Source organism: Nocardia brasiliensis ATCC 700358 (assembly GCF_000250675.2).
GTDB lineage: Bacteria > Actinomycetota > Actinomycetes > Mycobacteriales > Mycobacteriaceae > Nocardia > Nocardia brasiliensis_B.
In genome coordinates this window covers 7,352,238-7,409,908 of sequence record NC_018681.1, presented here as the reverse complement: position 1 = coordinate 7,409,908, position 57,671 = coordinate 7,352,238, and the positions used below count along the sequence as shown (strand labels likewise).

The window sequence follows — 57,671 nt, the reverse complement described above, 5'->3', positions numbered from 1 at the left end:
TGGCGCACAACGACATGGCGCAGTCCATCGAGACGACCGACCGGAAGAATTACAAGATCACCATCAAGCCGGACTGGACGTTCACCGACGGCACACCGGTGACGGCCAAGTCCTACGTCGATGCCTGGAACTACGGCGCCCTCAGCACGAACGCGCAATTGCAGGGCTATGTCTTCGCGCCGATCGTCGGATACGACGATGTGGCCGCGGAAAAACCCACCGCTCAGACGATGTCGGGCCTGAAGGTAGTGGACGAGCACACCTTCACCGTGGCGCTGACGCGTCCGTCGATCGACTTCGAACTCGCGCTCGCGTTCACTCCGTTCTATCCGATGCCCGAGGTCGCGTTCAAGGACATGAAGGCCTACGGCGAGAATCCGATCGGCAACGGGCCGTACAAGTTCGCGCGGACCGGTGCGTGGGAGCACAACGTCAAGGTCGACCTGGTCGCGAATCCGGACTACAAGGGCGCACGCCCGGCCAAGAACAAAGGCATCCGGTTCGTCATGTACCAGTCGTTCGACACCGCCTACGCGGACCTGATCGCGGGCAACCTCGACGCGCTCGACACCATCCCGGACAGCGCGCTGGCCTCCTACAAGCAGGACCTCGGCGATCGCGCGATCACCAAGCCCACCGCCCAGAACCAGCACGTGAGCAGCCAATCCAATATTCCGCACCTGTCCGGCGAGGAAGGCGTGCTGCGCCGCAAGGCGCTGTCCATGGCGATCAACCGGGAACAGATCTGCGAGAACATCTTCCACGGCACCCGGGTGCCCTCGCGCGACTTCACCGCGATCACGCTGCCCGGTTTCAACGGCGACCTGCCGGGCGCCGACGTGCTGAAGTTCAACCCGACCGAGGCCAAGAAGCTGTGGGCCCAGGCCGACGCCATCTCGCCGTGGTCGGGCCGCTACGAGATCGCCTACAACTCCGACGGCGGGCACCAGGCCTGGATCGAAGCGGTCGCCAACAGCATCAAGAACACGCTCGGCATCGAGGCGATCGGCGCGCCATACCCGACGTTCAAGGACATCCGGACCGCGATCACGGCGCGGACCATCGGCAAGGCGTTCCGCTACGGCTGGCAGGGTGACTACCCGACCATGCTGCAGTTCTTGACCGCGCAGTACTACACCGGGGCCGGCACCAACAACATCGACTACGCCAACCCCGAATTCGACAAGCTCATCGACGCCGCGCTGGCGGCCGCGTCGCTGGAGGAGTCCTACAAGCTCGTCGGGCAGGCCCAGGCCCTGCTGCTGCGGGACATGGCCGACATCCCGGTGCTCGACTACATCGCCACCGCGGGCCTGGGGGAGAAGGTGAAGAAGGCCGAACTGACCTGGAACGGCCAATTCGACTTCGAGAACATCGAGAAGTAGCCACGCACGGGGCCGCGCCGCCGGATAATGTCGGCGCGGCTCTGCCGTCGCCACCGGGCTCCGGGTAGGCTGACGCGTCGGTCGAGCACGTGGCGCACGAGGGTGGTGGCGGAATGAGTGAACGGGTATCGGAATCCGTGACGGAGACAACGACGGTCGCCGTGACCGTCCCCGCGACGCCGGAGCAGCTGACCATGCTGCGCGCGCTCGCCGAGACAGTGCTGCTGATCGCGGACTTCGGGCTGGACGAGGTGACCGATATCCGGCTCGCGCTCGACGAGATCGCGACCGTGCTGCTGCAGGACGCGGTGCCCGAATCGACCATTTCCTGCGCCTTCACCTACCGCGAAGGCGTGCTGAAGGCCGTGATCCAGGCGGTGGGCCGCTCCGAAACCGAGGTCGGGGCAGGCAGTTTCGGCTGGCACATCGTGCAGACGCTGACCGACTCGGTCACCGCGACCCGCGCGCCGTTCGACGCGGCCGTCGACGGCTATCCGACTGTCGTCGAATTCGTCTGGGCCCGGGGCGAACTCGATGAGCAATGATGCGACCCGGTCCGAGGTGGACCAGCAGCCGCGTCGTCGTGGCGGCGACAGCTACGACAATATCGAGCCGCAGTTCCTGGAGTTGGCCGCGCTGGACCCGGATGACCCCAGACGCGCGGCGCTGCGCGAGGAACTGATCGGTCGCTGCCTGCCGCTGGCCGAGCACATCGCCCGCAAGTTCACCGGTCGCGGCGAGAACTTCGACGACCTGTTGCAGATCGCACGGGTCGGGATGGTCGCCGCGGTGGACCGTTTCGATCCCACCCAGGGTTCGCCGTTCCTGGCCTTCGCCGTGCCCACCATCATGGGCGAGGTGCGCCGGCACTTCCGGGACTACACCTGGTCGGTGCGGGTTCCCCGGCGGCTCAAGGAGATTCAGCAGACCATCGCGCCCGCGATCGAGACCCTGGCGCAGCGCCTGGGCCGGATGCCCAAGGCGCGCGAGATCGCCGAGGAACTCGGCGCCGACCTCGTCGAGGTCACCCAGGCGTTGATCGCGCGCAACGCGTACCAGACCTCCTCGATCGACGTCGGCTCCGACAGCGACGACGAGAACGCCCCGCGCTCACCGCTGGACAGCTTGGGCGCCGAGGAGCCGGAGTACCGCACCGTCGAGGACTACCTCGCGGTGAAACCGCTGATCGCGGCGTTGCCCGAACGGGAACGCCAGGTGCTCGTGATGCGCTTCTTCGAGTCCAAGACCCAGGATCAGATCGCCGCACACCTGGGCGTATCCCAGATGCAGGTCTCCCGGATCCTCGCCAAAACGCTCAGCACCCTGCGCGAGCAAGCCCTACGCGACTGACGGCACGCACCGGGCTACGGTGGTGCTCGAGCCGACCGACGATTGGGGTGTGGTGTGACCAGCGACAACGCTACGCGACTCGCGGTGCTGATCGACGCGGACAATGCCCAGCCCGGCATCGCCGACGGGCTGCTCGCCGAGGTGGCCAAGTATGGGACGGCACACGTCAAGCGGGCCTATGGGGACTGGACGAGCACGAACCTCAAAGGCTGGAAGGATCAACTGCTCGCCCAGTCGATCCAGCCGATCCAGCAGTTCGGCTACACCACCGGTAAGAACGCCACCGACTCGGCGATGATCATCGACGCGATGGACCTGCTGTACACCGGCAACCTGGACGGCTTCGTGATCGTTTCCAGCGACAGCGATTTCACGCGTCTGGCCAGTCGCATCCGCGAATCCGGCCTGACCGTCTACGGATTCGGTCAGCACAAGACGCCGAAGCCGTTCGTCGCGGCCTGCGACAAGTTCATCTACACCGAAAACCTCACCGGCACCATCGAAGAGGCCCCGTCCGGTGCTCGGCGCAGCGCGACCAAGCAGTTCGAGGGTGATGCCAAGCTGATGAACCTGCTCCGCAACGCGGTCGACGCCGCCTCCGACGACTCCGGCTGGGCCACCCTGGCCGGTGTCGGTTCGATCATCAACAAGCAGCGCCCCGACTTCGACCCGCGCACCTACGGCTACCGCAAATTGGGCGAACTCTTCAGCGCCACCACGCTTTTCGAGTTGGAGACGCGCAGCCCCGGCGAAGGCAAGCAGGCCGTCACCTACGTCCGCGATCTGCGCAGCCTCACCGAGGGCAAGTAGTTTCACCCGTGATGCATTGCTCCCGAACCTGATTCGGCGTGCATGCCGGGCATGTCCATGACCATGGGCGCCGGCTGCTGGCCCGGGGCGAGGACGAGGAATTGGCCCATCATGCCGTGGTCCTCGTGCAGGAGCAGGTGGCAGTGGAACATGTACGGGTAGGTGGGATCGCTGTGCGTGGCGAAGCGCATGGCCAGGCGATAGACGCGCTGGGGTTCGGTGTAGAGGGTGTCCTTCCAGCCGCCGAGTTCGGGCGGCGGGGCTTGGCCGTCGACGGTGACCACCTGGAATTGGACGTCGTGCACGTGGAAGTTGTGCGGCCAGTTGTCGTTGTTGCGGACCGACCAGACCTGGGTGGTGTCGACCGGAATCGTCAGATCGATGCGGTTCATGTCCATCCGCTGACCGTTGATCATGAACCACTTCAATTCGAATTCGTGATCGACCGGGGTGTCCGGGGTGGCGAGCGGCGCCATCGCGGCGAGCGAATCAGCGAGGGGCGCAGATCGTTTCAGGTTTCGACCCGCACGTAGCAGCACGATGTCGAAGGTGTCGTCGAAACCGAACGCGGCCGCGCGATCGATATCGCGGCGCTGCAGGATCGGCAGCGAGCGCAACATGACCTGCTCACCGTCGCGCAGGCCGACGACGATCTCGGCGCGCTCGCCGGGACTGAGCTGGACGGCCCGCAACGGCACGGGCGCGGCGAGCAGGCCGCCGTCGGAGGCGACGAGCTGGAATTCGCGGTCGTCGGCGAACGCGAGCCGGTAGATACGGCCCGACGACCCGTTGAGCAGCCGCAGCCGGACCCGGTCGGTGCCGACGTCCAGGTGCGCGCCCGCGATGCCGTTGGTGACGATGGTGTCGCCGAGCAGGCCGACATCGGTCGGGTCGGACTCGTCCAGTGTGCCGTCGGGGGTGAAGCGCCGATCCTGGATGATCAGCGGAATATCGTCGACGCCATAGTCTTTCGGGAGGTCGAGCGTGTCGGCGGCGTCGTCGTCGACGAGGAACAGGCCGGAAAGTCCGCGGTAGACATGCTTTTCGGTGGCGCCGTGCGGATGCGGGTGATACCAGAGGGTCGCGGCCTGCTGATCGATCGTCCACTCCGGCGACCAGCTGCCGCCCGCTTCGATCGTCTGATGCGGGCCGCCGTCGTGCCGGGCGGGCACGTGCATACCGTGCCAGTGCACGGTGGTCGGCTCGGCGAGGGTGTTGCGCACGGCGAAGGCGACCGTCTCGTGGCGTCGGGCCCGCAGCGTCGGTCCGAGGATCGACCCGTTGTAACCCCAGGTCGGTGTGCGCTTGCCCGGCAGCATCTCCGAGCGGCCCGCCTGGACGTCGAGCCGGAAGTGCCGGACGCCGGCGGCATCCACCGTCGAGGGCGCCAGCGGTGGGATGGGCAGCGGCCTGGTGGCCGCGACGGCCGAGCTCGGCGCGCCCGCGGGTCGCGCCGAGCAGGCCGCGGCGAGCGGCAGCACGGCGACTCCGGTGAGGAAGCCTCGTCTCGAGACCACGTTTGCTCCTTGTCGTCGGTGTCCGTTCCAGCTTCGATTGCGCACCGATTGCGGAAATCGGCCCCGAAGCCGCTTCTCGCGGCGGCCCGCTCCTCCCGCGGACCCTTGTGCACGGATCGCGGACGTGCTATCGGCCGGGCGCGTCCGGTCCGCGCACCTAGCCCGGCACGGAGGTCTCGGCGGCCGCGAAACCGCAGTCCCTTACCGTGGGACCGTGATGGAGATGGGTTTCCGGCCTGGCCTGCGGTCGGCCGTTCGTGGTCTCCCGCTCGTCGTGGTTCCGCTGCTGCTGATCGCCAGCACCTTCCCCGGCCAGTACCGGGTGCCCTGGGGTTACTGGGTGTTGGCCATGGTCGCGAGCGGGTTGTTCGTGATGGGTCGGCGGTGGGCGCTGACGGTGGCGATCACGCTCGCCGCGCTCGCTGTGCCGATGTTCCGGACCGAGGCCTGGGGTCTGTCCGGGCTGGTGCCGTATCTCGGGGCTGTCGCCCTGGTCGAGGCGGTGATGCGCACCCGGAGCAACCGCCGGGTGATGCTCGCGGCGGTCTGCTGGGCCTGCGCGGTCCTGCTCGGGCGCTGGGGCAGTCACGACGCGTCACTCTCGCGCGCCGCGATTCTGGTCGAGGCGGGCACCTATGTCGGCGTGCCGCTGCTGCTCGGCCTGTACCTGCGCGGTCAGCGGGCGCTGGCGGCAAGCCTGCGGCTGCGCGCGGCGGACGCCGAAACCCGCCGCGCCGATGCCGAACTGCGCACCCGCGCGAACGAGCGCAGCGCGCTGGCCAGAGAACTGCACGATTTGGTCGCCCATCACATGGCCTCGATCGTGCTGCGGGTCGGCATCGCCCGGCACGTCGCACCCGATCTGGACCCGGCCATGACCGCGGTGCTCGACGACGTCCGCGATACCGCCACCGACGCGCTCGCCGACATCCGGCGTCTGCTCGCGGCGCTGCGCGATCCGGCGCTCGGTGAGGTCGCGCTCGTGGACGCGGCGGCGGTGCGCAAAGAGATCACTGCTGCCGTGCAGCGGGTGCGGGTGGCCGGGTTCACCGTCGACGCCGAACTGGCGCTCGGTTCGGCGGGTCTGGATGCGATCGGGCGGTTGACGCTGCTGCGGCTGGTGCAGGAATCGCTGACCAACGTGATGAAACACGCCGATCCGGCGGTACCGGTCCGGGTCGACGTGCTCGATCGGGACGGCGGGGTGCGGTTGCGCGTCGACAGTGGCGGAAAGGGCAGTGCGACAGCGGCTTCGGCGGGTCACGGCATCGTCGGCATGCGCGAGCGGGTGCAACTCGCGGGCGGCACGCTGGATGTCGGTGCGACCGCGCGGGGTTGGGCGGTGGCCGCCTGGCTGCCCGGCGCCGCAGATCGAACGGCGGTCGTCGCGTGATCACCGTGCTGCTGGTCGATGATCAGCGTCTGGTCCGGGCGGGCCTGCGGATGCTGATCGACGCCACCCCCGACCTCGAGGTGATCGGCGAAGCCGCCGACGGTGCCGCGGCCATCCGGTCGGCGGCCGAACTGTCACCCGACTTGATCCTGATGGATCTGCGCATGCCCGGCCTGGACGGTGTCGCCGCGACCGAGCAGATCGTCGGGGCACGCCCCTCGGCAAAAGTGTTGGTGCTCACCACCTTCGACGACGACGAGCATCTGTTTCCGGCGCTCGCCGCGGGGGCCGCGGGCTATCTGATCAAGGACACCGAGCCGAGCGAGCTGCTCGCCGCCATCCGCCGCACCGCCGACGGCGACATGCTCTTCTCCCCGAACCTGCTGCGCCGCCTCGTCGATCGCGCCGTGGCTACCAGGCCCGAACCGGAATCGCCTGCCGCGCAAGCGGAATTGACGCCGCGCGAACGGGAGGTGCTGTCCCTGGTCGGTGCGGGCTGGAGCAATCAGGAGATCGCCGACCGCCTGCACCTCGGTGTCACGACCGTGAAAACGCACGTCGCGAACCTGATGAGCAAAACCGGCTGCGACAACCGGGTGCGCTTGGCGGTCTACGCGCACAAGCTGAACTGAGGGTCAGGGTGGCGGCGTACGGCGGCGGAGCTTGCGGGCGGGCTCGCGTTCGCTGATCGCCTCACCGACCATGGCGCGCACCGCGTCTCGGAGTCCGTAGAGCGGATGGTGGCCGGCGGGGCCCGCGCCCGGGTCCTCGCGCAGTTCCGTCAGCAGCGACCAGCACAGCGCGAGCATCACCAGGACGAAGGGGAGCGCCACGAGGATGGTCGCGGTCTGCAAGGCGCCGAGGCCGCCCGCGACGAGCAGCACGGCGGCGACCCCGGCCATCAGGATGCCCCAGGTGACGACCAGCCAGGACGGCGGATTGAGCGCCCCGCGGCTGGTCAGCGAGCCCATCACGAGCGAGGCGGAATCGGCGCTGGTGACGAAGTAGGTCATCACCAGGATCATCGACACCCAGGAGGTGACCGTGCCCAGCGGCAGCGCGTCCAGCATGCCGAACAGCGAGGCCTCCGCGTCGCCGGCGTTCGCGGCGAGATCGGCGACGCCGGTGCTGCTCAGCCGGATGGCGCTGCCGCCCATGATGCAGAACCACACCACGGTGACACCGCTGGGTACCAGCAGCACCCCGATGAGGAATTCCCGGATGGTGCGCCCGCGCGAGATCCGCGCGATGAAGGTGCCGACGAACGGCGCCCAGGACAACCACCAGGCCCAGTAGAAGATCGTCCATTTGCCGAGCCAGGCCGAATCGGCGTACGCGCCGGTCCTGGTGGCCATCGGCAGCAGGTTGGTCAGATAGTTGCCGATACTCGACGGAATGCTGTCCAGCACATAGACCGTCGGGCCGAGCACGAAGACGAACAGCATGAGCAGCGCGGCCAGCACGATGTTCACCGTGGACAACCATTTGACGCCCTTGTGCAGACCGGAGAAGGCGGACAGGACGAACGCGGCGCTCAGCGCGCCGATGATGATCAACTGCACGGTCACCGTGTCCGGCGCGTTCGCGGTGAGCTGCAAACCCTTGGCGACCTGGAGCGCGCCGAGCCCGAGGCTGGTCGCGGTGCCGAAGACGGTGGCGAACACGGCGAGCAGATCGATCGCCTGCCCGGCCCAGCCCGCGGCCCGGCGGGCGCCGAGCAGCGGGACGAACGCGGCGGAGAGCCGGTTGCCGCGCCCCTTCCGGAACCCCGCGTAGGCCAGGGCGAGCCCGACGATGCCGTAGATCGCCCACGGCGTGAGCGTCCAATGGAACAGCGAATACTGCAGGGCGGTACCGGCGGCCGCGGTGGTCTGCGGCGCGATGCCCGTCGACGGCGGCGGCTCGACGAAATGCTGCAGGGGTTCACCGACCCCGTAGAACATCAGGCCGATGCCCATGCCCGCGCTGAACATCATCGCGATCCACGCGAGATTGCTGAATTCCGGTTCGTCGTCGTCCTTGCCGAGCCGGATCCGGCCGAACCGGCTGACCGCGATCACCACGCAGAGCACCAGGAAGACGTCGGCGGACACCACGAACAACCAGTCGAAGTTGCCGAGCACCCAGTTCAGTGCGGTCTCGGAGGCGGAGCCGAAATTGTCCTTGCCCAGGGCAGCCCACCCGGCGGCCGCCACCACCGCGGTGACGCCGATGCCGATGAGCCGCAGATCCGGCGTGGTCGATGTCTTCTCTGTCTCGGTAGCCATCGCCGTCAACTATTACGGGTAACCGCCGAATAGCCGAAGGGACGCGCCGCCGTTCACCGTTGTGCGGCGTAGATCTCGAGCTCCCGCAGGTCCGGCCGGGCGGCCGGGTCGGTGGCGGGCAGGGTCAGGCGCAGATAGCGGGTCGTGACTGGGCGGGTGGGCGCGCCGGTGGCCGGATCGAGGCCGACCGCCGTCCAGGTGTGATTGTCCGGCGCGGCCTCGAAGGTGGCCGCCGGCGCCGGTCCGGACCAGCGCGGAAGTATCCGGCCCACCGGTGATTCGGTGCCGAGGTCGACGGTGTAGGTGGCCGGTCCGGCGCCCGGCGCCCAGCCGGTGCCGACGCTGCCGTCGACCGCGGCGTCGGCGTAGCGCCCCGGCTCCTCGGCGCTTGCCGTGACGGATTTGCAGCGGGCGAGGTTGTCGGTGGGAGTGCGGTCCGGGCGGCGGGTCGGCAGGGTCAGCGGCTCGTCCCGGGTGACCGTCACGACGCCGGTCGGCGTCCGCACCTGCATGGCCGCACCGTCTTTCAGGATGACCCTGGTCTGATCGGGACCCAGTTCGGCGTCGAAAGTCCGGCCCTGCCAGCGTATTCCGCGTAGGTGCAGGCCGGTGCTCAGCTCCGGCGGCAGCATCGGATCGACCCGTATCTCGTCGGCGCGCTGGCGCAGGCCGAGCAGACCGTTGGTGAAGGTTTGCAGGAAACCGCCCGCGGCCGTGCCGAAAGTGAAGGCGGGCGCGCCCGCCAGCGCGTCCTTGACCCCTACCTTGTTGCCGCGCGCCTCGGCGAACTGCCCGAACGGCGCGCGCATGAACGGGCGCACGGCGCGTTCGAGGTAGGTGTTGGTGGTGCAGCCGGGGGCGCCGATGGTCGCGGCGTCGATGGCGTGCACCGAATCGGTCATCGCGGGACCGTCGGGATCGGTGTGCTCGGCGTAGTACTCCAAGGTCCTGGCCGAAACCTCCGGCGACATAGGCCATTCGAGCGGGTAGACGAGCAGGACGGTGTCCGCCTGTTTGATCGGTGTGCCCGCGTATCCGTCGTACTGGGCGAAGATCTGCCGTTCGGCGTCGAACGGCATGCGCAGCCGATCGGCGATGGCCACCCATTCGGGCGGGGCGGGCGCGCCGAGGAGCTGCGCGGCGCGGGTCGCATTGCGCAGCGCCAGTGCGGCCACCGCGTTGGTGTAGGCGCCGTCGCGCACGCCGTTGCTGTATTCGTCCGGGCCCGCGACGTTTTCGATCGAATAGCTGCCGTCCTCGTTCGGCGTCACCCGGGAGGCCCAGAACTCGGCGAGGTTTCGCATGATCGGCCAGCCGCGCTCGCGCAGGTAGCCGGTGTCGGCGGTGGCCAGGTAGTACTGCCACGCGGCGAGCGAGATATCGCCTTGCAGGTGGATCTGGGTCAAGCAGTGGGGCGGATCCCAGCTATGGCACTCGGCCAGCGCGCCCCGGCTCGCGCTGGTCCAGGGATAGAACGCGCCGCGCAAGCCGAGCTGTGCGGCGTTGGCCTGCGCGGCGGGCAGCGTCTTGTAGCGGTACTCCACCACGGATCGCGCGAGTTCGGGCGCGAATTGCAGGAGGGCGGGGAACATCCAGATATCGGCGTCCCAGAACACCGCGCCCGCGTAGTTGTCGCTGCTCAGCCCGACCGGTGAAATGCTGTTGTCCTGTTCGGGATTCGTGGCCGCGTACAACGAATAGAGCGCGCCGCGCACCCAGTTCTGCATTTCGGGGGCGTCGGGTGTCTCGATGTCACCGCGCCACAGAGCGCGCCAGAGCGCGGCCGTACCGGCCAGCAGTTCCGGCCAGCCCTTGTCCGCGGCACGGCGGGCGGCGGCGCGCGCCGCGGCGGCGGGCTCGGGCGCGGTGAGCTGGGTGTCCACGCCGACGAATTTGGTTATCGCATAAGACTTCCCGGCCTCGACCGGGAACTTGCTCTGCTGTTCCGCGGTGAGTTCGCGGGCCGGTCCGGCCTGCACGGGATGTCCGGTGCGCAACACCGAGGCGACCTCGCCGGGCACGCTGGTGCCCTCGGTGCGGAAACCGACGCCGATGCCGTCGCCGCGCGCGCCGGCGTCGACGGGGGTGAGCCTGCGCGCTCCGGCGCCGTCCAGGCGATCGGTCACGGTGAGTTCGCCGGACCAGTGCGGCACCACGGTCAGGTGGACCGCGCCGACATGCTGGTCGGCGCGGTCGGCGAGCACCTCGTACACCAGGTCGGTGGCCTTGCCGTCACGGGCGGTCCAGGTGAGCGTTGTACGCACCAGCCCACAGCGCAGGTAGCGCGTCTGCGCGAACTTCGTGATCTGCGCGGCGGGTGTCGCGGTGGAGAACGTGTCGTCGCCGGCGCCGACGGTGAGCGTGGACCAGTTCGGGATCGCCGCGGCGACTTCCCGATCGTCGGCCAGTCCCGGTGTGTGCCCGTACAACCCGGCGACGAAGGCGCCGTCGTAGCGCGGCGTGTACAGCGGCCAGCCGGAGGGCTCGCCGGTGAGCGCGTAGCCGGTGCCGCGGGGCGGGACACGCAGCCCGAGATAGCCGTTGCCGACGAACGGATGTTCGTCGAACGCGGCGTCCACGTCGGTGTTCGACGACATCCAGCCGGGATCGGAGGAGGCCGCGTCCTCGGGGCACACGTGCGCGGCGTCGGCTTCTCCGGTGTGCCGGACGGCGTAGAGCACACCGCAGGCCACGAGAATCACCGCGGCGACGAACGCGGTGGCGATCAGGAACCTGGTGCGCGAAGCCAAACCGTACCTCCATGTGCTGCATGGACGATCGTGTGGTGCTCAGCGATACGGGGCCATCCTATGCCCGGCGTCGCGTTCCGGCAGCAGTCGTCACGGGTCTGGCGCGCGGGGGTTCAGGGGGTCGCGGTGGTGGCGTCCGGGTCGAAACCACCGGGGATCTCATAGATCACGCCGGTGAACGTGGCCCCGAACAACCGGCCCGCCGAGAAGCCCGCCGTGCCGCGGCCGTAGGTGAGCACGCTCGTCAGCGGATTGCCGCCGCCGAGCACGCAGTACTGATTCGGCGCGTCGATGCGGATCACCTGTCCCGCGGTGTTCAGCGGAACCACCGGCCGGTCCAGCGAATCCAAGGTCAGCCCGTCCGGTGCGGCCAGCGCGTCGGCGCCGCCCAGATCGAGCAGCGACTGGGGTGCGCCCGGGTTCGCCGTCGGAATCCGGCTCACCCCCGGGTTGGCGAATGTCCTTCCTACGTACAGGTATTCGTCGTCCTTGCCGAGCACCGCGCCGTTCGCGCTCGGGAACGTCGCCCAATCTGCCTGCACCACGCGGTTCGGATACACCCGGCCGATCAGCGCACCGAAATCATTGGTGGCGTATACCGTTCCGTCCTGCGCGACGTCCATGCCGTTGGCCGCGCTGAGTCCGGCCGCGAACGGGGTGAGCGCGCCGGTGTCCGGATCGAGTTCGACGATGCCGGCCTGCCGCAGCGCGTCCCCCGCGAACACGCGCGCGTCCGCACCGTAGCCGACGAGCAGTGTGCCCGCCGGTGTCCAGGCCAGTGCGCCCCCGCCGCCGCTCGGCACGGTCGCGATCGGCACCGGGACCGCACCCGGAGCGTCGATCCGGTAGACCCGGCCGGTCGCCAGGTCGGTGGTGAACGCCCGGCCGCGCGCGTCGACGGTCAGCCCCTCCAGTGCACCGGGCAGTGCCGCGGCCGGAACGGTCGGTTGCCCGGCGCCCGCGCACACCGGCGCGGCCTGGGCCGCGGGCGCGGCCACCGCTGACACTGCGGCGAACGCCAACGCCGCCAACACCGTTGCTGCCCTGCGCAGTTCAGTCATGGTTTCCCTTTCCCGACGGGTGCGCCGTTGGTGAACCGTTTCCGGCAGCGGCGGCCTGGTGCTTCGCCCGCCGGTCGCGGCGGCGACTCGTGCGGTATGCCCATGGCACAGCGCAGTATGCCTCGGCGGACGGGAATCGGCGGCGATGTCGGTGCCGGTGGCGCGCCAGGTCCGGTTTACCCTTTGCTGAGGCCGGATGGGCGGCGACCAGGTGCGTCGCGCCCGGCGTGCGAAGGGACTGGTGCGATATGACCGACGACGTGGCGACCCCGCCGTTCACCGAAATCATCAACGGAGCGCTGGAATTCACCATTCCGGTCGCGCACCGGATGGGGATCACGGCGGCCGAGGTGCGCCGTGGCTTCGCGGCGACGACGGTGCCGGTCGAGGGCAACGGCAACCACTTCGGCGCGATGTACGCCGGGGTGCTGTTCACGGTCGCGGAGATCCTCGGCGGTGCGATCGCCATCGCGACCTTCGACAACTCCGCGTACTACCCGCTGGTGAAGGACCTGCACGTGTACTTCCGCAAGCCGGCCAAGACCGGCGTGCGGGCCGAGGCGACCCTGTCCGACGCGGAGATCGCCCGGATCGAGGCCGAGGCCGCCGCGAACGGAAAGTCCGACTTCACGCTGCGGGCCGTGGTCACCGACGCCGCCGGGGTGGTCGTCGCGGAAACCGAAGGTCTCTACCAGTTGCGCGCCCACGGCAAGTAGGGGCGTCGGCGTGGCGGCGTCCCGCTGACCGGGACTCGTCACCGGACGTTGCGAGCGGAAACACAATTTCGCTGTGATCTCGGGCACATAACGTAACGATAACTGAACGCTCGTATGAACCTTTCCGGCTGCTCGGAACGGGAAATAGCAATGTCCTCTCAGTTTGTCCCGGCAATTCGTCCGTGATCACCACGTGATTTGCAGCGAATTCTTCGCTACCGTCGCCGGAGCCCGATCGAAGACGGGCTCGAACTCGGACCGTTGAACGCCGGTAACCCTGTCCCGCGGTCCGAGGATCCCCGACCTACCTGGGGGCAGGGACGCGACCTCGATGGTCGTGCCGGTGGGCGCAGGCAGGAAACTTCTATGTCGCTCAACAGCAAGTTCAGCGCTCGTGCCCTCGGCCTCACCGCCGCGCTCGGCGCTTTCGTCCTCGTCCCGTTCGGCCTGTCCACCGCCACCGCCTCCGCGCACAACTGGGATGCTGTCGCGCAGTGCGAGAGTGGCGGCAACTGGGCCATCGAGACCGGTAACGGATTCTCCGGCGGGCTGCAGTTCACCCAGAGCACCTGGGAGGCCAACGGCGGTGTCGGCCGGCCGAGCAATGCGAGCCGGGCCGAGCAGATCCGGGTCGCCGAGAACGTGCTCGCCACCCAGGGCGCCGGCGCCTGGCCGGTCTGCGGCGCCCACCTCTGACGCCGATCGGCGCCTGCCGCGAAACGCGGTAGGCGCCGGGCTATTTCGGGGCGATTGCGTCCGCCGGGGAAACTGTCGAGTTTTCCGGTGATATCCGTGGAGCTGCGATGTTTTGCGTGACGCCGAATGCGGGTGTGCGCAGCGAGCATTCAGATATTTCGTCCCACCTTTCGAAACTGGAACACGTTTCGGTCTCGTGCCGGGAAATGCCTGCGTGTGGTGATACCCATCACTACCCTGTTGCCACCCGGCTCCCTCGGTGCTGGATCGCCGTAGATCCAGCCGAGATGCCGTGGTCAGAAAGGCATCTCGACCATGAGTTCGACCCGGACCGCAGCCCCACCGACGCTCCTCACCGGGCTGTGGCAGCGCAAGCTACCGCACTATCCCGACACCCCCGCCCGCTCCTGGTACCTGACGGTCGTCGTCATCACCTCGATCGCGCTCTACTACCAGTTGTTCGTCACCGGCGCGGTGGGCAACGAACTGATCGCCTACTTCGAGCTGTCGTTCGCCTACTTCGTCTGGATCTTCATCATCGGCGCGGCCTTCGGTGCCGTGGCCTCGGTGCTGGCCGGGGTGCTCGACCGCTGGGGGCGCGCGAACATCGTTGCCTACGGCGTGGTGATCTGCTCGCTGCTGACGCTGTTCGCGGTGCCCGCGACCACGACGAAGGAGCAGTATCTCTTCGTCTACTGTGTGGTGAGCGTCGTCGAGGGCGCGGTGCTGGTGGCCACGCCCGCGCTCATCCGGGACTTCTCGCCGCAGCTCGGCCGGGCCTCGGCGATGGGCTTCTGGACCCTCGGCCCGGTGATCGGCGCGCTGGTCACCACCGGCATCTCCACCAGGACGCTCGACGCGCACCCCGACTGGCAGTATCACTACCGGCTCTGCGGCGTGATCTGTCTCGTCATCGCGGTGTTCGCGGTGGTCGGCCTGCGTGAGCTCAGCCCACCGCTACGCGACCAGATCATGGTGTCGCTGCGCGACCGGGCGCTCGTCGAGGCGCGGGCGCGGGGGTTGGATGTGCGCAGGCTCGAGCAGGGGCAGTGGCGCCAGATGCTGCACCTGGACATCGTCGGCTCGGCGTTCGGGATCAGCCTGTTCCTGGCGTTCTTCTACACGATCGTGTCGTTCCTGACCGTCTATATGGCGACCAACTTCGGCTTCAGCCCGGCCAAGGCGAACGCGCTGGGCAACTGGTACTGGACCGCCAACGCGGTGGCGCTCGTGGTGGCCGGTGTCGCCTCGGACTATCTCAAGGTGCGCAAGCCGTTCATGATCGCCGGCGCGGTGCTCAGCATCGTCGGCATGTATCTGTTCATCGGGTACACCGACGACCCGGACACCGGTTACTACACCTTCGCCTGGGTGTTCGCCCTCATCGCGGTCGGCACGGGCATCGCCTACTCCACCTGGATGGCGAGCTTCACCGAGACGGTCGAGCAGCGCAATCCAGCGGCGACCGCGGTGGGTCTCGCGGTGTGGGGCGGGATGCTGCGCGGCGTGGTCACCGTGGTGCTGTTCGGGCTGCTCGTGGTGGTGAACGCGGCGGGGCCGCTGGTCAACCACGGTCCGCGGTTGCACGAGATACAGACGCGCTACGGTCCTCAGCTGGCCACGATCCAGCAGGTGGGACCGGAAACCCTGGCGGCACTGGGCAAAGACCCGAACGACCAGGCGGCCCAGCTGGCGGCGCTGACGAAGCTGACCGGGGCCACACCCGCCGAGATCCAGGCGGCGTTCGCGCTCGACGCCCGCTACCCGGACGAGCTCGCGACGCTGCAGGCGATCGAACCCGCCACCCAGGCCGCGCTCGCCGCGAACCCGGCCGACGCCACCGCGGGACTCGCGGCGGTGGGTCAGGTCGCCCGGAAGTTCGGTATTCCGCCGGATCAGGCGATCGCCCGGCTCACCGCGGTCCAGCAGATCCCGCCCGCCGAACTGGCCGGCGCGACCGCCGTGGGCCCGAAGCTGATCCAGGCACGGGCACAGCTGGAGACGGTCGGCACCATCCCCGCCGCCGACCAGGCGTACCTGGCCGCGCACGGGAAAGAGGTGCAGCAGGCCAAAGCCGATTCGCCGGAGCAGTGGGCCCGCTGGTGGTGGATCTGCCTGCTCGCGCAGGTCGCGTTCCTGCCGTTCGTCTTCCTGATGGCCGGGCACTGGTCGCCGAAGCGGGCCGCGGCCGCCGCCGCTGCGCACGACCGGGTGGTCCAGCGCGAGCTGGCGGAACTGACGCCGGTGCCGACGGCGCGCTAGCGGCTATTCGACGCCGAGGGTGACCTCGGTCGATTTCACCAGCACCTTGACCCGGGCGCCGTCGGTGAGTGCCAGATCGTCGACGGCGTCCCGGGTGATCGAGGAGGTGATCTCGTCGCCGCCCGCGAGGCGGACCCGGACCACGGCCATGGCCTCGCCCCGGGTGATCGAGATGACCGTGCCGTCCAGTTGGTTACGGGTGCTCAGTCGCATGCGGGCGAGCATACGCACCGCGACCGCGGTGATCCCGGATCTCGTGGCCGGTGTCTAGCGCACGATCGCGGACGGCAACGGGTGGTCCGGCGCCAAGGCGGGTAGGCCATCGATGCTGGTCGCGTTGTCGCCCGCGATGCGCTTGGCGAAGTCGTCGTCGCCGCGGCGGTCGTGCAACGCGTCCAGCACCGGGCGCTCGTCGACGAGTTCGAGATAGGGGACCGAATACCCGCACGAGTCGGCGATCCGGTCGATGCTGACCACGATGACACCGCGCAGGCCCGGATGCTGCAGCCCGAAATGCGGTCGCAGCGTGTCGAATTCGGCGGAGTCGGGCCGGACGAGCCGACCGGTGCCGAAGAGCCGCAGGATCTTCGAAGTGCGGGTGAACGAGCAGAACATGATGGTGATCCGGCCGTTGTCGCGCAGGTGCGCGATGGTCTCCGCGCCGCTGCCGTAGAGATCGAGATAGGCGAAGGTGTGCTCGTCGAGCACCGCGAAGGTATCGCGATAACCCTTGGGAGACAGGTTCACCCGGCCGCCCTCGGATGGTGCGGTAGCCACGAAGAACATCGATTGCTCGCCGATGAACTTGCGGAGTGCGTCATCGAGATGTGCGAAGACCTTCGCCATCGGGCACCTTCCCATGTCGTCCCACGATCGGACACCGATGAGCGTAACGCCGCGACACCCGGTCGCCGGGCCGCTGAGGCCCAGATCACCCCGCCGCTAGGCTCGCCAGAGCTGCGCACCCGCACGGGAGACGACGATGTTGGGCACCACGGCATTGCGGGACAGCCGGGTGATCGCCAGCACCAGTTCGGCGATATCCCCGGTGGTCAGCATCGCCGACGGCGCGAGCACGTCGCGTTTCCACGCCGTCATATCGGTGTCGACATAGCCGGGGGAGATCGCGGTCGCGCTGACGCCGTTCTCGGACTCTTCCAGCGAAACGGTTTCGCAGAGCGAGATCAACGCGGCCTTGGTCGCGCCGTACGCGGCCAAGCCCGCTTCGCCCGCGACGCCGGTGATGGAGGCGAGCGCAACGATTTTCGCGCCACGGTGCGGGTCGTCGGCGGCGCTCTTGCGGAGCAGGGGGAGCGCGGACTGGATGAGCGTCAGGGGAGCACGGAAGTTCACGTCCAGCATTCGCTCATAAGTTTTCGGCGGCATCTCGGCGACCGTGCCCGCGGTGCCGGTGCCCGCGCTGAGCACCAGCGCGTGCAGGCCGTCGAAGCGGTCCGCGTGCGCCCGCACCAGTTCCCACACCTGCGCGGGGTCGTGCATCTGCGCGACAACGGGATTCACCGCGACGCCCGTTTCCGCGTGCAGGCGGTGCGCCGTCTCGTCGAGCGTGTCCTTGTTACGCGCCGCGATGGTGAGGTGGTAACCCTCGGCGGCCAGCCGGCGCGCCACCTCGGCGCCGATGCCGCGAGAACCGCCGGTGACCAGCGCGCTGCGGGTCTCGCTCATCCGAGGGTCTCCAGGCCGATGTCGAGCAGCAGCGGCACGGCCGCGCCGATCGTGGCGAAACCGTCGCCGACGGTCTTGCCCGCGAGGAAGCGCTGATGGATGCCCTCGGCGATGACCGCCAGCTTGAAATAGCCGAGCGCGCGATAGAACGGCAGCCGATCGAGGGCGAAACCGGTTGCGGCCGCATATCGTTCGGCCACCTCGTCGCTGCTGGGGAAGCCGGGATTCGCGCTCGGGGCATGCCGGACGCCGAGCACCGGCTCACAGCGATTGTCCCAATAGACCTGCAGCAGGCCGAGATCGGCGAGCGGGTCGCCGAGCGTGGCCATCTCCCAGTCGACGACCGCGGCGATCCGGCCGGGGTCGGTGCGGTCCACGATGGTGTTGTCCAGGCGATAGTCGCCGTGCACGATGGTCTCGGCCGCCTGCTCGGGCACCGTGCGCCGCAGGGCCTCGGTGAGCCGGTCCAGGGCGTCGAGTTCCCGGGTGGCGACCCGATCCCATTGGCCGCGCCAGCGTTTCACCTGCCGGGCCAGATAGCCTGCGGGACGGCCGAATTCGTCGAGACCGACGGCGGCGTAGTCGACCGCGTGCAAGGCGGCGAGGGTATCCACGAGGGCGTTGCCCGTGGCCCGCGCCTGCTCGGTGGTGAGTGCGGCCGTCTGGTCGCCGTCCTGCAGAACCAGGCCGTCCACGAACGAGACCACCGTGAACGGGACGCCGAGCACCGCGGGGTCCTCGCACAGCGCGATGGCCTGCGCGACCGGAACATTCGTGTCGCGCAGGGCCGCGACGACGCGGTACTCGCGGGCCATATCGTGCGCGGTCGGGGTGAGCGGCCCGAGCGGCGGACGGCGCAGCACCCAGTCATGCGTGCCGTCGCTCAACCGATAGGTGAGATTCGACTTGCCGCCCTGCAACAGGGTCGCGGTCAGCGGGCCCGCGGTGTCCGGGACGTGCTTCTCGAAATATTGTTGCAGCGCAGCAAGATCCAGACCAGCGGGCGTCATCCGAGCCGCTCGATGATCGTGGCGTTGGCCAGCCCGCCCGCCTCGCACATGGTCTGCAGACCGAAGCGGCCGCCGGTCTGTTCGAGATGATTCACCAGGGTGGCCAGGATGCGGGTGCCCGACGCGCCGAGCGGGTGACCGAGGGCGATCGCGCCGCCGCGCGGGTTCAGTTTGGCGGGGTCCGCGCCGAGTTCGTGCTGCCACACCAGCGGTACCGGGGCGAACGCCTCGTTCACCTCGTAGGCGTCGATCTCGTCGATGCTCAGCCCCGCCCGCGACAGCGCCTTGCGGGTGGCGGGCACGACCGCGGTGAGCATCAGCAGCGGATCGTCGCCGACCACGGCGAAGGAGTGGAAGCGGGCGCGGGGGCGCAGGCCCAGCTTGGTCGCCGCCGCCTCGCTCATGATCAACGCGGCCGAGGCGCCGTCGGTCAGCGGCGACGAGTTGCCCGGCGTGATGGACCATTCGATCTCCGGGAAGCGCCGGGTGAACTGGTCGTCCACGAACGCGGGCCGCAGTGCGGCCAGACCCGCGGCGGTGGTGCTGGGGCGGATCGTCTCGTCCGCGGTCAACGTGCCCGCCGCGAGCAGTTCGTGGTCGAAACCGCCCGCGGCGGCCGTCTCGGCGGCCAGCCGGTGCGAGCGCGCGGCGAACTCGTCCAGCGCGGCCCGGTCGAACTTCCAGCGCGCGCTGATCACCTCGGCCGCGATCCCTTGCTGCACAAGGCCTTCGGGGTAGCGGTGGGCCAGCGGGCCCTGGTTCGGATCCTTGCCCTGTGCGTTGGAGAACATCGGTGCGCGGCTCATCGACTCCACACCGCAGGCGATGGCGATGTCGTACGCCCCCGAGATCACCCCCTGCGCCGCGAAGTGCGCCGCCTGCTGACTCGACCCGCACTGCCGATCCACCGTCGTGGCGGGCACCGACTCCGGGAAGCCCGCGGCGAGCGCCGCCGTCCGGCTGATGTTGAACGCCTGCTCGCCGCTCTGCGTCACGCACCCGCCGACCACGTCGTCGATCAGCGCCGGGTCCAGGTCGTTGCGCGCCACCAGCTCGCGCAACACCCCCGCCAGCAAGGTCGCCGGATGCACGTCGGCGAGCCCACCCCCGGCCTTGCCCTTGCCCGACGGCGTGCGCACCACATCAACGATTACGGCGGACCCCATAGCCCTCTCCGATCAACTTAAGTTACCTGCGATTCTCGTCTAAGTTAACACGGATTCGCACGGTTGCCGCCGTCGATGCCCTGCTCGTCCCGAAGTCTCGACGTCAGAGGTCGAAGACTGCCGCCAGCGATTCGGCGACCACGGCGCGCTCGATCCAGCTCTCCAGCTGTTCGGTGTCGGTGCAGGCCATGATGCGGGTGTGGAGGTCGTCGGGGACGGGGAAGCGGCGCACGGCGAGAATTCGCAGCAGCGATTTCGCCTCGCCTTCGGCGCGCCCCTGATCCAGCAGGCCGTCCATGAATTCGTCGCGGTAGATGGAGCTGGCCATGAGTTCCTCCAGGGCTTTGGTGGCCGCGTCCGAGGCGGCATGCCGGACAAAACGAGTGTAGGTGTTCCGGGTCTCCCGATCGAGGTCGGCGAGGTTGTCGAGAACCATGCGCCGGGTGGCGTCATCGTCCAGATCGAGGGCGTGGGTGAGGGTGGCCAGGACGGTGAGTTCGGGTGTGGCGGTACGGAAGGCGGAGCTGTTCGGGTCGGGGGTGTTGTGCGGGCCGATGACGATGGGGGTCAGATCGAAACCGGGGTGCCCGGTGCGCACGGTGTGGCGGCAGGCGCGTGCGGTGGCGGGGCTGTCCGCGATGACGACCAGGACGGCATCGCATTTGTGCTGGGCCTGGGCGACGGCGACGTACGCGGGCCACGCTCTGCGCTTGCGGCGTTTCGGTGGCGCGGACTGGGATTCGGTGATGACCGCGAGTTTGCCGTGCGCGCCTTCGAGCAGGGTGACGGCGTCGGCGAGGTACTCGGGTGGTTCGCAGGTGCTGAGGTTGCTGTCGGTGATGGTGGCGTGGGTGTCGGCGGCGAGTGGAATGCCGGTACCCGCCAGGAGCGCGGCGGCCAGCAGGGGGTTGTGACGCAGCAACTCGAGTGGGGCTTCGTGGCGGAGGCTCGGCATGGCACGCAGCGTGCCAGCCGGTACCGACAAGTTTTGGCGCTCAAGCCTTTTCGGGTGTGCGACACGCCGTGGACATTGCGCACCGATTATGCGCTCGGCTCGGCGGAGCGCCTGCTCGGACCTTCGTTGTACCGCGATTCAGGACGGATAGGTGTGTGTTTCGGTGGCTTTTACCGCGGCCCAGAGCCGGGTGCCTGGTTGCAGGCGCAGGTCGGCGACGGTGGCGGGGGTGACGTCGGCGAGGACGGGTGGGGCGCCGTCGAGGCGGACCCGGATGGTGTGCGCGTGCTGTTCCAGGCCGGCGATGGTGACGGGCCAGGTGTTGCGCTGGCTGCCGGCGGGTTGTTCGGGGTGCAGGCTGACGGCGGTGGGCGGGAAGGCCACGTGCACCGGGCCGGTGCCGGGTTCGGCGACGGTGAGGCTGCCGCCCGCGTCGAGTTGGACCGTGGTGCCCTCGGCTCGGCCGCGATACAGGTTGAGGCCCACCAGGTTTGCCACGTAGTCGGAGCGCGGCCGCCGGGCGACCTCGCTCGGCGCACCCTCCTGTACGACCCGGCCGTGCTCGAGGATGATCAGCCGGTCGGCCAGCACCATGGCGTCGAGCGGGTCGTGCGTGACGAGCACGGTGTGGCCCGGGTAGTCGGCGAGGTGATGGGCCAGGTCGGCGCGCACACGCAGCCGGGTGCTCGCGTCGAGCGCGGCCAGCGGCTCGTCCAGGAGCAGCAGCGCGGGTTCGGTGGCCAGCGCCCGCGCCAGCGCGACGCGCTGCGCCTGCCCGCCGGACAGCGCACGCGGTTTCGCGTGCGCCTGCTCGGCGAGCCCGACCCGGTCCAGCCACTGTGCGGCCCGTTCCCGGGCTGCCGCGCGCCGGCTGCCGCGCGCCCGCAACCCGAACGCGACGTTGTCCACGGCGCTGAGGTGGCCGAACAGCAGATAGTCCTGGAACACCACGCCGACCTCGCGGCGTTCGGCGGGCACGAACACCTTCGGCGGTGCGTCCCAGACGTTCTCGCCGACCCGCAGCGCACCGGCGGTCAGCGGCGTCAGCCCCGCCAGCGCCCGCAGTGCGGTGGTCTTGCCCGCGCCGTTGGGTCCGAGCAGGGCGACGACTTCACCGGGCGCCACGGACAACCGCAGGTCCAGCTCGAATTGTCCGCGGGTGACCCGCAGTTCGGCGTCCAGGCTCATACCGCGCCTCGAATCCACCGCTCGCGCAAGGCGACCAGCACCGCCACCGACACGGTGAGCAGCACCAGGCTGAGCACGATCGCGTCCTCTGGGTCGGATTCCAGGGCGAGATAGACCGCGAGCGGCATGGTGGTGGTCTTGCCGGGGAAGTTTCCTGCGAAGGTGATCGTGGCCCCGAATTCGCCGAGCGCCCGCGCCCAGCACAGCACCCCGCCCGCGACGACGCCGGGCAGCACCGAGGGCAGCGTGACCCGCCGGAAGGTCAGCCAGCGCGAGGCCCCCAGGGTGGCCGCCGCCTCCTCGAAACGGGGATCCGCCGCCCGCAGCGCGCCTTCCACCGAGATCACCAGGAACGGCATCGCGACGAAGGCTTCCGCGACGATCACCCCGGCGGTCGTGAAAGGTAGTGAGACGCCGAACCATTCGTACAGATACCGCCCGATCAGCCCGCGCCTGCCCAGCACGAGCAGCAGCGCGACGCCGCCGACCACCGGCGGCAGCACCAGCGGCACCGTCACCAGGGCGCGGAGCACCCCGCGTCCCGGCAGGTCGCCGCGCGCGAGCAGCCACGCCAGCGGTACGCCGAACACCAGGCAGAGCACCGTCGCCAGGCTCGCGCACACCAGCGAAAGTTGCAGGGCCTGACCGACTTCGGCGTTGAAGAGGCGATCCGGCAGGCCACGCCACGGCGTCCGCCACAGCAGGCCGAGCAGCGGCACCAGCAAGAAGGCCAGCGCGCACAGTGCGGGCAGCAGCAGGACGAGCGGTCGCCGCCCCGTGGCCGTCCGCCGCGCCGTCCGGGTCACGGGTTGTCGAATCCCGCCTCGGTGAACACGGCGCGGGCCTGCGGCGACTGCACGAACTCGACGAACGCGGCGGCCGCGGCCGCGTTGGGGGCATGCGCGAGCGGTGCGACCGGATAGTCGTTGATCGCTTTGCCCGACTCCGCGAAGTCGATGCCTGCCACCTGGTCGCCCGCCGCCCGCACATCGGTCCGGTAGACCAGCGCCGCATCGACCTCACCCAGCTTGACCTTGGTCAGCACCGCTTTCACGTCGGCTTCGCGGGTGTCGGGCTGCGGGGTGACGCCCGCGGCTTCGAAGACTGTTTTGGCGGCGGCGCCGCACGGCACCTGTTCGGCGCAGAGCGCGAGCTTCGGTTCGGTCTTGCCGAAGTCGGCCAGGCCGGTGATATGGCCGGGATTGCCCTTGGGAACCGCGATCTCGAGCCGGTTGCGTACGAAGGTGACCGGCGCGACGGTCACCTCTCCTTTGTCCTTGACCTGCTGCATGTTCTTCGGCGCGGCCGAGGCGAAGACGTCGGCGGGCGCACCCTGGTTGATCTGCTCGGCCAGCGCCGAACTGGCGCCGAAGCTGTAGACCACCTTGACGCCGGGGTGTGCGGCCTCGAACTGCTTGCCGAGTGCGGTGAAGGTCTCGGTCAGCGAGGCCGCGGCGAACACCGTGACGGTGCCGCCGATCCCGCTCCCGTCCGCGGGCGCGGCCTTGTCGTCCGAGCCGCAGCCGGCCAGGCTCAACGCGATGACGCCCGCCACGGCGGCGCTGCTCAGCGAACGAATCATTCTGGACCTCATCAACTTTCCGGGATCTCCACTACGACGTGCGTCGATTTGACCGAGGCCACCGCGACGCTGCCGACCTCGAGCCCGAGCTCGTCGACGGATTCGCGGCTCAGCAGCGAGACCAGCCGGAACGGACCCGCCTGCATTTCGACCTGCGCCATCACGGTGTCCTTGACCACCCGGGTCACGATGCCGCGCAGGCGGTTGCGCGCGGAGGCGGCGACGGTGACACCCGGTTCCGGCGTCTCGGCGGTGGCCTGGAGGAACTCGGCCAGCTCCCGGCCGCGGACGCCCTTGCGCCCGTTGCCGAGCTGAATCGCGGTCAGCTTGCCCTGATCGATCCACCGGCGCACGGTGTCGTCGCTGACACCCGCCAGCACCGCCACCTCGCTGATCCGCAAATTCGACACAGAGGGCAGTATATTTCCGCATCTGCGGAAATCAAGGATCAGTTGCCGCAGCGGCGGGACGCGACCGATATCTCCGGAATGGGCCTGCTGTGGCCACTGTGACGAGAACCGCGGTGAACTCCCTCACAGCGGCCGCATGGCCATTGCCCGCCAGGTGTGCCGAAACCGCCGTCCGGGCATGCCTTTTCATGGGATGACCGCGTGCGTGCCGGACGGTCCAGCACCGCTCGAGCAGCGCGTACGCCACCGTCGATCACTACATTGAAGGGGATTTCGCAGTCCCATCTGATGGAGGAATTTCGGTGCCGCTTATCGATCTGGGTTCGTCCGCGTTGAATCTGGCGAACGTAGTCACGTCCATTGCCGCCAACATCACCTACCTGCTGCAGGCCTGGCACGTCATCTAGGCGAGGTGCTGTCCCGGCGGCGTCGCGGCGTTCGCGTCGGCCGCCGGGAACAGGCGATGGATCAGCGCCGCCGCGGCGAGCAGTCGCGATCCGTCGGGGTCGCCGGGATCGATGCCGGTGAGGTCGGCGACGCGGCGCAGGCGGTAACTGAAGGTATTGGGGTGGATGTGGATGCCCGCCGCCGCGGTCTTGCGGTCGGTGCCGTGCCGCAGATGCGCGTCGAGGGCTTCGATGAGGTGGGGACTGTCCAGGATCGGCGTGATCCGCTCGGCCAATCGATCCCGGGCCGGGCCGGGGCGGGTGAGTTGATATTCCAGTAGCAGATCATCGAGGCGATAGCAGCCGGCCGGTCGCCCGAGCAGGCGGGCCAATTCGGCGAGTTCGGTGGCTTCGCGCGCGATCTGCGGTACCGATTCCCTGGCGACGCAACGATATTCGGTGACGAACACCGCGACGCCGAAGTGCCCGGCGAGTTCTGCCGCGAGCTGTTCGTAGGGCTGTTCGGCGGGATCGTGCTCGGTGCCGGTGGGTAACAGGGCGATGCCGGTCGAGCCGTCGAAGGTGGCCAGTGCCGTGGTGCCCGCGAGCGCGTCCAGGGTGCGCTGCAGAATTCTGATCCGCCGCCTGCTGATGAGCCCGGCGACCGCGCCGGGGTGTTCTTCGTGGCGGATGTGGATGGCCAGCACCGTGTATCGCTCCGCGAGCGCGGTATCGGCGCGCGCGGCTAGTTCTTCGGCGGGTAGCCCGCCGAGCAGTGCCGCGCACAGGGCGCGGCGAGCCTCGCGCTCGGTGTGATAGATGGATTGTTCGACCTCGGCGTAGGTCTCGACGACGGTGATGTTGATGTGCATCAGCAGTTCGAGCAGCCTGCTGCCGACGACGACCAACTCGGCCAGTTCGGCGGCGCCCGCCATGGCCGCCGCCTCGTGCAGCACCGACTGGGCGGAGCCGTGCATCGCTTCGATCAACAGCGACAACGGAATACGGTCTTCCGCGTGCCGCTGGGCGACCGGCGCGACGAACGCCGCCACCTCGGCTCTGGTGAACTCCCGCTGTTCGCCGATGGCCTGCAGGACGGCTCGGCCGCACGCGTAGATCGCGGGCAGCACCTCGGCGGTGAAATGTCCTTCCGGCAGATCCGCCGTGGGCGCGGTGGTGCCGAGTCCGGCGGCCAGCATGCGCTCGGAGATCTGCGGCCAGCGAGTGAGCAGCCGGGTCACCAGCGGGGCGCGATCGGTCGGCGGCGAAAGGATGGCGGACATGTGCCGATTGTTTCCAACGACAGGTTTGTGCGGCAAGACAACCGGCACATCGGGCGAAACTTTGGTGCGCGCAACAATTTCGCCGTCCGATTGTTCTCGCCGGCGTGCAGTGACATCGCGGCGGCCACCGCCATAGATTCGATCACGTCTCCGATATGACCCGCATCACAGTGGTGTCGCCGATTCGCGTACGGAGCGCGAAATCGTTTGATGGGAATGTGAATTGACATGCTTGCAATGACGCACAGCGCCCTGCGCGCCCTGTTCGGCGCCGCCCTCACCGCGGGTTTGACCGTCGCCACGCTGCTCGGTTCCGGTGCGGCGAGCGGTGATCCGGGCGGTGACCCGGCCGGATCGGCTCTCGTGGCGGCGATCGACGCCGGGCTGGCACCGGCGGCGGACGGCAGGCAGCCGCGAGCCGTCCTGGACACCGGAAGCAGCGCAGGGCTCAGTCACGCGTCGGACGTGTTCGGCGAGGGGCCGGAAATGTCCTCCTACCTAAGCGCTTTCGCCTACGGGTTGACTCATCCGGATGCCGCACCGCCGGGCGCGAACCGCTGGGATTGTCAGCCGAGCGCCGCACACCCGCGGCCGGTGGTGCTGCTGCACGGCACCTGGCTCAATGCCTACGACAGCTTCGCCTACCTCGCGCCGCGCCTGGCCCGCGCCGGATATTGCGTGTTCGCCTTCAATTTCGGTCGCTCCGGCCTGCTGGCGGGTGGTGGTCTCGGGCCGGTGCTGCCCGGTCGGTACGGAGTCGGCCGGATGGAGGATTCCGCGCGGCAGCTGAGCCGATTCGTCGACCGGGTGCAGGCGGCCACGGGCGCGGAAACGGTGGACATCGTCGCGCATTCGCAGGGCGGCACGGTGGCCGACCAATACCTCAAGTTCGAGGGCGGTGCGCCGAAGGTGCGCAAGCTGGTCAGTTTCGGCGCCACCCACCACGGCACCTCGCTGCTCGGCCTCGCCACGCTGGGCCGGATGATCAACAACCTCGGCGTGGACATCCTCGGCTTCTACGAGCCCCTGGTCGGCTTCGCCAACATCCAACAGGCCGTGGGTTCTCCGTTCTATGCCACGTTGAACGCCATGGGCGACACCGTTCCCGGCGTCGAATACACCTCGGTCGGTTCGCGTTTCGACCAGGTGATGAATCCGTACGACTGGACCTTCCTGCGGGCGGGCGTCGACGCCACGGTGCACAACATCACGTTGCAGGACGGCTGCGAGCAGGACATGTCCGATCACCTCACGCTCATGTACTCCCCGCGCGCGGCCTCGATCGTGCTACGCGCGCTCGATCCGGTCGCCTCGCCGAATCTCGAATGCACCTTCAATCCTTGGCTGATCGGCGGCGGGGGCAGTTTCTGACCGCGCTGTCACTACCCGCGGCGGAGAAAAGCGGGCAGCGCGAATTGTTTTCCGCACCAATTCATTTCCGCGTCGCGCCGTGGTTGGGTTGGCCGCAGGACAGGGCGCGGCACCGATGGCGCGACGAGCCGATCGAGAGGAAGCAGAGCCCATGAGTGCCGATCCCGTGCGCGGCCTGACCGGTCCGGTCGTCGCGTCGCGCACCGACTTTCCGCTGCTGCCCGAGGTCGATCCGTTCTACGCGCCGCCGCCGGCACTGGATCCGCTGCCGCCCGGTGCGGTGGTGCGCGCCAGGGCGGTCGAACTCGCGCTGTTCGGCCTTGTCCGGCAGCGTATTCCGGCCTGGCAGCTGCTCTATCGGACCTGCGATCTGCACGGCGTCCCCGAGGTGGCGGTCACCACAGTGCTGTTGCCTTGGGGCGCCGACCCGGCCGCGGCGCGGCCGCTGGTGTCGTTCCAGTGCGCGATCGACGCCGTCGCCTCGAAATGCCTGCCCTCCTACGCGTTGCGGCGCGGGGCCCGCGCGGCCGGCTCGATCCCGCAATTGGAGTTGCCGCTCATCGCCGCCGCGCTGACCCGCGGCTGGGCCGTGTCGGTGCCCGATCACGGCGGCACGGCGGGCCGCTTCGGGGTGGCGCGCGAGCCCGGATACCGTGCGCTCGACGGCATTCGAGCCGCGCTGGCTTTCGCGCCGCTCGGCCTGACGTCGAGCACGCCCATCGCGCTGTGGGGGTATTCGGGCGGTGGCCTGGCCACGGCGTGGGCCGCTGAATCGGCGGCGGAGTACGCGCCGGAGCTGACGCTGGTGGGTGCGGTGGCGGCCTCGCCGGTCGGCGACCCGGCCAAGGCCTTCGTGCGGCTCAACGGCGGACTGTTCGCCGGCTTCGCCGCGGTCTTCACCGCGGGACTGCGGCGCGCCTACCCGGAACTCGATCGTCTGCTGCGTGCCCAGCTGGACGCGCGGTACCTGGCCTGGCTCGCGGCGACCGAGACCACCGCGACGTTCCCGCTGCTGTACCGCTTCGCCCGCCGCGATATCGGCAAGCACTGCCGCGGTGGTCTCGCGACGCTGCTGGCCGCACCGGCGCTGCGCGCGGTGCTCGCCGACATCGAACCCGGCGCGCGGGCGCCCGCCATGCCGCTGCTCGTGGTGCAGGGCGTGTACGACGAGGTCATCGCCGTCGCCGAGGTCGACGCGCTGGTCGCCCGCTACACCGCGGCCGGTGCGCACGTCCGGTACCTGCGCGACAGGCTGAGCACCCATCTGCTGCTGCAGTTCTCGGCTGTGCCGGTCATGCTCGACTGGCTCGGCGACCGGCTCGCGCGGCGCGCGGTGCCCGCGGCGGGCACCGAGACCTCCTGGTCGTTGGTGTTGTCGCGGCGGGCGCTCACCGGGCACCTGGATTTCGCCCGCTTGCTCGGGCGCATGCTGTTCGCGCGGCCGATCCGGGCGGCCCGCGAATAGGAGCCGGTCGGTTCGTTCGGAATCAGTACCTGCTTCCGGTTTGCTTTTATCCCCTAATTCCGTTGTCCAAGAGCTGAATACGGTTGTTGCGCCGGTGGCCGATTGTTATGGTGGCAGCCAAGCCGTGGGAGGCGATGCTTGGTGTTTGTGGGGCGCACCGATTTACTCGAATTGATCGACCGATTGGTCGAGGTATCCGCCGGTGAGGTGGCGGCACCGCCGAAACCTGTGCTGGTGCTGGAGGGATGTGGCGGTTCCGGCCGTAGCGCCGTGTTGGGCAAGGCGCTGGCCAAATGGCAGGGGCATACGCCCTCGGTGCTGGTCCGGCCGCTGGAGCAACCGTTCGATCTGAACAATCCGGTGCGCACCGTGCTGGCCGCCGTCATGCTCGGCCTCAGCGTCGACATTCCCGGCTACGCGGTCGCGTTCCCCCGGTTGGTGATCGCGCAGATCGTCATCGCCGAGAACTTCGGCGAGCTGCCCCCGGACGAGCAGTTGACCCGGCTGCGGTTGCTGCTCAACCGGTATCAACGCCGTGCCGCACTGGTCGGCTTCGTCCAGAACATGATCAACCTGGCCGGTTCGCTGGCCGCCAATATCAAGGTGCCCGGCGTCGACGTGATCGCGCCCGCCGTGGCCAATACGGTCTCCGACGCGGTGGTGGGCCGGTTGCTGGGCGGCCGGCTGCTCGGCCGGGTCACCTGGGGACCGAAGGCCGCGTGGTTCGGTCATCAGGATCTGGACCTGCGGCTCGACGCCGAGCGCGCGCTGATCGGGCTGAGCAACAACGCCAGAAGCCTCGATCCTCGGGTCCGCCGCGACGTGGACGACGTGCTGGTCGGCGCGTTGCTCGCCGACCTGCGGCTCAGCGTTGCCAAGGTCAAGCGGCGCACCTCGAACGTCTTCGTGCTGATCGACGACGCCGACGCGCAGGCCGCCACCCCGTTTCTCAGTTCTGTGCTGCGCGTGCGGCGTTCGATCGCCGCCACCGGCGCCGAGCTGCCGGACCCGCTGACGATCGTGGCCGCGAGCTCCGGTGTCCTGGTCGACGAACTGGCCGGCCTGGTGCCCGCCCCCGCGGTGTGGTCGGAGCCGCTCGACGCGGCGTCCCAGGTGCTGGTCGGGCCGCGCTGGGCGCGGGTGCGGTTGCCCGAGCTGAGCGAGCACGATGTCCGGCTGATGGCCAAGGACGTCGACCTGTACCAGTCGGAGAACATCGGCCACACGGTCTACCGGCTCACCCGAGGTCACCCCGCGGCGACGGCGCTCGTACTGCGGCTGATCAAGGAGGAGCCGCAGCACCTGACGAATCTCGACGGCCTGTTGCGCAGTCCGGGCCCGGAGCCCGGCGTCACCGTCGAGCAGTACCTGCTGCGGATCTTCGGCCGTGGCCTGAGCGTGCGCAAACTGGTCCGTCGCGAGCTGGCCGCCGCGTTGATCACGGTTTCGGCCGCGCGGCACAAAGCGGAGGCGCTCACCCTGGTCGGTCTGCTGCCGCCCGGCGTCGAGCACGATTCCATCCTGTTCAAGTCCCGCTCGTTGTGGACGGCCACGACACCGGGCGGCCCGGAGCGGCTCCCGCCGCTGCTGCGCCTGCTCGGGCTCCGTGCGCTGGTGGCCCGCACCCGCCCGGAAGAGGGCCCCGGTGTCGAACGCGTACTCGGCACGCTGCTCGAGCACGTCGCCGCCGGGGATCGAGGGGGCCGGCTGGCGCACGCCCGCCTGCTGAACGGCCGCGGGGCGGTGGTGGACGAACTCACCACGCTGCTGCCGGAGCTGTCCGCGCCGGAGTGGCTGACGTTGTTCGACGCCGTCGTCGAACTGCCCGATCCGGTACGACGGGACGGGCCGCTCGTGGACAGCTCCGCCCGCGCCCGCACCCCGGGCGCGCATATCGGGGTCCTGATCGCGCTGGTGCCCGCGTTCGAGTCCGATATCGGCACCCCGCTGGAGCTGAAGGCGGAGCTGTGCCGCCGAATCGCGCACAGCTACGAGCAATTGGCCGAGCACGTTCCGGCGGACGGCCCGTTCCTGTTGCGCGCCAATCGCTATCGCAGGCTCGCCGACCAATTCGAATGACCTGCGCGGCAGAAGGAGACCTTTCGTGGCATCGCGATATCGGCTAGGCATCTTTCCGAGACCGGAGCGGCCGTTTCCGCGCCCGTGGACGGACTGGGTGCGACTGGGGCTCGTCGCCGCGCTGCTCGTGCTCTGCGGTGCCGGGTTCGCCTTCCGGGTAGGGTTGCAGCACGCGTTCACCTGCAACGCGGGCTGGACGCCGGACGGCGCGGCCTGGCAGGCGGGCCGGCACTGCGTCGGATTGTCCGAGGGCCCTTACGCTTTCGAGCTCGATGCGTTCGCGCCGGTGCTGGCGGTGATCGATCGGCAGAATCGCGCCGCGGACAAGGAGTGCCCGGGTACCCCGGCGACCGTCGGGGTGCTGCTCACGATGACCGACGAGCTGGCGGGCAGCAGGGCGGTCCACGAGTTGGAGGGTATGGCGGCCGGGCAGCGCCGGGCCAACGGCACCGGTTGCCTGCACCCCATGCGACTGGTCGTGGGTCAGCTCGGCGACTACGCCGGCGACGGCGACCCGCTCGCGGTCGCGCGTGCCCTCGCGGACCGGTCCGACGTGGTCGCCGTGGCGGGCATCGGCCTCAGCGACCAGACCACCGCCGAGGTCGCGGATGTGCTTGCCGCGGCGAAGATCCCGATGGTCTCCGACGTGGTGACCGCCGAGGGTTTCGATCAGGACGGTTCGCGCGCCGACAATCCCGAGTTCGACAGCTGCGATCGGGACATCACCTATCCGCGCGGCATCGCGCGGGACTACTTCTATCGCGTGGCGTTCCGGGTCGCCGTGCAGGTGCAGGCGCTCGGTGCGGTCTCGCCGGTCCGGCCGGACTTCATCATGGTGCCGATCGGCGGTTCGGACCCGTACACCTGCACCACCCTGCCGTTCTTCCAGCGCCAGTACGGCGGCAATGTGCTGGAGGTCAAGTTCGACACCAGCGAACCGAGCACCGTGCCGCAGACCGCCAAGCGGGTCTGCTCGACCCCGAAGGATGTGACGATCGCCTACATCGCCCGTGGTCGCGATCTGGGCAGGCTGCTGTACAGCCTCGACGAGGCCTACACGAACGGCCAGTGCGCCGCGACCTCGGTGACGGTGCTCAGCACCTCGGACGGCAACCGGCTGCGCACCGAGGAGGCCGACCGGTCGCTCGAGGATCTGCGCACCAAGGCCCTGTCCTCGCCCAGTTTCGCCGACGGCCGGGTGCGGCTGCTGTTCACCCTGGTGGCGGGCGCGGACGCGCCGCAACCGGACAACCCCAACTGGGCCGTGTTCGAACAGCACTTCCGGGACGCGGGTTTCGATCCCGAGCACATCGGCGACGGCTGGGCGGTCAACGCCTACGACGCGGTGACCACCATCGACACCGCGCTGCGCGAACTGCCCGCCACCATGCCGGTGCAGCGCAGCCAGGTGAACGCGACGATCAGCGGGTTCTCCGCGCCGGATACCGCGGTGCCCGGTGCGGGCGGCCCGGTCGTCTTCGACAACAGCGGCAATCGCAGCGGTCCCGGGCCGCGGGTCGTGCGGCTGTGCCCGGTGGCGCGGTCGGTGGATCGACCGCCGTTCGTCCCCACGCTCGAGGTGCTGCCCGGCGTCTCGATCCCGTCCTGCGTCCGCTGACGTCGTGCTCGGTTTCACCGGCACCGTACTCAGGCCGCGAAGCGCGCGGCAGGTTTGTGTGTCCGATCACGAAACTGCCGAGTTTGCTCTAGCGTGAGCACGGTTGGTGCCGAGAGGGGCTGTTGATGCGTAGTGGGATGTTGAGTCTGACGCAGTTGCGGGAGCAGGTCGAGGCCGGGCGCATCGATACGGTGCTGGTCGCGATGACCGACATGCAGGGTCGGTTACAGGGAAAACGTTGTGCGGCAAGGTATTTCCTGGACGAGGTGGTGGAGCACGCGACCGAGGCGTGCAACTACCTGCTCGCCGTCGACGTGGACATGACGACGGTGGCGGGGTACGCGATGTCGTCCTGGGACACCGGATACGGGGATTTCGTGCTGCGGCCGGACCTGAACACCTTGCGGCTGGTGCCGTGGTGGCCGGGTACCGCGCTGGTGCTGTGCGACGTCGAGCAGGTGGAGCCCGCCGGTAAGCCGGTGACCGTCTCGCCGCGACAGGTGTTGCGCGCTCAGCTCGCTCGCCTGGCTGAGCACGGACTGCGCGCGTTCGTCGGCACCGAACTCGAATTCCTGGTGTTCGACGACAGTTACGAGGCCGCGTGGTCGGCCGGCTATCGGGAGCTGCGCCCGGCCAACCAGTACAACGTCGACTATTCGATGCTCGGCACCGCCCGGCTGGAGCCGCTGCTGCGGCGTATCCGCACCGAAATGGACGGCGCGGGAATGTATTGCGAGTCGGCCAAGGGGGAGTGCAACCCGGGCCAGCACGAGATCACCTTCCGCTACGACGACGCGCTGACCACCTGCGACAACCACAGCATCTACAAGACCGGCGCGAAGGAGATCGCGGCCCAGGAGGGGCGCAGTCTCACCTTCATGGCCAAATACAATGAGCGCGAAGGCAACTCGTGCCATATCCATATCAGCCTGCGTGGTGAGTCCGATGCGGCCGTGCTGGCGGGCGACGAACCCGGCGGCTGGTCGCCGCTGATGCGCCACTTCGTCGCGGGCCAGCTGGACTGCCTGCGCGAGTTCACCTACCTGCTCGCGCCGAACATCAACTCCTACAAGCGATTCGTCTCGGGCAGCTTCGCGCCGACCGCGGTCGCCTGGGGGCGCGACAACCGGACCTGCGCGTTGCGGGTGGTGGGGCACGGGCCGTCACTGCGGCTGGAGAACCGGGTGCCCGGCGGCGACGTGAACCCCTACCTCGCCGTGGCCGCCGCCATCGCGGCCGGACTGCACGGTATCGAGCATCGGCTGCCGCTGGAGCCGGAGTTCCAGGGCAACGCCTATCGCTCGGAGCGCCCGCGCGTGCCGCGCACGCTACGCGAGGCGGCGCAGCTGTTCGGGGACAGCAAGGTGGCGCGGACCGCGTTCGGTGATGATGTAGTGGAGCACTACCGCAACGCGGCGCAGGTCGAGTTGGACGCCTTCGACGCCGCCGTCACCGACTGGGAGCGAATTCGTGGCTTCGAACGACTCTGACACCGCGCCGGCCGTGGCCGCACCCGGGGTGCGGCCACGGCCGGTGATCGGGCTGCCGACCTATGTCGAGCGCGCCCGATTCGGTTCCTGGGACGTCGACAGCGCGGTGTTGCAGTACAGCTATGTGCAGATGGTCGTCGAGGCGGGCGGCATTCCGGTGCTGCTGCCGCCCGGCGGGGTGGCCCGCGCGGAACTGGTGGCGCGACTGGACGGGTTGGTGCTCACCGGCGGCGCCGACGTGACTCCGGACCGCTACGGCGCGCAGCCGCATCCGGATACCTACACCAGGCCGGACCGCGACGAGTCGGAGTTCGGGTTGTTCGCGCTGGTGCGCGCGGCCGAACTGCCGGTCCTCGCGGTGTGCCGGGGCATGCAGGTGGTGAACGTCGCGCTGGGCGGCACGCTGGTGCAACATCTGCCCGAGGTGGTCGGGCACGCCGAGCATTCGGGCACGACCGGCGGATTCACCGTCACCGACGTAGTGCCGGTGGCGGGCAGCCGGGTCGCCGCGATCGCCGGGGCGCACGTGAAGGCCAACTGTCACCATCATCAAGCGATCGACCGGCTGGCGCCGGGCCTGGTGATCAGCGCGCACGCGTCCGACGGCACCATCGAGGCGGTGGAGACGCCGGACGGCCCGTTTCTGGTCGGCGTGCAATGGCATCCGGAGGTGGATGCGGTCGACCGCAGGCTGATCGGGGCACTGGTCGCCGCGGCCGAAGACTATCGAAGGGAGCGGAACTCGTGACGACAGCGCAGGTGGTCAACCCGGCGACCGAACAGGTGGTGACGACGGTCGAACTGGTCGGCGCGGCCGAGACCGACGCCGCGATCGACCGGGCCCGGCGCGCCGCGGTCTCCTGGCGCGAGGTGGCCCCCGGCGACCGGGCCCGGCTGCTGCGCCGCTTCGCCGAGGCCGTGGACGCGAACCTGGAGCAACTCGCGCAACTGGAGGTCGCCAACTCCGGGCACACCATCGGCAACGCGCGCTGGGAGGCGGGCAACGTCCGCGACGTGCTGCACTATGCGGCCGGCATTCCGGAAAGGCTGCTCGGCCAGCAGATTCCGGTGGCGGGCGGGGTCGACATCACCTTCCATGAACCGCTCGGCGTGGTCGGGGTGATCGTGCCGTGGAACTTTCCGATGCCGATCGCGGGCTGGGGTTTCGCGCCCGCGCTGGCGGCCGGTAACACGGTCGTGCTCAAGCCGGCCGAACTCACGCCGCTGACCGCGATTCGGCTGGGGGAGCTGGCCCTCGAAGCCGGCCTGCCCGCGGATGTTTTCCAGGTGCTGCCCGGTAAAGGCTCGATCGTGGGGCAGCGGTTCGTCACCCACCCCGCGGTGCGCAAGGTGGTGTTCACCGGCTCGACCGAGGTCGGCACCCAGATCATGGCCGGCTGCGCGCAGCAGGTGAAGCGGGTGACGCTCGAATTGGGCGGCAAGAGCGCGAATATCGTGTTCGCCGACGCGGATCTGGACCGGGCGGCCGCCACCGCACCGTACGGCGTGTTCGACAACGCGGGCCAGGACTGCTGCGCCCGCTCCCGGATTCTGGTGCAGCGCACCGTCTTCGATCGATTCCTCGAGCTACTGGAACCCGCCGTGCGCGGCGTGGTGGTCGGCGACCCGGCGGCGGAAGCCACCGAGATGGGACCGCTGATCTCGGCCGCGCACCGCGAGCGGGTGGCCGGGTTCGTCGAGCCGTCGACCAAGGTGGCGTTCACCGGCACGCAACCCGACGGCCCCGGATTCTGGTATCCGCCAACGGTGGTGCTGCCGGACTCGCCCACCGACCGGGTGCTCACCGAGGAGGTGTTCGGCCCGGTGGTAGCGGTGGTGCCGTTCGAGGACGAGGCCGATGCCATCCGGATCGCCAACGACACCGAGTACGGGCTGTCCGGCTCCATCTGGACCAACGACGTCGGCCGGGCGCTGCGGGTCTCCCGCGGGGTCGAGGCGGGCAACCTGTCGGTGAATTCGCATTCCTCCGTGCGGTATTGGACGCCGTTCGGCGGATTCAAACAGTCCGGCCTCGGCCGCGAACTCGGGCCCGACGCCGCGCTGGCGTTCACCGAGACCAAGAACGTCTTCCTCGCCACCTAATCGCGAACATCAATACCCGACAGGAGATACCTTGCAGCGCTTACAGGATCGAGTCGCCGTCGTCACCGGCGGCGGGAGCGGCATCGGCCTCGCCACGGTCCGTCGCTTCGCCGCGGAGGGTGCGAAGGTGGTCGTCGCCGATATCGACGCCGTCGGCGGCGAGGCGGCCGCCACCGAGGTCGGCGGCTTGTACGTCAAGGTCGACGTGACCGATGAGGCCCAGGTCGAGGCGCTGTTCCAAACCGCGGTCGACACCTACGGCGGACTCGATATCGCGTTCAACAACGCGGGAATCTCACCGCCGGAAGATGATTCGATCCTCACCACCGGCCTGGACGCCTGGAAACGGGTCCAGGAGGTCAATCTGACCTCGGTGTACCTGTGCAGCAAATACGCCATCCAGCACATGCTCGAACGCGGCAAGGGTTCGGTCATCAACACCGCCTCGTTCGTCGCGGTGATGGGTGCGGCCACCTCGCAGATCTCCTACACGGCCTCCAAGGGCGGGGTGCTCTCGATGAGCCGCGAGCTGGGAGTCCAGTTCGCGCGCAACGGGATTCGGGTCAACGCGCTGTGCCCCGGGCCGGTGAACACGCCGCTGCTGCAGGAGCTGTTCGCCAAGGACCCGGAGCGCGCGGCCCGGCGCCTGGTGCACATTCCGACCGGCCGCTTCGCCGAACCCGAGGAAATCGCCGCCGCGGTGGCGTTTCTCGCCAGCGACGACGCCTCGTTCATCACCGCGTCCCAGTTCCTCGTGGACGGCGGGATCTCCGGCGCCTATGTGACGCCGCTGTAGTCGGGGCGAACGCCGAACTCCCGCACCACTTCCCCGAAGCAGGTGCGGGAGTTCGATATTCGGTGCCGTGCCGCTAGGGGGTCGCGGCCGGGGGTGCCGCGGGCGGAGCGGGCGGCTTCAGCAGATCGTTCAGCTTGCTCAAGCTGTCGGTCAAGGTCTGCACGTTGCCCGCCAGGCCTTTGTCCTGCGCGCCCGCACCACCTTGCGCGCCCTGATCGCTCGGTGCCCCGCCATCCGGGGCCGCTTTGGTGCCCGAGTCGCCGCCCGTGCCACCGCCCGGTGCCGCCGCGTCCGGAGTGCCGGTCCCGCCAGGAGCAGGCGCGGCCGGTGCCGCGCCGCCCGGTGCGGGAGCCGCCTGTGCGTCCGGTGCCGGTGTCGCCGGTGCGGGAGCCGCCTGTGCGTCCGGCGCGGGTGCCGCTGGAGCGGGTGCCGCCGGTGCGGCTGGTGCGGGTGCGGCAGGTGCCGCCGGTGCGGCAGGTGCGGGTGCGGCAGGTGCGGCCGAGTCGGGCGCGCCTGCGGCGATGCCCGCGAACATGAATGTCGCGGTCAGCCCAGCGGCGGCCGCGATCCCGATCGTGCGCTTCATGTGTAGCCCCTTCTCGTCTCGATGTCTCGCCTCGAAGTGGTACATGCGTACTCGAACATCAAACGCCCAAATCGTCACCGGCTCGGCACTATGCGTGAAAAAGACCTGTCTTGCTGCTCCTTTGTGGTCGATCACCGGGTCCGGTCGCCAGTGCTTTCCCTCGCGCTGCTGTCGAATGTGCGTCGTACGGCGTCGTCGCCGAGCATGACCCGGCGACGACGCCGAACGACTCCGGTTCGCTGCGGCCGAGGCCTCCTGATCGCCGGCAAGAGGCACGGCTACCGGGTGCGCCGCGTGGTGACCGTCAGCGAAACCGTAGGGCGGTCCGCACCGCCCTGATGGGATACCTGGCTGCCGGAGCTAGAACGGCAGCTTCAGGTCAGGCATGCCGGGCAGCGCTGCCCCGCCGTTCCCGCCCATGCCGGGCAGGCCGTTGAGCAGATCGCCACCGGGCAGGCCGTTGAGCAGCTCGGACGGATCGGGGAGTTGTGCGCCGCCTTGCGCGCCGCCGCCGTCTGGACCGACCTGTGCGCCGCCGTTCGCGCCCGCGCCGCCGGGTCCCTGCGCGCCGCCCTGCAGGCCGCCGCCGTCAGGGCCGACCTGTGCGCCGCCGTTGGCGCCCGCGCCGGGTGCTTGTGCGCCGCCCTGCAGGGTGCCGCCATCGGGCCCGACCTGTGCGCCGCCGTTTGCTCCGGCTCCGCCGGGTGCCTGCGCGCCGCCCTGCAGGCCGCCGCCGTTCGGGCCGACTTGCGCGCCGCCGTTCGCGCCCGCGCCGCCGGGGCCCTGTGCGCCGCCCTGCGCGGTGCCGCCCTGCGGGCCGACCTGTGCGCCGCCCTGCGCACCCGGCGCTGCGCCTGGTCCGGGTTGAACGGCCCCGGCGACGCCGGTGAAGATGAGTGATACGGCTACGCCAGCAGCCGCCGCCGATCCGATCATGCGTTTCATGTAAAGCCCCTTCTCGTATCGAAGTGGTACATGCGTACGTGCTGATCAAACGTTCAACACGATAGTGGCTCAGATCACTATGAGCAAAACTGGTCGGTATGAAACGCGGAGAAGTCACCGAATCGGTGTCAAAAAAAGCGTCGCCGCCGGGGGTGAACCCGGACGGCGACGCTGGATGATTCCGCTTTTACCGCGCGCTGAGCGGACTTCGCCGCGCGGAACGGATCGTCTATCGATGGTGGCGGGTTATTCGGCCTTCTTGCCGGACCCGTTCTTCTCGGCGCCGCCACTCTTCTCCGCGCCGCCGTTCTTCTCAGTGCCGCCACTCTTCGGGGTTCCGCCATTGCTGTCGGATCCGCCGCTGCGCTGTGCGGCACCGTTCGGCGCCGTGCTCATGCCTTCTTGGGCGCCGTTGCCGGTACCGCTCTGGTCCGGGCATCCCGGCGCGTCAGCGCTGCCGTTGTCGTCGGTGGGCTGCGCGATCGGCGCTTTCGCGCTGCCGCTGTCCAGCATGCCGGTCAGCGGGTCGGAGGTGCCGCTCGGCTGGGCGCCGGACTGCTCGCCGTCGGTGCCGTTGCCGTTGCCGGTGCCGTCGGCGGGGACGTCGCCCGATTGCGGGCTCGTGCCTTGTTCGCACTGCTCGGTCGTCGGCGGCTTGGCGTCCTGCCCGGGCTCGAACGCGTGCGCTCCGGCGGCGCCGGAGAACAGCAGGGCTGCGGCCGCCCCGGCGGCGACCGCGGTTCCTAGCTTGTAAATCATGTGTAGCCCCTTCTCTGATCGAAGTGGTACATCTGCGTGGATATCAACCGTTCAACACGCTAGTGCGGGCGCGCGGCGATCTGCGATAACCACCGGTACCGCTGGCAAGTCCGCATGTTCAGGTGTTTATCGGGGATTACCGCAATTTCGAGAGAATTGACCGGTCCGGAAAACAGGAGATGACCGAGGCGAAAATCGAGAATCGCCTAGGCCATTTCCGTGCTGTCGTTCGGGTCAGGGCGCCAGGGCGGCTCCCGCGGGTCCGGCGGGGACGATGGCCGGTGCGTCCTCGCCCGCGTCGGGCACCTCGGTGCCGCGCAGCGAAGTGCCCGCGGTTTCGCGCAGGAAGCACCAGGCGACCAGGCCGATCAGGCTGGCGCCGATCATGTACGCGGCCGGGAACAGCGACCAGCCGGTCGACTCGATGGCGGCCTCGTTGACCAGCGGAGCGGTGCCGCCGAAGGCCGCGGTGGAGACGTTGTAGGCCAGCGCGAAACCCGCGTAGCGGACCTGGGTCGGGAAGATGGCGGGGAAGGTCGAGCTGATCGTCGACAACTGCGGGACGTAGAGCAGGCCGAGCACGATGAATCCGGTAATCGCCCACGCGGTGCCCTGACCCATCAGCCAGTACATGGGCAGGGCCAGCACCGCCAGCCCGACCAGCGAGAACAACCACATCGGACGACGGCCGACGCGATCGGACAGGCGGCCGAAGAACGGCAGCGTGACCATCATGACCGTCTGGCCGATCAGCATCATCGCGGTGGTGCCGGATTCGCTGATGCCGATGGTCTTCTGCAGGTAGGTCGGCTGGTAGGTGAGCAGCGTGTAGTTGACGACATTGAGCGCGACGACGAGCCCGCCCAGCGTGAGCAGTTCCCGCCGGTAGGTGGTGACGAGTTCGCGCAGCCCGTGCAGGCCGCCGGGCCGATGCTCCTGATCGGTCTGCTCGGCGACCTCCGCGACCTCGGTGAACACCGGGCTCTCGTCGAGCCGCGAACGCAGGTACCAGCCGACCAGCCCGAGCGGGACGGCCAGCAGGAACGGGATGCGCCAGCCCCAGTCGTGCATCGCGTCGGAGCCGATGGCGAGCTGGCAGGCGAGCACCGTGGCCGAACCGCCGACAAAGCCCGCGAGCGTGCCGAATTCCAGGAAGCTGCCCAGGAAACCGCGCCGTTTGTCGGACGCGCATTCGGCCAGATACGTTGCGGCGCCGCCGTATTCACCGCCGGTCGAGAAGCCCTGCACGACCCGCAGGCCGATGAGCAGGATCGGGGCGAACACGCCCACGCTGCTGTGCGTCGGCAGGATGCCGATGGCGCCGGTGGCCGCGGCCATCAGCAGGATCGTGGTGGCCAGCACGGCTTTGCGGCCGATCCGGTCACCGAGGGGTCCCCACACCATGCCGCCGAGCGGGCGCAGCACGAAGGAGACGGCGAAGCCGAGCATGGTGCCGAGGGTGCCGAGTTCGCCGGGGAAGAAGGCATCGGTGAGGTAAGTCGCGGTAGCCGCGTAGACGCCGTAGTCGAACCATTCGGTGGCGTTGCCCATCGCGGACGCGGCGACCGATCGCCGTAACGGAAAACTCTCCGGTTTCTGATCAGTCACTGCATATCCTCTCCAGTCCGCGGACGGACGTTGACCTCGCTTCCAACCTCCGGGCGACCTGACAACCAGAGACTGGGCACGAAATAGACCGATACCCAGGTTTCAACCAGCGCAAACAGGCGGTGCCGCGGCGGATTCGGCCCGCACGCGGTGTGACCTGCGACGAAGGGGGCCGCTGTGCAAATAGTCACAGAACGATAACGGTCTGTCTGCGCGCGGTTCCCGCGCGCATCAGCCCGGCTGATCGATGCGCGACGCACCGGCCTTTCGACCTCCGGCCGCCGCGACGAGGGCACCGACGCACACCGCCACGCAGACCCAGCCGAACCAGTTCCCGAACCGCGCGTACACGGTGGACTCTTCGGTCAGTGGTATCCGTGCGAACGCGGTCCGCGTGACGCCGACGTCGGTGCGCGCGGCGGCGAGAACCCGGCCGCGGCTGTCGCTGGCCACCGATTCGCCGAGTTGCGGCGCGCGGGCCACGCCGAGGCCGGATTCGACGCCGCGCAGCACGGCCATCCGGCTGTGCAACCAATAGTCGTCGGTGAAGTCGAGCGCGGGCACCAGGAGCAAACGCGCACCGCGGCGCTGGTTCTCCCGGACCAGATCGGGATGGTCGAGGTCGTAGCAGATCGCCAAGGCCCACGGCCGGCCGGGCACCTGCTGCCACTGTGTGCCCGGCCGGTGCTCGTCCTCCAGGCCCGGGATCAGGAAGTGTTTGGCGTAGCGCACGCCGGAGGGGAATTCGATGGCGGCGTTGTAGCTGGTGCCGCCGGTGGTCAGGATGAGGCCGGCGACCACGTGGACCTCGCGCCGCCGCGACACCTCCGTCAGCGGCCCGGCGAGCAGCGCGAGCGTGGCATCATCGGCCCGCCAGGACTTTTCGGGCAGCACAACCACCTCGGCGCCGCGGTCGGCGAGTTGCTCGATCTCGCGGACCGCACGGGAGACCATTTCGCGTCCGTCCGCGGAGTCCACGGGGACGTACTCCGGCGGCTGCGTCACCGCGACCAACCCCACTGCGACCGTGTCGGTTTCGGGCGTCACGGCCAGTCGCCAGCAGCCGAACGCGAACAACACGACCACTCCGGCGGTTACCGCGCCCGTCGTGCGAAGGCGCTGTGCCCGAGTGATTTCCGGCGCGCAGAGCACCGCGATCGCAGCAGCCGGGAGCAGCATCAGGAAGGTGATGCCCCACACGCCGGTGAGCGAGGCCGTCTGGATCAGGGGCAGCAGGTCGGTTTGGCTGTAGGCGATACTCCACCAGGCGCCGAACGGACCCGCCACCGCCAGCAGGAATTCCACGGCCGCCCACCCCGCGGGCAGTGCCAGCACAGCGAAACCCGCTCGCCCGCGCAGCAACAGCGCGCGGGTGAGCACGACGACGCCGCCGAACAGCACGGTGGTCCCACCGAGCAGCAGAACCGTCACGGGGGCCGGTTGTTCCAGCGTGCCGAGAAAATAGGGCCACAGCTGGGCTACCACGCCGAGCCAGGACAAGGCTCCGGCCAGGAAGGCCGCTGCGGCGGATACCCGCGGGACGAGCAGCAGGACCGGGAGCGGGGCGAGGATCGCCAGTCCGGGCAGCGGTCGTAAGCCGGTGCCGAGATGCCAGAGCAGAGCGGAGGTCGAGATCGCCAGTGCGGCGAGTAGAAAACGTTTCACCCCATGAATATTCGAGCTGCGCGGGGTAGTGCACATCGCCGAGACGAGCGGTCTGCGACTCACTCCTACGGCGGAGAGCGCGGTCAGCGGCGCGCGCCCGGCACCACCAGTCCGGCCTCGTAGGCGAACACCACTGCCTGCGCCCGATCACGCAGCCCGAGTTTCGAGAGCACCGAGCTGACATGCGTTTTCACCGTGTGCTCGCTGACCGTCAGCGCCGCCGCCAGTTCCGCGTTCGACAGGCCGCGCGCGAGCTCGCGCAGCGTATCTCGTTCGCGCTCGGTCAGCTCGTCGAGGCGCCGGGTCAGCTCGGGGCGCGGGCTGCCGCGGTGACTCAGCTCGGCGATCAGGCGCCGGGTCACGGTGGGCGCCAGCAGCGCCTCGCCCGCGTTCACGACGCGCACCGCGTCGATCAGCTCCTCGCGGCGCAGATCCTTCAGCAGGAATCCGCTGGCGCCGGCCTGTAGTGCGTCGTAGACATACTCGTCGAGATCGAACATGGTGAGTACCAACACTTTCGCTGAGGTTCGGGCGCAGATGCGCCGGGTGGCGGCGACGCCGTCCAGCCGTGGCATGCGCACGTCCATGACCACCACGTCGGGGGCGAGCGAGTCTGCCTTGTCGATCGCTTCCAGGCCGTCGGCGGCCTCGCCGACCACCGTGATGCCGGGATCCGCGTCGAGGATCAGGCTGAACGCCGCACGGAACAGGTCCTGGTCGTCGACCACCAGTACGCGCATGGTCAACCCCGTTGTCCGAGTGGAAGTTCGGCGTCGACCGCGAAGCCCTCCGCGGCACGGCCGTGCCGCAGCGTGCCGCCCGAGCCGGTGACCCGCTCCCGCATCCCGAGTAGTCCGTATCCGGGCCGGGGCGCGCTTGCGGGACCCGCGCCGTTATCCGAAACACGAACGGTGAGTGCGTGATCGGACCACCGCAGCAGCACGTGCACGCGGCTGGCTCGCGCGTGCTTCGCGGTGTTGGTCAGCGCCTCCTGCACGACCCGGTACGCGGTGACCGCGACCTCGTCGGCGATCGCGCGGCGCGGCCCGTCCTCGGTTAGGGCCGTGCTGAGACCGGTGCGTTCGGACAGTGCGACGAGATCGGCGATCGCCTCGATGCCCGGTTGATGTGGTGGATCGGCCGGCTCGCCGCGCAGCGCGCCCAGCGAGCGTCGAAGTTGTTGCACCGCAACGCGGCCGGTCTCCGCGATGCCACCGAAGACCGCGTCGGCGCGCGCCGGGTCGGTGCCGGTGAACAGGGGACCGGTCTCGGCCTGCACGATCATCGAACCCACCGAATGGGTGATGATGTCGTGCATGTCCCGCGCGATGCGCAGGCGTTCGCGGTCCAGTGCCGCGCCGCGTTCCTCCTCGAGCCTGCGGGCGCGTTCCTCGAGCATCTCGATCTGCGCCCGGCGGGCCCGCACCCCGGTGCCGAGCGCCCACGCCGTGAGGAACGACATGGCCGCGTAGGCGTACGAGTCGGGGCTCTCGTCGGGGATGATCAGCGACAGCAGGATGCCGGCCGCGCCCGCGACGAAGGCCACGTGCCGTCGGCCGGACGGACTGTAGGCCGCGATGGTGTAGGCGCAGACGATGGTGCCGTACGGCAGTGCGGGCATCGCGTGCGCGCAGGCGAGCAGCGTGATCGCCGGGCCGACGATCAAGAACGTCGTCACGGGTGCGCGCCGCCGCCACCACACCGGTATGGACGCGAGGGCCGAGAGCAGGACGACCCACGACGGCTGTCGCGCGAGCACCGCCGGCCCCACACTCGCCACGGTGACCACCGCGGTCAAGCCGAGATCAACCGCGCCGGGCGGTAGTCGCTCGATCACCCGCCGGGTCGTCCCGTCGACGGCCGCCCTCACTGTCCTGCGCACAGCGATCAGTGTGGGCCGCGCCCGGCCCGCACCGCCTCACCCTCCGGATTGATCCGCGCCTCCCCCGCACGGATGAGTCGCCGCGACGCTCAGCCCACGTGGTCGGCGAGGAACTGCTCCCAGGTCAGCTCGCCGAGCTGGGTGCCGTCGAAGGCCAGGTTCGCGCCGGCCCGATAGGCCCTGCCCACCTTGCCGGGGAGATACACGGGCAGGAGCAGCCGTCGCTTGCCGGTGGCCCGCAGGTAGCCTCGGACCACCTCGGCCAGTTCGTAGACGGTCGGTCCGGCGAGGTCCGCAACCAGTCCGGCCGGTTCCGCCTGCGCCAACTGCACCAGCCGAACGGCGACTTCGCGTACGTCGACCGGTTGCAACCGCATCCCGCTCGGAATCGGCACCACGGGCAGCTTCGCCAGCGCGCGCACCGCGTCGAGGGCGAAATCGTGGAACTGGGCCGCGCGCAGCGTGGTCCACGGCACGCCCGACTCGGCGATGATCCGCTCCGATTCCGTCTTGGCCCGGTAATAGCCGAGCGGGATCGCGTCGGCGGCGATCACCGAGATGTACACCAGGTGCCGGACCCCGGCCCTGGCCGCCGCGTCCATCAGGTTCGCGGTCACCACCTCGTCGCCCTTCGGTCCGCCGGCCAGATGCAACACCACGTCGACGCCGTCGACCGCGGCCGCGACCCCCGCGCCCGTCAGCAGATCGCCGGTCACGTACTCGATTCCGGCCGCGGGCTCCTGTGCGTTCCGGCTCAGTAGCCGCACCTCGGCCCCTGCCGCCACCAGCAGCGGAACCACCTGTCGCCCCAAGGTCCCGGTCCCACCGGTAACCAGAATCGTGCCGGTCATGATCTCGTCCTGTCTTTTCTGTGGCTGTCTACAGAGATGACGAGAGACGTGCGCTGAATGTGACGGGTGAGACCGGGATCACCGCGGCCGCGGCTGCTCGTTGCCGGGTGCGACGCTCGAATGCGTTTCCCGACACGGGGTTCGAGCGACGAGGCCCGGCGCCGGCAGTCAGCTGGGCCAGGTTTCCTCGACGATGAGGGTGCCGTTCTGGACGGCGGTGGCGTGGTGTCCGGCCACCACGTCGGGCGGGTAGGTCGGCCACAGGGTGATCGCCCCGGAGGCTTTGTCGATGGTGCTCACGGTGCCGCCGATGGGCAGCGGTCCAGGCGGGGTGCGGGATTCGGTGGGCGCCGGGGGCGCGAAGGTGGCCACGACGACGAAACAGCTGTCGAACTCGGTGATCCGGTTGGTGACGCCGCGCCCGGCGTCCGCGTCGAAGGCCAGGTAGCGCTCGGCGAGTCGTTCCGCTTCGGCGAGGGTCACCGGGGTGGTGCACTCGGTCGGGTAAGCATGGATGTCCATCGTGTCGACGGCGGCCACGGGTGTGGCGCCAGCTCCTTTCCGCAATCCTGCTGCCCCACTGTGCCGTACGGGCGCGGTGGTTGTTCACGTTGTCCGGGATTTGCTGTCCGGCGGGGAAGTTTGCCGGTCAGTCGAAGTGCACCGTGGCCAGCATCCGGCGGGCCAGCGTCTCGGGATCGGCACCGGCGGCGAGACTCGAATTGTCCAGTGCCCCTTCCCGCCACAGCGCGGCGAAGCCGTGCACCAGGGACCAGGCCGCGAGCTGGGTCGACTGCTGCCGGTCGGCGTCGCCGGGGTGGATGGTGACAGTGCCGCCGCGCAACGCGGCGCCGGCCCGCAGCCGGGCTTCGGCCAAGCGCGGATCGTCGCCGCGTAACAGCGTGTGGCGGAACATCACGTCGAAGTGGCCGGGATGCTCGCGCGCGAAACGGATGTAGGCGACGGCGACCTCGCGGAAGTCCGGCCCCGCGGCTTCCAGTGCGGCCCCGAGCAACTCGAAACCCTCGACCGCCAGCGCGGTCAGCACGCCCGCGCGGTCGCCGAAGTGATGTGCGGGCGCCGCGTGCGAGACCCCCGCCCGGCGGGCCAGTTCCCGCAGCGATACCGCGTCGACGCCGTCGCTCGCGATCTGCGCGGCGGCCGCGGCCAGGATGGTGGCCCGCAGATCGCCGTGGTGGTAGCCGGTTTTCGCCATGTCTCGATGGTGCCCGAGTATCTAGTCATTGACAAGTTTGCGGGCGCGTCATAATCTTTCCACTGTCAAGATTGGGCGCGGGCAGCTGATCCAGCGCAAGACATGGAGGAGGCCTGATGGCACCGCTGATCGTTCTCGTCGTCATCACCGCAGCGGCTCGGTTCATCGGTGGGCTGGCCGGACCCGAGTGGCTCGATTCGTGGCCGCACGCCACCGCGCTCGGCCTCGCGGCGATGTTCGTGCTCACCGCCAGTGCGCACTTCCTGTCGCCGCGCCGCGAAGCCCTGATCGCCATGGTGCCGCCGCAACTGCCCGGCCCGGCCGCGCTGGTCACGCTCACCGGCGTACTGGAACTGCTGGGGGCGGCGGGGCTGCTCATCCCGGCCACCGCGAAGCTCGCCGCGGTCGCGTTGATCGCGATGATGGTCCTGATGTTCCCGGCCAATATCCGAGCGGCCAAGGCGGGCACCGGCATCAAGACCATGCCGCTGCCGCTGCGCACGGTGGTCCAGCTGGTCTTCATCGGCGCGCTGAGCGTCGTGCTCTTCGGCTGACCGGGCGACGCCCGTCCGCGTGGCGAATGTGCCGGCGCGGACGGGCTTTCGAGTGCCCGGGTCAGCCGGTGGCTCGGGCCTTCGCGATGGTGCGCCGCAGGAACGGCCGCGCGAGATCCTCGGGCAGGTTCGCCCAAGCCAGGAAGAACCGGGTCAGCGGATCGAGCGCGATGTGGTGTCGCCCGCGGGTCACCCCGCGCACCGCGGCCTCGGCCACCCGGTCCGCCGACATCGGCCGGATGGAACCGGTGATCGCCTTGGTCTCCACCGGTTTACGGACGTTCTCCTTGGCCAGACCGGGTGTATCGGTATCCGCCGGATAGATGACCGTCACCCCGACACCGGCGGGTTCGGCCTCGTAGCGCAGGCACAGCGCCAGCTGCCGGATACTCGCCTTGGTCGGCCCGTAACCGCTATAGCCTGGGATCCCGAGAAATGCCGACGTGGAACTGACCAGAAGCACCTTGCCGCAAGCCCTTTCGATCATGCCGGGCAGCACGCAGCGCACCGCGTGCACCGCGCCGAGATAGTTCGCGGCCATCTGCACTTCGAACTCGCCGTGGTCGACCTCCAGGAACCGGCCGGGCAAGGTCAGCCCGGCACAGCAGGCGAGCACCGCGCAGGGTCCGTGTTTCTGCTCCAATTCGGTGATGGCCGAACGGAGTTGCTCCCGGTGTGTGACGTCGGCGACCGCCCAGTCCCCGCCGATGCGCTGCGCGGTGTCGCGCAGCGGCGCCTTGCGCCGGGCGATGACGGAGACCGCCGCGCCACGGCGGGCGACCGCGGCGGCCACCGCCGCGCCGATGCCCTCCGACCCGCCGGTCACGATGACATGCCTGCCGGCCCACTGCGTGTCGCTGCGACCGCGCATCGACGATCCTCAGGCCCGGCTCGCGGTGACGATCTCGGCGATCCGATCCCGCCACCGCAGATACGTTGCCGAGGTTCCGTCCGCGGGCAGGTCGCGCAGCGAATCCGTCATCAGCGCATCGGTTTCCGCGACGGAATGCCCGCAGAAGACCCGCGCCGCCGCCTCGGTGTGCTCGTTGGTGCTGTTGGTCTGCTGCCGGATCTTGGTGACCATCGCACAGCCCAACGCGACCTGGGGCCGGTATCGGCCGGAGATCTCCCAGACCGCGTCCAGCTCGGCCGGTTCGACGCCACCCGCGAAGGTCACCGCGATGCCGATACCGCTCCACAGGTCGGCCCGCCGCGGCTCGGCGAACCCGCCGACGAGTTCGGCCACCCGGCCCGGCGTTGCGCCGCCGATGAACCACAGCGCCCGGCCGAGGCCGTTGTCCGCGATGCGCCGCAGGTTCGCCCGCTCGCCCATCCAGCGCGGATAGCGATTGTCGATGTACTGGCGATCCACGTAGCGCGCTTTCTGGAAGAACGCCTTGTAGAAGCCGTAACCGTCGACCGCGAGCCATCGGAACAGCGGATGCTGCGGAAAGAGGTTCCGCCACCGGGGTTTCGGGATCTTCGCCAGCGCGAGCCCGACCCCGACGACCATGGTGAGGTCGTGCATCTTCGAGTCCGGTCCGGCGATCAGGTCGGCGGCCCGGTGGCCCGGGGAGAGCGAATCGATGGCGGTGAGGCCCACCGCGGCGCCCTCGTAGGCGAATCCGCGATACTTCGGCGGCACCTGAGCGAGCTGAGTGATCAGTTCGGCATTGCCGGAACTGCGCACCGCCTTATCGATGCCGCCGACCAGGTGCATGGTCACCTGCTCCAGTTCCAGCGCGGCGTGCGGGTTCGACTGCTCGAAGCCCCGCATGACCGAACGCACACTGGCCGGGCTGGGAACGAACAAGGCCGAGCGGATCGGGCCCAAAGGTGAAGGCATGACAGGGTTCTCCGTTCGTCAGGGCAGGAAGGGGCGATAGCCGCCGTCGTAGAAGGCCAGTGCCCCGACAGCGGCGAAGTCGGGGTGGCGCTCGGCGTGCACGACCTCGCCGATCACGATGCTGTGGTCGCCGCAGTCGTGGCTGGCGTCGAGCTTGCACTCCAGGCCGGCCACCGTTCCGGTGAGCAGCGGCGCGCCGGTGTGCGGTCCCGCGTACCAGTCCAGCTGCCGGAACTGTGCCGTGCCATCGGGTCTCGTCGAATCGGCGAAATAGCGGGCCAGCACCTCCTGATCGGCCGAGAGCACCGAGACGGCGAACGCGCCCGCCTCCCGGATCGCCCGATGCAACCTGGCGGTGTGCGCGACGCACACCAGGATCAGCGGCGGATCCAGCGAGACGGAGGTGAACGCGTTGGCGGTCATCCCGTGCGGCCGGGGCCATCCCGTGGTGATCACCGTGACGCCGGTGGTGAACGCGCCGAGCACGCGGCGCAGCTCGGCGCTGCCGGTCATGGGCGTACGGCCTCCTTTTCCGGTGCGGTCCTCACGGTTTGGCCGGCTACCTCGACCAGTGCGGGTTCGGCGGGCTCGGGCAGCGGCACCGCACGCCGCTGCCACCATCCGACGAGGCCGCGGCCCCACCAGTACGCGCCGCGGGCGCCGCAGGTGAGCACCAGCGCGAAGAACAGTCCGTAGGAGATGTGCAGCTGGGTGACGACGCCGTAGAGCAGGCCGACCGAGGCGCCGAACATCCACTGGTACTTCTTGCCCATCGGCGTGGTGCCGGGGTCGGTGACCATGTAGTTGGTGAACAGGACGAACGCCAGGCCCGTCATCATCGAGAGCGCGGCCAGGGTGGACGTGTTCGGGTCGAGCACCCCGCGTACCACCGCCTGCAGCACGAACGCCGCCAGCCAGGCGAAGATCAGCGGCATCTTGCCGGTCAGTTTGGCATTCAGCATGGTGCCGCTGAACAGCAGCGCGATCACGATGAGCGCGTCGGCCGGCCCCGAGATGTACTCCACGAAGTGGTACGGCGGCGCGACCGCGATCATCGGGAAGACCAGGATGACCACCACGATGCCGAAGTTCGACGGATTCATGAAATGCCGCATCCGGCCGTTGATCTCGGCGCGCAGCACCCACTTCGCACCCACCGCCACGGTGACACCGAAGATCACCGGCCACAGCCGATCGTGCGCGAACACCAGGAAGTTGAACGCCAGCCCGGTGATGTGCGCGGGCAGCAGGAACTCGAACAGCCCGCGCGGACCGCGGCCCATGAACGCTGGTGCGCGGTGATAGGCCCACGCCGCAAGGACTTCCAGCCCGATCTCCACGGAGTATGCGGTGGCGAGCGCGACGAACGGCCAAAGGAAGGGCTGCTCGAACCCCAGCAGCGGAAAGCCGACCAGATTGAAGATGGTGATCGAGATGGCGAAGTTGCGTAGCGCGAGATAGCGCTTGTCCTTCGCCGGGGCGGGCGTCTGGACCCACTCCTTCGCGAACTCGGCACCCGAACGTTGCAGGGCGGCAATGCGTTCGGTCGCGTTGGCCGGGTGACCGTCGCCGTTCGCCGCGGCCCCGCCGTTGGTTCCGGAATCGGGCGGGCGGGCGTCCGGTCCGCCGTTCGCCGCGCCGGGGTCTGGTTTTTCGTTCCCGCTCATCACTTGACCTCCTGAGCGTTCGAGGTGAGGCTCACCGTGTGCCGGCCGGGCGTGAGCTGGATGGTCTGTTCGTGCGGCACGCCGGAGCTGTCGCGCCAGCAGAGCCGTACGTTCAGCGGCGCGTTCGGATCGACGTCGCCGAGGCCGAGATGGATTTCGGTGGCGCGCTTTCCGGTGTGACCACTGCCGCCGTCGAGATGGGCGGCGTGGATCCTGCCGTCCGGTGTACGCACCTCGACCCGGGCGTCGATGGCGGGCACGCCGAGCACCGGCAGCCCGGCGACGGTGGTCGCGGGGGAGCCCGGTGCGGTCGGCTTGACCAGTTGCAGCCCCAGATACCGGCCGTTGTCCGCCCGATTGTTGTGGTAGAACGTCGGATCCGCCCACTGCCTGGCCACTGCGAAGCTCAGCGCGCCGTTGCCCGTGGTGTCGCCGACGGCGATGCCGCGCGACGGGATCGGCTGATCCAGGCCGAGCGCGTGGGTGAGGTTGGCGAACTTGCCGTTCGCGTCCTGGCTGAAGAAGCCCACCGGATCGCTGCCGGACAGGTCCGCGCCGGGGCCGATGATCGGCCACGCCTGTGGATATTTCACCAGGTCGTCGTTCATGGTGCCGGCTTCCTGGATCTGTGCCCACCGGTTGGTGTCGCCCTTGATCATGCCGGTGGCCTGGACCACCTCGTTGCGACCGTCGTTGTCGAAGTCGTCGATCTTCGCGTCCCAACCCCAAGTCTCCCAAGCCAATCCGACATCGGGGGCGCGATTCTCGAACGGGGCCACGCCGTCGCCCAGTTCGGCCGCGGCGTCGGCGGTGTCCTTCGCGGTGTTGTACCAGGCGAAGTGGCCCTCCATCAGGGCGAACCGGGCGGCGATATTGCTGACGAACAGATCGGGCAGCCCGTCTCCGTTCAGGTCGCCGAAATCGGCGGCCATTCCTTTGTTCGAATCATGGCCCATCACATAGGACTTCGGGTCGGTGAGGCCGCGTCGCCCTTCGGCGTAACCGAATCGGATATCGCCGGGCTTCGACTTGTTGACGAACATCCGGTCCTTGCCGAAGTCGTTGGCCACATACAGTTCCGGCAGTTGGTCGCCGGTGAGGTCGGTAGCCGCGGCGGCGAGCACCCACCCGGTGGCCTTGCCGATCGGGAAGGGGTGGTCCACTTCTCGATAGTCGACCGAGGGATCCGGGCCGGACCTGGCGCTGTGCAAAGTGAAGATGTGATTGCCGCCGCCGTTGAGCGCGTTGGAGAACGAGTCGGTCATCCACAGCGCCATCCGGCCGTCCTGCTTCAGCACGTCCATGTCGGGAAAGTAGTTGCCGATGAAGATGTCGGTGGTGCCGTTACCGTCGAAGTCCGCGACGGCGACCGCGGCGGTGATCCAGCGGGGCCCGTGGTATCCGCCGTCCTGCGTATCGGGTACCGGTACCAGGTCGATCGGCCGAAAGGTCTTGGCGTCCAACTTCGTCGCGTCGGCCCGTTGCAGCAGGACGATCGGGGTGCGGCCGTAGAAATGCACCAGCAGGTCGGTCCGGCCGTCGGAGTTGTAGTCACCGGGCACGCACCCCGACGGCACGGTGGCGTCGTCCACCCGCAGCGGCGCCCAGTCCAGGACGAAGGGCTGGTAGCGACGCGTATCGCTGTCCGGCGTCGGGGTGAGATAGACCTTGTCCGAACGGACGTCGACCATGCACAGGTCGTCGGCGAGCCGGTTGCCGTCGATATCGTTCATCGCGGCGGCCGCGCCGACCGAGGAGATCCAGGCCGAGAGGTTCTCGTACGGTTTGCGTACCTCGCGGATCGTGCGGTCGGTGCGTACCCCGTCGGGGATCGCGATCGGCATGGGGGTGAAGTCGAACCGGCTCGCGATCGGCCCGCCCGCCGCGTCGTGCGTGGGCAGCAGCGCGCTGCGGGCGGGGACGAACAACGCGCCCATCAGCAGCAGGGCGACGGCGGGCACGACGGCTTTGCGCAGGAGTGATCTGTTGACGGGAATCTTCACGAGGTCTCCTCCTGGAAGAGAGTGGATTGCTGTCCTGCCGTGGCCGCGAGTCCGTCCAGCACGTCGCGCAGCGTCACCAGCGCCCGGTCGAGTTGCTCCTCGGTGTGCCGGCAATTGACGAAGAACCGCAGCCGGGCTCGGCCCGCGGGCACAGTGGGATGGGAGATGGCGTTGACGCTGAAGTCGCGCTGCAGCATGGCGACCGCGCCGAGCACCGCGGGTTCGTCGGCGCCGGTGATGATCGGCGTGATCGGCGTGCCCTCGGAAGTGCCGGTGTCGAAACCGCTTTCGCGCGCCCGGCGGTGGAAGTACCGGGCATTGCGTTGCAGCGCGGCCACCCGTTCGGGTTCGTCGCGCAGTACCGCGAGGCTTTCCAGCGCCGCCGCGACGGCGGCGGGCGCGGGCGCGGCGGTGTACATGCTCAAGCCGCCCGCCACGTACTTGAAACCGTCGACCAGTTCCCGGTTTCCGGCGAGATAGCCGCCGACGCTGCCGATCGCCTTGGACAGGGTGCCCATCCAGACGTCCACCGCGTCGCCGGGCAGGTCGAACAGTTCGCGCACGCCGAGCCCGCGGGCGCCGAGCACGCCGAACGAATGCGCCTCGTCGATCATGATCGAGCAGTGGTATTTCCTTGCCACCTCGATGATCTCGGGCAGCCGGACCACATCGCCGTCCATGCTGTACACGCCCTCGACCAGGACGAGGGCCCGGTCGAAGCTGCGCCGCGACATCTTCAGGATCGCCTCGAGCGACTCGGGATCGTTGTGGCGGAAGGTGACCCGCTTGCACCGCGCCCACTCGGTGCCCGCCACCATGCTGTTGTGGATCAGCGAGTCACAGATCGCGAGATCGGTTTTGCCGAGCAGGAATCCGATCGCCGCCGCGTTCGTCAGGTATCCGCTCGCGGTGATGATCGCGGCCTCGGTGTCGTAGGTGTCCGCGATTTCTTGTTCCAGCTCGCCGTAGAGCGGTAATTCGCCCGCGACGATGCGGACCGCGGCGGCCGAGGTGCCGTACCGGTCGATGGCCGCCTTGGCGGCCTGGCGCACCCGCGGCGACGCCGCCAGGTCGAGGTAGCCGAAACTGCTGAAGTTCACCACGTCCCGGTTCGCCATCCGCGTGACGGCGCCGTTGACGCCCTCGTGTGGCAGGTAGTACGGATTCGGCAGCTCCATCTGTTCGAGCCACTTGTCGAAGCGGCCGAAACGCCGCTCGGCCTCCAGTACCCCGGGGTGGTCGCGGAAGGAGGTCGTCGCCCGCTCCGCCTTGCCGTGACCGTTCGCGGTATCCGCTTGCCCGGCAACGACACTCGGCCCGCCTCCGGTGCCCGCGCCGCCGTTCGCCGCGCCGCCGTCACCGTGCTTGGCCAGCAGTGCTCGGGCGAGCTCGCGCGCCTCGTTCTGATCGATGGTCATTCCGTATCGCTCCTCGCCATGCGCTGCTCCTCCTGCACGATCTGTTCCGCCAACCGGGCGCCGAGACCGCGCAGCGTCAGCCCGATCGCGGCCAGCACCGACAGCTGTGTCCCGAGCACCTTCACCACCCGGGCGCCGAATTCCATGCCCATCAACGAGTCCATGCCGAGGTCGGGCAGCGGGGTGTCCAGGTCCACCGTGTCCGCGCCCACCCCGAGCACCACGGCGAGCTGCTCGACGAGCAGATACGCCACCACCTCGCCGCGTTGCTCGGCGCCGAGCGCCAGGATCTCGGCGCGCAGCGCGCCGACACCCGACGTGCCGCCCGCGGCGGCGACCAGCTCGGCGAATCGCGGGGTGCGTGCGGACGGACGATGCACGGTGGCCCACTGCGCCCAATCCACGTCGATCAGCGCGATCTGCGGGAGGCCGAGACGCAGGCATTCGCGCAGCTGTTCGGTCGCGGTGTCCATCGCCACCGACCGGTAGCCGGTGAGTTCGGCGTAACGGGTGATCGCCTCGTAGTCGGCCATACCTCCGCCCGCCATGAAGCCCCAGTTCACCGCCAGCGCCACCGCGCCGCGGGCCCGTCGTGCGCCCGCCAGCGCGTCCAGCACCGAATTGGCTGCGGCATAACCGGATTGCGGACTGATGCCGACGATGCTGCTGGCCGAGGAGAACAGCACGAAGTAGTCCAGGTCGATCCCGGCGGCGGTGAGCGCACTGTCCAGATGCAGCGCGCCGGCGACCTTCGGCGCGAAGACGGCGTCGAGCGAGGCCAAGGTGACCTGGGTGATCTCCAGGTTGTTCACCACCCCCGCGGCGTGGAAGACGCCGCGCAGCGGATGGGCGGCAGTGCTGCTGCGCTCGATCAGGGCGGCTACGGCGTCGTAATCGGCCACGTCCACTCGCTCTTGCACCACCGTGACACCGGCTGCGGCGAACTCCGCCAGCGCGTCCGCGGCGGCCGCGGTGCTCGCCCCGCCGCGGCCGACGAGCACCAGCCGGCGCGCACCCGCGCGCACCAGCCAGCGGGCGGTGGCGAGCCCGAACGCGCCGAACCCGCCGGTCACCAGGTAGGCGGCGCTCGGGTCGATGGACACCTCGGGCACTTTCGGCCGCACCATGGGCCGTGGCGCGCGCAGATCCAGCACGATCCGCCCGATCTGGGCGGAGCGCACGACCGATTCGAAGGCCTGCGCCACCTCGTCCGGCCCGAACGCGGTGTAGGGCAACGCCTCGTAGATCTCCGTGTCCAGGGCGTGGATCACCCGTTTGGACGTGGTGCGCACCAGTTCCGGGCGGTGCGCGAGGGCGCGGTCGACATCGACGGCGAAGAACGACACATTGCGGTCGAACGGCCGCAGGTCGAGCGCGCCGCCGGTGTAGATATCGGCCTTGCCGAGCTCGATGATCCGGCCGAATTCGCGGACCACGCGCAGGTTCTGGTGCAGGATCTCCCCGGGAGCGGAGCTGTACACCACGTCGACACCGTGACCGCCGGTCAGTCGCAGCACGTCCTCGACGAAATCGACCGACCGGGAGTCGAAGACGTCCTGCGCGCCCATGGCCCGCGCGACGGCGCGGCGCTCGGGGGTGCTCGCGGTGGCGAACACGCGCGCGCCCATCCGCCGCGCGACCTGTACCGCCGCCATGCCCATGCCGCCGGCCGCACCGTGCACGAGCACGGTCTCGTCCGCACGCAACCTGGCCAGTTCGCCCAGCGTGAATTCGGCGGTGAGCAGCGGTAATGCGGAGCTGCAGTGGCAGGGGTCGAATTCCTTGTCGCGAGTGATGTCCATCCGCTGGGTGGCGCCGTCGTCGGGGCGGATGGTGAGGTAGCGGGTCACCATGCCGCGGCTGCACAGCGACATCAGGTCGCCGGGCACGACCTCGGTGACGCCGGGACCGACCCGGACCACCTCGCCCGCGCCCTCCATCCCGACCTCGACACCGAAATACGTTCCGGCCAGCTCCTTTTCGGTGAGTACGCCGAGAATCTTGAGCGGGTCCTTGTAGTTCAAGCCGACGGCGTCCACCCGGATCTCCACCTCGCCGGGGCCGGGCGCGACCCGCTCGACCGCGCGCCAGGACAGTTCCGACAGCAACCGGGAGCGCGGGATCTCCAGGCGGAAGGAGGATTCCGGGTCGAGCGGGCGCGCGAGGTCCCAATTCGCCAGCTGATCGCGCAGGGTGTGGCGCAGGTGCATGGCCCAGCACGCCCCCGCGCGCAAGGCGACCTCGTCGGCGCGGGCCGCGAGCGGGTCGCCGGCGAAGACCTGCGCGATGACCTCGCTCGCCGGGGTCTGCGCCTCGACGTCCACCAGCCGCCACTGCGCCTGGGGCAGCTCGTTGAGCAGGGTGCGCCGCGCACCGGTCAAGGCCGCGTGCGGGAGGTTCGCGTGCCGGTCCACCGGCAGGCAGAACGCGTGCTCGGTCACCACGACGGCGCGCAGTTCCGGTGGGGTGTCGGTGTTCTCGGCGAACAACCGGCTGATCGCCTGGGCGACCAGGACGAGCGCGTAGACCGTGTGCACCGGGTCGAGTTCCGAATTCGCCACCACCACTACGCGGCTCCGCTCGACGCCGGGTCGCTCGTGTGCCGTCCGCAGCAGTTCGAGCAGCTGATCCGCCGCGGTCTCGTCCTCGGTGCCGAGGGTGCGCAGTTCGCCCGAGGTGCGCACGGCCGCCAGCTCTTTGGCGCGCTGGGAAACCGTGCTGCCCAGACTGAGCACCAGCAGATACTCGGCGGCGGCGTCGGCGTAGGTGCCGGCGTCGGTATCGATTCCGGCGTCGTCCACGATCGACCAGACCGGCTCGTAGAACACCTGATCCAGCAGTTCGACGCTGTCCTGACGGGCCGAGATCCGCGCGAACCGCACTCCAGCCATGCTCAGCGCGACCCGGCCCGTCGCGTCGGCGAGGTGGATGTCGGCACGCAGTGGATCGTCCGGTGCGCGCGAGACGCGCACCCGCACTTCGTCGTCCGGCAGCGGCGCGGACCAGCGGACCGACGCGACGGCGGCGGGCACGACGACCTCGGGGGCGTCCCCGGCCGATCGTGCCGACAGCGCGGCGAAGCACTGCAGGGCGGCGTCGATGACGGCCGGATGCACCAGGTGCGGTAAGGCCGGAGTCGAAACCCGCGGCAGGGCAGTGAGATCGAGACGCGCCAGCACGCCGTCCACGCCGACGTGCGCGGAGCGCACCAGACGGAACGACGGTCCGTAGGCCAAGCCGTGCTCGGCCAGTCCGGCGTAGAGCAGGTCGACGGGTATGTCGACGGCGTCGTCCGGTGCCGCGACGTCGACGGTCCGTGATGTCACGTCCGCCTCGACCAGCCGCCCGAACGCGTTGACGGTCCAGGTGGTGTCCGCCGCGGAGCGGGAGCGGACAGTGAACCGATGGGTGGCCTCCTCGACCGTCAGTCGCACGACGGGCACGTCGTGCGCGCCCACGATCAGCGGCGCGGCGAACTCGACCCCCTCCAGGCCGAACGAGGTGCGGCCGGTGCGCACCGCGACGGCGCTCAGCGCGGCATCGAGGTACGCGGCCCCGGGCAGCACCACCGAGTCCTCGACCACGTGGTCACGCAGCCACGGCAGGGTGGTGATCGACAGCTGCACTTCCCATTCCGGCGCCGACGCGCCGGTGCGCTCGCCCAGCATCGCGTATCCCGAAGTGGCGCCGAAGCGGTCGTGCCGTGTCGCGGGGTCCTCGGTCCACAGCGTGCGGCGCTGCCACGGATACCTCGGCAGATCCAGGTGCTCGACCGGCGCGTCCGCGGCACCCGGTGCGCGCGAAACATCCAAGACACCGGCGCGATACAGGTCGCCGACCACGCGCCGCAGGCTGTCCTCGTCCGCGCAGTCGCGC

49 protein-coding genes and 1 pseudogene (2 of these 50 cut by a window edge) are annotated in these 57,671 nt (G+C 69.4%); 18 read left to right on the top strand and 32 right to left on the bottom strand.

Features of this window, described 5'->3' with window-relative positions:
- The 4 genes from O3I_RS32890 to O3I_RS32875 all read left to right on the top strand — a co-directional run.
- Positions 1-1,385 carry the 3' portion of a peptide ABC transporter substrate-binding protein gene (locus O3I_RS32890; protein WP_051066805.1) on the top strand. The gene continues 238 nt to the left of window position 1, outside the view, so only the last 1,385 of its 1,623 coding nucleotides appear in the window; its start codon lies beyond the left edge, outside the window; its stop codon occupies positions 1,383-1,385.
- A gap of 113 nt (positions 1,386-1,498) precedes the next feature.
- On the top strand, positions 1,499-1,930 hold the full coding sequence (locus O3I_RS32885; protein WP_014987345.1) for an anti-sigma factor: 432 nt from the start codon (positions 1,499-1,501) through the stop codon (positions 1,928-1,930).
- Positions 1,920-2,735 carry an RNA polymerase sigma factor SigF gene (locus O3I_RS32880; protein WP_014987344.1) on the top strand — a complete coding sequence of 272 codons (816 nt, stop codon included), beginning with the start codon at positions 1,920-1,922 and terminating at the stop codon, positions 2,733-2,735. The genes O3I_RS32885 and O3I_RS32880 overlap by 11 nt, the downstream gene beginning before the upstream one ends.
- Positions 2,736-2,789: 54 nt before the next feature.
- Positions 2,790-3,545 (top strand): NYN domain-containing protein, encoded by a 756-nt coding sequence (locus tag O3I_RS32875; protein ID WP_014987343.1) that lies wholly within the window; start codon positions 2,790-2,792, stop codon positions 3,543-3,545.
- Positions 3,546-3,547: 2 nt separating this feature from the next.
- Here the strand turns inward: O3I_RS32875 and O3I_RS32870 are convergent, their stop codons facing one another.
- The gene (locus O3I_RS32870) at positions 3,548-5,062 is read right to left on the bottom strand and encodes a multicopper oxidase family protein (protein ID WP_041563015.1); all 1,515 of its coding nucleotides are present in this window, start codon (positions 5,060-5,062) and stop codon (positions 3,548-3,550) included.
- A gap of 217 nt (positions 5,063-5,279) precedes the next feature.
- On the opposite strand from O3I_RS32870, the gene O3I_RS32865 reads away from it, so the two are divergent.
- On the top strand, positions 5,280-6,455 hold the full coding sequence (locus tag O3I_RS32865) for a sensor histidine kinase (RefSeq protein ID WP_014987341.1): 1,176 nt from the start codon (positions 5,280-5,282) through the stop codon (positions 6,453-6,455).
- On the top strand, positions 6,452-7,087 hold the full coding sequence (locus O3I_RS32860; protein ID WP_014987340.1) for a response regulator: 636 nt from the start codon (positions 6,452-6,454) through the stop codon (positions 7,085-7,087). Before O3I_RS32865 ends, O3I_RS32860 begins: the two co-directional genes overlap by 4 nt.
- Positions 7,088-7,090: 3 nt before the next feature.
- Here the strand turns inward: O3I_RS32860 and O3I_RS32855 are convergent, their stop codons facing one another.
- The 3 genes from O3I_RS32855 to O3I_RS32845 form a co-directional block, all read right to left on the bottom strand.
- Positions 7,091-8,722, bottom strand: a complete 1,632-nt coding sequence (locus O3I_RS32855) for a BCCT family transporter (RefSeq protein WP_014987339.1) — start codon at positions 8,720-8,722, stop codon at positions 7,091-7,093.
- A gap of 53 nt (positions 8,723-8,775) precedes the next feature.
- The gene (locus O3I_RS32850) at positions 8,776-11,472 is read right to left on the bottom strand and encodes a glycosyl hydrolase family 65 protein (protein WP_014987338.1); all 2,697 of its coding nucleotides are present in this window, start codon (positions 11,470-11,472) and stop codon (positions 8,776-8,778) included.
- 113 nt (positions 11,473-11,585) lie between these two features.
- Entirely contained in the window at positions 11,586-12,533 is a 948-nt protein-coding gene (locus tag O3I_RS32845; RefSeq protein WP_041563014.1) for an SMP-30/gluconolactonase/LRE family protein, read from the bottom strand.
- 248 nt (positions 12,534-12,781) lie between these two features.
- On the opposite strand from O3I_RS32845, the gene O3I_RS32840 reads away from it, so the two are divergent.
- From O3I_RS32840 to O3I_RS32830, 3 genes and pseudogenes are all read left to right on the top strand, one after another.
- Positions 12,782-13,249: a PaaI family thioesterase gene (locus tag O3I_RS32840; RefSeq protein ID WP_014987336.1), complete on the top strand. Its 468-nt coding sequence runs from the start codon at positions 12,782-12,784 to the stop codon at positions 13,247-13,249.
- Between the two features lie 366 nt (positions 13,250-13,615).
- Positions 13,616-13,942, top strand: a pseudogene (locus O3I_RS32835) (transglycosylase family protein); the annotation flags it as partial.
- Between the two features lie 318 nt (positions 13,943-14,260).
- Positions 14,261-16,207 (top strand): MFS transporter, encoded by a 1,947-nt coding sequence (locus tag O3I_RS32830; protein ID WP_014987334.1) that lies wholly within the window; start codon positions 14,261-14,263, stop codon positions 16,205-16,207.
- A gap of 3 nt (positions 16,208-16,210) precedes the next feature.
- On the opposite strand, the gene O3I_RS32825 is transcribed toward O3I_RS32830, so the two are convergent.
- From O3I_RS32825 to O3I_RS32775, 11 genes are all read right to left on the bottom strand, one after another.
- The gene (locus tag O3I_RS32825; protein ID WP_041564666.1) at positions 16,211-16,420 is read right to left on the bottom strand and encodes a TOBE domain-containing protein; all 210 of its coding nucleotides are present in this window, start codon (positions 16,418-16,420) and stop codon (positions 16,211-16,213) included.
- Between the two features lie 54 nt (positions 16,421-16,474).
- Positions 16,475-17,053 (bottom strand): pyridoxamine 5'-phosphate oxidase family protein, encoded by a 579-nt coding sequence (locus O3I_RS32820; protein WP_014987332.1) that lies wholly within the window; start codon positions 17,051-17,053, stop codon positions 16,475-16,477.
- Between the two features lie 96 nt (positions 17,054-17,149).
- Positions 17,150-17,893 carry an SDR family oxidoreductase gene (locus O3I_RS32815; RefSeq protein ID WP_014987331.1) on the bottom strand — a complete coding sequence of 248 codons (744 nt, stop codon included), beginning with the start codon at positions 17,891-17,893 and terminating at the stop codon, positions 17,150-17,152.
- Complete coding sequence (locus tag O3I_RS32810) at positions 17,890-18,903, bottom strand: phosphotransferase family protein (protein WP_014987330.1); 1,014 nt, start codon at positions 18,901-18,903, stop codon at positions 17,890-17,892. Before O3I_RS32810 ends, O3I_RS32815 begins: the two co-directional genes overlap by 4 nt.
- On the bottom strand, positions 18,900-20,069 hold the full coding sequence (locus O3I_RS32805) for a thiolase family protein (RefSeq protein ID WP_014987329.1): 1,170 nt from the start codon (positions 20,067-20,069) through the stop codon (positions 18,900-18,902). Before O3I_RS32805 ends, O3I_RS32810 begins: the two co-directional genes overlap by 4 nt.
- 103 nt (positions 20,070-20,172) lie before the next feature.
- The gene (locus O3I_RS32800) at positions 20,173-21,024 is read right to left on the bottom strand and encodes a hypothetical protein (protein WP_014987328.1); all 852 of its coding nucleotides are present in this window, start codon (positions 21,022-21,024) and stop codon (positions 20,173-20,175) included.
- 138 nt (positions 21,025-21,162) lie between these two features.
- Positions 21,163-22,212, bottom strand: a complete 1,050-nt coding sequence (locus O3I_RS32795) for an ABC transporter ATP-binding protein (RefSeq protein ID WP_014987327.1) — start codon at positions 22,210-22,212, stop codon at positions 21,163-21,165.
- Positions 22,209-23,018: a molybdate ABC transporter permease subunit gene (gene modB, locus O3I_RS32790; RefSeq protein ID WP_014987326.1), complete on the bottom strand. Its 810-nt coding sequence runs from the start codon at positions 23,016-23,018 to the stop codon at positions 22,209-22,211. Before modB ends, O3I_RS32795 begins: the two co-directional genes overlap by 4 nt.
- Positions 23,015-23,794, bottom strand: a complete 780-nt coding sequence (gene modA / locus O3I_RS32785; RefSeq protein ID WP_014987325.1) for a molybdate ABC transporter substrate-binding protein — start codon at positions 23,792-23,794, stop codon at positions 23,015-23,017. Before modA ends, modB begins: the two co-directional genes overlap by 4 nt.
- Positions 23,795-23,805: 11 nt before the next feature.
- On the bottom strand, positions 23,806-24,204 hold the full coding sequence (locus tag O3I_RS32780; protein ID WP_014987324.1) for a TOBE domain-containing protein: 399 nt from the start codon (positions 24,202-24,204) through the stop codon (positions 23,806-23,808).
- Between the two features lie 403 nt (positions 24,205-24,607).
- On the bottom strand, positions 24,608-25,873 hold the full coding sequence (locus tag O3I_RS32775) for a PucR family transcriptional regulator (protein ID WP_014987323.1): 1,266 nt from the start codon (positions 25,871-25,873) through the stop codon (positions 24,608-24,610).
- A 237-nt stretch (positions 25,874-26,110) separates the two neighbouring features.
- Between O3I_RS32775 and O3I_RS32770 the strand changes: the two genes are divergently transcribed.
- From O3I_RS32770 to O3I_RS32735, 8 genes are all read left to right on the top strand, one after another.
- A complete protein-coding gene (locus tag O3I_RS32770; protein WP_014987322.1) occupies positions 26,111-27,244 on the top strand; it encodes an esterase/lipase family protein in 1,134 nt (377 codons plus the stop codon).
- Between the two features lie 151 nt (positions 27,245-27,395).
- Positions 27,396-28,709: a lipase family protein gene (locus tag O3I_RS32765; RefSeq protein ID WP_014987321.1), complete on the top strand. Its 1,314-nt coding sequence runs from the start codon at positions 27,396-27,398 to the stop codon at positions 28,707-28,709.
- A gap of 138 nt (positions 28,710-28,847) precedes the next feature.
- Positions 28,848-30,788, top strand: coding sequence for a hypothetical protein (locus tag O3I_RS32760; RefSeq protein WP_141692128.1), 1,941 nt, complete (start codon positions 28,848-28,850; stop codon positions 30,786-30,788).
- 25 nt (positions 30,789-30,813) lie between these two features.
- On the top strand, positions 30,814-32,406 hold the full coding sequence (locus tag O3I_RS32755; RefSeq protein WP_041563013.1) for an ABC transporter substrate-binding protein: 1,593 nt from the start codon (positions 30,814-30,816) through the stop codon (positions 32,404-32,406).
- Between the two features lie 125 nt (positions 32,407-32,531).
- A complete protein-coding gene (locus tag O3I_RS32750) occupies positions 32,532-33,896 on the top strand; it encodes a glutamine synthetase family protein (protein ID WP_081594196.1) in 1,365 nt (454 codons plus the stop codon).
- Entirely contained in the window at positions 33,877-34,644 is a 768-nt protein-coding gene (locus O3I_RS32745; protein WP_014987317.1) for a gamma-glutamyl-gamma-aminobutyrate hydrolase family protein, read from the top strand. The genes O3I_RS32750 and O3I_RS32745 overlap by 20 nt, the downstream gene beginning before the upstream one ends.
- Positions 34,641-35,999 (top strand): aldehyde dehydrogenase family protein, encoded by a 1,359-nt coding sequence (locus tag O3I_RS32740; RefSeq protein ID WP_014987316.1) that lies wholly within the window; start codon positions 34,641-34,643, stop codon positions 35,997-35,999. Before O3I_RS32745 ends, O3I_RS32740 begins: the two co-directional genes overlap by 4 nt.
- Before the next feature lie 31 nt (positions 36,000-36,030).
- Positions 36,031-36,795: a 3-oxoacyl-ACP reductase gene (locus tag O3I_RS32735; protein WP_014987315.1), complete on the top strand. Its 765-nt coding sequence runs from the start codon at positions 36,031-36,033 to the stop codon at positions 36,793-36,795.
- Positions 36,796-36,868: 73 nt separating this feature from the next.
- Here O3I_RS32735 and O3I_RS46615 read toward each other — a convergent pair whose 3' ends face one another.
- The 10 genes from O3I_RS46615 to O3I_RS32685 all read right to left on the bottom strand — a co-directional run bounded on the left by O3I_RS46615 (position 36,869) and on the right by O3I_RS32685 (position 46,307).
- A complete protein-coding gene (locus tag O3I_RS46615) occupies positions 36,869-37,381 on the bottom strand; it encodes a hypothetical protein (RefSeq protein WP_014987314.1) in 513 nt (170 codons plus the stop codon).
- Positions 37,382-37,741: 360 nt separating this feature from the next.
- A complete protein-coding gene (locus O3I_RS32725; protein ID WP_014987313.1) occupies positions 37,742-38,326 on the bottom strand; it encodes a hypothetical protein in 585 nt (194 codons plus the stop codon).
- A gap of 246 nt (positions 38,327-38,572) precedes the next feature.
- The gene (locus tag O3I_RS32720; protein WP_014987312.1) at positions 38,573-39,085 is read right to left on the bottom strand and encodes a hypothetical protein; all 513 of its coding nucleotides are present in this window, start codon (positions 39,083-39,085) and stop codon (positions 38,573-38,575) included.
- Between the two features lie 234 nt (positions 39,086-39,319).
- Positions 39,320-40,636, bottom strand: a complete 1,317-nt coding sequence (locus O3I_RS32715) for an MFS transporter (protein WP_051066802.1) — start codon at positions 40,634-40,636, stop codon at positions 39,320-39,322.
- Positions 40,637-40,924: 288 nt separating this feature from the next.
- Positions 40,925-42,358: an apolipoprotein N-acyltransferase gene (locus O3I_RS32710; RefSeq protein ID WP_014987310.1), complete on the bottom strand. Its 1,434-nt coding sequence runs from the start codon at positions 42,356-42,358 to the stop codon at positions 40,925-40,927.
- A gap of 83 nt (positions 42,359-42,441) precedes the next feature.
- Entirely contained in the window at positions 42,442-43,104 is a 663-nt protein-coding gene (locus tag O3I_RS32705; RefSeq protein WP_014987309.1) for a response regulator, read from the bottom strand.
- Positions 43,101-44,240: a sensor histidine kinase gene (locus tag O3I_RS32700; protein ID WP_202804893.1), complete on the bottom strand. Its 1,140-nt coding sequence runs from the start codon at positions 44,238-44,240 to the stop codon at positions 43,101-43,103. The genes O3I_RS32705 and O3I_RS32700 overlap by 4 nt, the downstream gene beginning before the upstream one ends.
- 89 nt (positions 44,241-44,329) lie before the next feature.
- Positions 44,330-45,091 carry an SDR family oxidoreductase gene (locus O3I_RS32695; protein ID WP_014987307.1) on the bottom strand — a complete coding sequence of 254 codons (762 nt, stop codon included), beginning with the start codon at positions 45,089-45,091 and terminating at the stop codon, positions 44,330-44,332.
- Between the two features lie 168 nt (positions 45,092-45,259).
- The gene (locus tag O3I_RS32690) at positions 45,260-45,631 is read right to left on the bottom strand and encodes a hypothetical protein (protein ID WP_014987306.1); all 372 of its coding nucleotides are present in this window, start codon (positions 45,629-45,631) and stop codon (positions 45,260-45,262) included.
- A 109-nt stretch (positions 45,632-45,740) separates the two neighbouring features.
- Positions 45,741-46,307: a TetR/AcrR family transcriptional regulator gene (locus O3I_RS32685; RefSeq protein WP_014987305.1), complete on the bottom strand. Its 567-nt coding sequence runs from the start codon at positions 46,305-46,307 to the stop codon at positions 45,741-45,743.
- A 116-nt stretch (positions 46,308-46,423) separates the two neighbouring features.
- On the opposite strand from O3I_RS32685, the gene O3I_RS32680 reads away from it, so the two are divergent.
- Positions 46,424-46,861, top strand: a complete 438-nt coding sequence (locus O3I_RS32680; RefSeq protein ID WP_014987304.1) for a DoxX family protein — start codon at positions 46,424-46,426, stop codon at positions 46,859-46,861.
- A gap of 61 nt (positions 46,862-46,922) precedes the next feature.
- Here the strand turns inward: O3I_RS32680 and O3I_RS32675 are convergent, their stop codons facing one another.
- The 7 genes in view from O3I_RS32675 to O3I_RS32645 are tightly spaced (at most 18 nt apart) and all read right to left on the bottom strand, a layout consistent with a single transcriptional unit that may run on beyond the window.
- Entirely contained in the window at positions 46,923-47,732 is an 810-nt protein-coding gene (locus tag O3I_RS32675) for an SDR family NAD(P)-dependent oxidoreductase (RefSeq protein ID WP_014987303.1), read from the bottom strand.
- A gap of 9 nt (positions 47,733-47,741) precedes the next feature.
- Positions 47,742-48,707: a DUF1702 family protein gene (locus tag O3I_RS32670; protein ID WP_041563012.1), complete on the bottom strand. Its 966-nt coding sequence runs from the start codon at positions 48,705-48,707 to the stop codon at positions 47,742-47,744.
- An 18-nt stretch (positions 48,708-48,725) separates the two neighbouring features.
- Positions 48,726-49,220, bottom strand: coding sequence for a flavin reductase family protein (locus O3I_RS32665; protein ID WP_014987301.1), 495 nt, complete (start codon positions 49,218-49,220; stop codon positions 48,726-48,728).
- A complete protein-coding gene (locus O3I_RS32660) occupies positions 49,217-50,374 on the bottom strand; it encodes an RnfABCDGE type electron transport complex subunit D (RefSeq protein ID WP_014987300.1) in 1,158 nt (385 codons plus the stop codon). Before O3I_RS32660 ends, O3I_RS32665 begins: the two co-directional genes overlap by 4 nt.
- Positions 50,374-52,377 carry a CRTAC1 family protein gene (locus O3I_RS32655; RefSeq protein WP_014987299.1) on the bottom strand — a complete coding sequence of 668 codons (2,004 nt, stop codon included), beginning with the start codon at positions 52,375-52,377 and terminating at the stop codon, positions 50,374-50,376. Before O3I_RS32655 ends, O3I_RS32660 begins: the two co-directional genes overlap by 1 nt.
- Positions 52,374-53,795 carry an aminotransferase class I/II-fold pyridoxal phosphate-dependent enzyme gene (locus O3I_RS32650; RefSeq protein ID WP_014987298.1) on the bottom strand — a complete coding sequence of 474 codons (1,422 nt, stop codon included), beginning with the start codon at positions 53,793-53,795 and terminating at the stop codon, positions 52,374-52,376. The genes O3I_RS32655 and O3I_RS32650 overlap by 4 nt, the downstream gene beginning before the upstream one ends.
- Positions 53,792-57,671, bottom strand: the 3' portion of a protein-coding gene (locus O3I_RS32645; RefSeq protein WP_041563011.1) for a type I polyketide synthase. The gene runs 2,465 nt beyond the window's last position; the window shows 3,880 of its 6,345 coding nt (coding positions 2,466-6,345); the start codon falls outside the window, past its right edge — the gene reads right to left on this strand; it ends in the stop codon at positions 53,792-53,794. The genes O3I_RS32650 and O3I_RS32645 overlap by 4 nt, the downstream gene beginning before the upstream one ends.

What these genes read in the sequence shown, in the direction of transcription:
- O3I_RS32800 (WP_014987328.1), bottom strand. Translation starts at nt 21,024, where the DNA reads ATGCCGAGCCTCCGCCACGAAGCCCCACTCGAGTTGCTGCGTCACAAC.
- O3I_RS32765 (WP_014987321.1), top strand. Translation starts at nt 27,396, where the DNA reads ATGAGTGCCGATCCCGTGCGCGGCCTGACCGGTCCGGTCGTCGCGTCG.
- O3I_RS32695 (WP_014987307.1), bottom strand. Translation starts at nt 45,091, where the DNA reads ATGACCGGCACGATTCTGGTTACCGGTGGGACCGGGACCTTGGGGCGA.
- O3I_RS32840 (WP_014987336.1), top strand. Translation starts at nt 12,782, where the DNA reads ATGACCGACGACGTGGCGACCCCGCCGTTCACCGAAATCATCAACGGA.
- O3I_RS32855 (WP_014987339.1), bottom strand. Translation starts at nt 8,722, where the DNA reads ATGGCTACCGAGACAGAGAAGACATCGACCACGCCGGATCTGCGGCTC.
- O3I_RS32720 (WP_014987312.1), bottom strand. Translation starts at nt 39,085, where the DNA reads ATGATTTACAAGCTAGGAACCGCGGTCGCCGCCGGGGCGGCCGCAGCC.
- O3I_RS32825 (WP_041564666.1), bottom strand. Translation starts at nt 16,420, where the DNA reads ATGCGACTGAGCACCCGTAACCAACTGGACGGCACGGTCATCTCGATC.
- O3I_RS32775 (WP_014987323.1), bottom strand. Translation starts at nt 25,873, where the DNA reads ATGTCCGCCATCCTTTCGCCGCCGACCGATCGCGCCCCGCTGGTGACC.
- O3I_RS32675 (WP_014987303.1), bottom strand. Translation starts at nt 47,732, where the DNA reads ATGCGCGGTCGCAGCGACACGCAGTGGGCCGGCAGGCATGTCATCGTG.
- O3I_RS32810 (WP_014987330.1), bottom strand. Translation starts at nt 18,903, where the DNA reads ATGACGCCCGCTGGTCTGGATCTTGCTGCGCTGCAACAATATTTCGAG.
- O3I_RS32815 (WP_014987331.1), bottom strand. Translation starts at nt 17,893, where the DNA reads ATGAGCGAGACCCGCAGCGCGCTGGTCACCGGCGGTTCTCGCGGCATC.
- O3I_RS32660 (WP_014987300.1), bottom strand. Translation starts at nt 50,374, where the DNA reads ATGAGCGGGAACGAAAAACCAGACCCCGGCGCGGCGAACGGCGGACCG.
- O3I_RS32770 (WP_014987322.1), top strand. Translation starts at nt 26,111, where the DNA reads ATGACGCACAGCGCCCTGCGCGCCCTGTTCGGCGCCGCCCTCACCGCG.
- O3I_RS32880 (WP_014987344.1), top strand. Translation starts at nt 1,920, where the DNA reads ATGAGCAATGATGCGACCCGGTCCGAGGTGGACCAGCAGCCGCGTCGT.
- O3I_RS32805 (WP_014987329.1), bottom strand. Translation starts at nt 20,069, where the DNA reads ATGGGGTCCGCCGTAATCGTTGATGTGGTGCGCACGCCGTCGGGCAAG.
- O3I_RS32820 (WP_014987332.1), bottom strand. Translation starts at nt 17,053, where the DNA reads ATGGCGAAGGTCTTCGCACATCTCGATGACGCACTCCGCAAGTTCATC.
- O3I_RS32670 (WP_041563012.1), bottom strand. Translation starts at nt 48,707, where the DNA reads ATGCCTTCACCTTTGGGCCCGATCCGCTCGGCCTTGTTCGTTCCCAGC.
- O3I_RS32750 (WP_081594196.1), top strand. Translation starts at nt 32,532, where the DNA reads ATGCGTAGTGGGATGTTGAGTCTGACGCAGTTGCGGGAGCAGGTCGAG.
- O3I_RS32665 (WP_014987301.1), bottom strand. Translation starts at nt 49,220, where the DNA reads ATGACCGGCAGCGCCGAGCTGCGCCGCGTGCTCGGCGCGTTCACCACC.
- O3I_RS32795 (WP_014987327.1), bottom strand. Translation starts at nt 22,212, where the DNA reads ATGAGCCTGGACGCCGAACTGCGGGTCACCCGCGGACAATTCGAGCTG.
- O3I_RS32830 (WP_014987334.1), top strand. Translation starts at nt 14,261, where the DNA reads ATGAGTTCGACCCGGACCGCAGCCCCACCGACGCTCCTCACCGGGCTG.
- O3I_RS46615 (WP_014987314.1), bottom strand. Translation starts at nt 37,381, where the DNA reads ATGAAGCGCACGATCGGGATCGCGGCCGCCGCTGGGCTGACCGCGACA.
- modA (WP_014987325.1), bottom strand. Translation starts at nt 23,794, where the DNA reads ATGATTCGTTCGCTGAGCAGCGCCGCCGTGGCGGGCGTCATCGCGTTG.
- O3I_RS32715 (WP_051066802.1), bottom strand. Translation starts at nt 40,636, where the DNA reads ATGGGCAACGCCACCGAATGGTTCGACTACGGCGTCTACGCGGCTACC.
- O3I_RS32885 (WP_014987345.1), top strand. Translation starts at nt 1,499, where the DNA reads ATGAGTGAACGGGTATCGGAATCCGTGACGGAGACAACGACGGTCGCC.
- O3I_RS32845 (WP_041563014.1), bottom strand. Translation starts at nt 12,533, where the DNA reads ATGACTGAACTGCGCAGGGCAGCAACGGTGTTGGCGGCGTTGGCGTTC.
- O3I_RS32685 (WP_014987305.1), bottom strand. Translation starts at nt 46,307, where the DNA reads ATGGCGAAAACCGGCTACCACCACGGCGATCTGCGGGCCACCATCCTG.
- O3I_RS32650 (WP_014987298.1), bottom strand. Translation starts at nt 53,795, where the DNA reads ATGACCATCGATCAGAACGAGGCGCGCGAGCTCGCCCGAGCACTGCTG.
- O3I_RS32725 (WP_014987313.1), bottom strand. Translation starts at nt 38,326, where the DNA reads ATGAAACGCATGATCGGATCGGCGGCGGCTGCTGGCGTAGCCGTATCA.
- O3I_RS32865 (WP_014987341.1), top strand. Translation starts at nt 5,280, where the DNA reads ATGGAGATGGGTTTCCGGCCTGGCCTGCGGTCGGCCGTTCGTGGTCTC.
- O3I_RS32680 (WP_014987304.1), top strand. Translation starts at nt 46,424, where the DNA reads ATGGCACCGCTGATCGTTCTCGTCGTCATCACCGCAGCGGCTCGGTTC.